The sequence below is a fragment of the uncultured Shewanella sp. genome, assembly GCF_947491715.1.
In the GTDB taxonomy this organism is placed as follows: domain Bacteria; phylum Pseudomonadota; class Gammaproteobacteria; order Enterobacterales; family Shewanellaceae; genus Shewanella.
Genome location: NZ_CANLKR010000007.1, coordinates 1 through 57,671, shown reverse-complemented (window position 1 = coordinate 57,671; position 57,671 = coordinate 1). Strand labels below are relative to the sequence as shown.

The following is a 57,671-nucleotide window of genomic DNA, read 5'->3' as shown; positions in this document are numbered from 1 at the left end:
GATCGATTTCTTTCGTTTAACGCATGCTGAGGCTACTCAAATTTATGATGAGGTACTGAATGCAGTGAAAAAATGGCGACAAGTCGCGGATCGCTTGGGGATAAGCAGGACGCAGCAATTAATGAAGCAAGCAGCCTTTAATGTGTAGTCGATTTTATATGAGTCCGTTTTCGCCAGCTTTATTTTACAAAGGCTTCATCGAGTTGTTTGTACAAATCTAATGATTTTTCTGACTCGGTTTTAATGTTGTGTCTTTTTATGCAACAAGGCTGCTAGGTTTGAAGGTGATGGGGAAGATGAGAGGAAGGTGATGGATTTTGTAAAGAGTGGAGTTTTGTAGAAGTGGAGAGAGAGTTGAGGGCTCAGGTTGAAAGTGGAAGGGAGTAGGGGGGGTAGAAGAGTAGGAAAAAGGGAGGTTGAGGAATTGAGTCATTTACAGCAATTCCTTACATCGCGTCTTTGGTATCACGAAAAATATAAAGGAAGGGTTTAAATAATCATTTCCATTGCTCGCCTCTTTTCTTATTGTTCGAATTTAGGTGGAGACAAAACTAGGTAGTTGTTGTTTAAGTAAACAATCCAAGTAGCTAGAGCCTGTAAAAGGGGGATTTTTTAAACTAGTACGATGTTGGTGTGCAGCTGTGATACAAGCACTTGGATTAAGCTCATACATATCGCTCAGAAATTCATCTGGATGAATAGCAGAGATATTTAAATTATCTAAGGACTGTGAGGGGAAATCTTTTAAATTAAACGTAATAATGGCCTCGGCTTGCCCTTTAATTGCGGCGGCGACAACGTGCCTATCATCCAAGTCAGGTAGCTTGATACTATCAATCAATGGTTCATAATGACTCACGAGACAATCAGGAACATGTTTATTCATGAGTTGTCTCACTTTATCGAGTGCTTTAGGGTTTAAATCTGGGCGATTCATGAGAAGGTTACGTATCCATTCATCATGAATTTGCTCGGTCCATTTAGCTCTGAATAACCCAGTATTAGCAAGGTACATTAAGTAACTTCGTAAAGGGGCTGGGTAGAGAACACAAGCATCAAATATTACCGTATATTGTGTCATTAATAGCCCATACCTAACTCTTGATCTAGTGAAGATAATTCATTGAGTGACTCTAATCGTTTCTTTTCTAAGCTTTCTTTGTATGATTGTACATCGCCAAATGCAACTTTTCGGCGATTTCCTTTACGCGTGTGAGCGATAATATTGCTATCCAGTAATTTAATGAAGGTAGGGCGTGACATATTTAATAGATCCGCTCCCTCTTGAGTCGTGAGTTCGGCATGTATCGGGGTGATACTGACAGAGTTGCCTTGGCCTAATTGTGTCAATATTTCTATCATGAGTTTCATTGCACTTGAGGGTAAAGTGACGACATGTGATTGACCATCTTTGGTCATTAAGTTGATTGCCTGTGCTTCGTTATTCATTTGCAAAATGGCTGACATTTCTCTGCTGCTCAATTTGGCTAAAGCGATTTCTTCAGCGCTGGGCAAGGGGGTTAATACGCTCATGATTGGTTTTTTCCTATTTTTAAATGTTGTGTAATAATGCTTGACCCCTAATTATCCGAAATATTCGAAACTTTGTCAATATTCGCATTATTCGCAACATTCGTGTTATTCGAAAGCCGTTGGCGTGAGCCATTGAAGTAGAGGGAGGCATTTTGTAGAAGAGTGGGGCTTTTGTAAATAGTGGGGCTTTTGTATTGCATGTGGGAACAGGTTGAAAGTGGTAAAGAGTAGGGCTTTAGTGCCTTTAGGTGATTGTGTGGGTGAGGGAATGTGAGCTAGTTTTATCCCTTTATCAAACCTAGAAAAGGATATTTGATGGAGAGAGCAATTTACGATGATTTGTGTGACTTAAGTCAGGCTGAGATTGAAGTTATAAAAAAGGAACAAGTGAAATTAAAATCATCGAAACCAAAGTGGTTAATGGTAGTATTTTATTTTTTTGTGGTGATATTTTTTGCCTCTCTAGCGTTTATAATCCATGCCTTTGCATACGAAGATAAAAATAGTATTGACTGGGCGCTTAATTTATTAGCTTTTAGCTATTTGGGATATTGTATCTACCCATTGTTACGCGATTTTGTGGCTATTAAATTAAAAAGGAATTTTATTAGCAACCCGCTAGTAAGTGTTTATAACAGAATGAAATATAGCCATGAATTAGATATGCAGTACATTGGTATTTTTAATCTAAGGGAGAAAAATGAATTAGAATTAGTATCAATTCGGCTGCAAGTGAAAAAAGATAAACTAGAAAAAACCGCAGGACTTTTTTTTGGTAAATTGGAAAAGTTAGGTCTTATTCCTGGTGTGGTGACCTTATTCATTGCTTTGTATAAAGAAGTAAGGTTTGAAGAAGGCGTTTTAAAAGATGAGTGGTTGTTTATGTTTCCCTTTGTTTACCTTTTCATTTATATGCTGTGTTGTTTTTTCCATTCAGTAGTAGATGGCATGACAAAGCATATAAGTCTTATAGAGTTCGTAATTGAACAGAAGGAGCAAAAAAAGGATTCAATACCCTCAAATCTGCATCCGCCAAAAGAATATTCTCCTTCTGTTTAGTAAGTTAACCCATGGCTAATTTTGCTGTGTCTGTCCATAAATAGGCTGGCATCGGGTGTTTGAGTTTCCATGTGATATTCATTGGTTGACTGCCTTCATATTTAACAAAATCAACGGGACCAAAATTGACAAAACCTATTGTTTTATTATTTTCATCTTTGGCTTTTTCCCTCACAAATAATAATATGGCTTTATTGCTATCTTTTTGTTTTATATAGCTTAATCCTTTTCCAGTATTAGGTTTGGCGCTATTTTGTGTTTGCCAATGAAATAATGTAGGGCTGATTGCATAATCATGGTACATAGTGGTTGCTGAAAATTGTTTTTCGCACTTATCGAGGGTGACAAATAGCAATTCGACATTTGCTTCTTTGATGTTAAGGACACCTTCACGACTAGATGATTTTTTGCTGAACGTTGTGTCACCAAAAGCAATTAAAATATGTTCTTTAGGATAGCGAACATGCATTTTAAGGGGGGACGTATCAACTGTTTCGTTGCTGGTTTTAGGTATATCAAATTCGCTGATATCGAGTCGATTAATGAGTATTGTCAGGGTGGAGTTTAATTCATTTTGGAGTTTAGGGTGTTTTAGCATGTTTAAACTTTCTGAGATATTATTAAATTCAAGCTGATCACCTGTTTTATCCCAAAAGTCATAATGACACATGAGTGAAAATTGTTGTAGATGATTGGATGTATCTGTGCCAATAGGTGATTTTAAAGTAAAGTCATTCTGACATAATGTTTGGATGAAGCGTAAATAGGAGACAGAGGTACAATTTAGTAGTCGATTGTTAATTGCACGATAATAAGCTGCATAAATCTCTTTTTGTTTGTCATCTGTTACATCATTACCTTTGCTTTGTTCAACTAAGGCTGACCAGCCACCTATCTTGCCATTCTTAATTTTATAAATGTCCTCTAGTTGAATATTGGGGTGTATATGTAAAAAATTTTCTAGAGTGAGGGCTAAATTAGTGACATGCGGGAAGTTATTAATGAGGTTTATCAACTTATTTTTGTTGAGTATTGCGCGCCTAATATTTTTTAAAATCATATCTTGAGTTTGTTTTTGTAGCTCTATTCTGCAGCCTAAGGGCAAATGCGGAAAATCTTGTTTGATTTCTTTTTCTATTCCTTGATTTGTTTTGCCTACCAAGGCTCTAAATTTATCTGTGAAATTGTATTCTGGACGAGAATTACCCACAAAATCTAGAATGGTGCAGCATTCTTTTCCGTCTATTAGCCTGAGTCCTCGCCCAAGTTGCTGTAAGAAAATAGTTAAACTTTCTGTTGGCCGTAAAAAAAGTAAGGTATCAAGTTCGGGAATATCTACACCTTCATTGAAAATATCGACGACACATAAAACATTTATTTGTTTAGATTTTAGGCGTTGTTGTTGGGTGCCTCGTTCACGGGCGTTATCACTTGTTAATACATCACTGGAAATATTGTAGTGATTGAATTTTCTTGACATAAAGTTGGCGTGATCTTTATTAACACAAAAAGCGAGTGCCCTCATTTGAGGGATATCTGTAATGATATCTTGTAAGCTATTAATGATATTTCTAACTCTTTGATCATCGTGAGTGTAGATATTGGTTAACTCTTTAGAGTCGTATCGTCCTTTGTTCCAACTTATTCGGGTTAAGTCAGTTCCGTCATCAATTCCAAAGTACTGAAAAGGTACAAGGTGGCGTTGATTTATTGCTTCAGGTAACCTTATTTCAGCGGCAATGGTGTCATCAAAATCATTGAGGATATTGGCACCATCATGCCTTTCAGGAGTGGCTGTGAGTCCGAGTAATATTTTGGGGGTGAAATGGTTTAGTATTGAGCGGTAACTGCTGGCAGAAATATGATGAACTTCATCGATAACAATATAGTCAAAGTAGGTTTTACGGAGTGCTAAATTGTCAATGTTGTTATTTAAGTTTTGGACTGAGGCGAATAAGTGTTTGTGATTTAGTGGTTTGTTTTCGCCAACCCATAATTCACCAAAGGTACTATCTTTGAGTACTCCTCTATATGCGTTGCGAGCTTGTTTAAGGATTTCTTCTCTGTGAGCAATAAATAAAAATGTTGCTTCAGGGTTGGATAGGTAAAAGCGTTTAAAATCAAAAGCTGAAATAATAGTTTTACCAGTACCGGTTGCAGCAACAATTAAATTTTTGTATCGAGAGTGTAAATCACGTTCGGTTTGTAACTTATTTAAAATAGTTTGTTGGTGAGAATGGGGGGTTATATCAAAATAGAAATGCTGTGTTGAGCTATCGGTTATGCCTCTTGCTTCATGTAGGGCATTGATAAGTTTTTCTTTACTTTCAATTTCTCCATCAAAAACTTCAAAATCGGGAGACTCCCAGTAGGTTTCAAAAGTGCTGAGTGATTTTTCAATAATATGTGGGATTTCTTGCGAAGTAATTTTTAAATTCCACTCTAGCCCATTGGTTAATGCTGAATGTGAAAGATTGGATGAGCCAATATAGCCTGTATGAAAGCCAGTTTTTCGCATGAACAAATAGGACTTAGCATGTAATCGTTCTCTGTTAGTGTTGTAACTCAGTTTGATTTCTGTGTTGGGAAGGCTCGATAAAAACTCAACCGCTTTAGCATCCGTTGCCCCCATATAAGATGTGGTAATGACTTTGAGTTGTTTACCACTGCGAGTAAAGGCCTCTAATTCATTTTTGAATATTCGAATGCCAGTCCATTTTATAAAAGAGACGAGCCAATATATGGTGTCTGAGGATTGTATTTCACGTTTAATTTCCGTTTCGAGGGAGATGCCGACATTACTACCGCAAAACAACTCACTTTGAGTCAATCCTGTGAATGGCATGACTGATTTTACATAGGTAGGTAAGTCTGCAGCAATGGGGTCATTTTTATCAAATAGCGCAGTTAGTATTTTCCCTTGGCTATCAATTAAATTTTCTGTGATTAAGTCAGGATCTTGAATGTGTTCACTTAGCCATTGGATGATGGTGTTAGCTAAGTCTATTTGGGTTGTAACTCGCTTGTCACCCTGAGGAACTGAGTCAATTGCTATTTCAATGATACGGGTTAAAAATCGTGACAGCCATGTACTCGCTTCACCCGCTTCTAATTGCCTTTCACCCACATAAAAAGAGTCATGATCCAAATTTTGTTTGACAAGTTGTGTGATGAGTTGTTCATACAAACCGGACTGAACCATAAAAAATCCTTTTATTTCATTGATTATCAGCCAGTATATTATTCGAAAAGAATAATAAACGATAGTAAGAGGAGGGTTTTAAGTCATTGTGTTCAAATGGCTAAAGTTCTCTCGGCATACCACGTCTCTGCTGGTCAATTGAGCGCACTGCGTTTCAGCGATGAAAACGCTTTCTCTACAACTTTTCTCTGCACATTCTACAGATAGTCGCGTAATTAATGCTTTACTAGCAAGAGTGGCGCTTTACCAGCAAGCGGGGCCTGACTCTCTACAAAAGCTGCAATAAAAAATCCTTTCACGTCATCGATAATGAGCCGATAGGTTATTTGAAAAGCAGAACGAAGGATCGTGGAGAGGCCCCAATGACTCGCTTTCTAGCCTGAGGTTGTGAAAGTGCGCCCACAATAGGACAAATAAATCCCTTTTAATATTAACCCATTGTGGTAAATTAACCGCTCTTAGGGAAGGTTGCCATTTTTAAGTAAAAGATTTTAAGTAAAGGCGTACTTAAAGAAAGATAATAAGGGAATAGGGAGCGGTATGTCAGGGAAGGTAGTGCAACTCCATCAATTGATGGAGCATGAAGCGTTAAGCATTGAAACGGATTTTTCATATCTAAAAGATAACGAGTTAAAGGCTTACCTTGCCACGGGTGAGTCATTATCAAGCCTTAAAACCGCCTTGACTCGCGGTGATAAACTCCTCCTCATGCCTGTTTCTCAAAATAGTCCCCGTGCGCCCATGTTCATCATGGACTTTCCCAAGGCTGAGTTAAGCACTGAAGACAGAGTCAAAATCATTCTTTACAGCCTTAAGCCTGCGCAAGTCAGGCAAATAAGTCCGGCCATCAATACCGCGTATCCAAAGGATGTCATTAAGGCTATCGATGCTCGCTTAGGCACCGCAGGTGGCATGATTAATATTGGCGGCAACCCTTATCAAAGCCCGTCATCGGGTAATCTGCATCCCGCGCTCCCCATGAAGCCGTTGACAAAAGAGCCAGTGATTAAGGAACCGCCGCCAAAGCCACCCAAAAAGAAGGTGGCCGATACCTTTGCCATGGCCCCCAATCGACTGATTTTTAAATTGGTGTACGACGATAAAGAGCAAACCAAGGCAGCCAATGTGCCTTATACCGTCATCATGGAAGATGGTAAAAATACTCAAATCACGGGCACGTTAGATAAGCATGGTAAAGCAGAAGTACAACCAAACACTAACCACGCGGCTTTCATCTTATTTGGCGATGAAGCCTTAGCGGCTGAGGCACAAAATAAGCTTGATAACGCCTATACCAAGCTCGACAACGCCATTAACAACAAAGCTAAACAAAGTGCTCAGCATGCTTTCGATAAACTCAATCAGCAACAAAGTCAGCAGCAAAAGGTACCAGTCACTCAAGCGTTTGCGGATGCGGTTAATCACAAACTGGATGAGCTAAATCAACAAAGCCAGGCATTTAATAATCAGTCTTTTTTAAGCCAATCCTGGGACATGGCCAAGGCCGCGCAATCCGGTGCTGCCAGCGGCGTAACCGAATATCTACCCGACTTAGGGGATTTTGGTGATCTGTTAGATGCGGCAGACATTAACGTCACTATGCTCATCGAGGCCATTGCCACGGGTGATGTGGATGCGCTGGAAGATAAATTCCAAGCATGGAAAGAGCGCGGTAAACAAGGCATGTGGGAAGCGGCGGAAACCATGGAAATGCTGATTTTGTTACTCAGCGACAGCCAAGGCCGTGAGTTAATTGCCAGTTTACCGGCGCGCATGTTGGCCGCCCTGCCGCCCGACAAAGTAGTGGAAATGAGTGCGTATCATGTCACGCAATTGGGTATGGACACCGCCGTAGTCAGTGGCGGTACCGCAGTTGGCACCCTTGCAGGTGGCGTCGGTGGCCCCATTGCCTGCGCTTCACTCTTGCTTGCCGCCAATGGCCGTAAGGCAGGCAAAGTGCTAGAAGAAACCGTTGAAGTACTTGGCGAGATGAAAGACGCCCTCAAAGTGGTGCGCAACAACAACACCAAAAAACAGCTGTATAAAAAAGATCCATCCATCCCTAATCATGAAGCGGATCTCAATACCCGCACTTTTGTGACGCCTTTGAAAGAGAAGGCACCAGCGAAGGGGAGTGTTACGAGTAACGCTAATGATAAAAATACCAATGAAAATTTAGCTACATCTGAAGACAAAATTGCTGTAAATTCCACACCAACTAAGCCAACTGGTGCGCGGTTAGGTAAGCGTAAGATCTCAGATGCTCTATATGCGGATCTTAGAAAGAAAACGCCAAATAAAGCAATGCGTAAAGAAGTCAATAAAGGTGTTTCCCTTCCAATGCCTGATGAAGCATTACCAGGTATGGAAGTGACTAAAAAACTTCAAGCCGATCACATTGTTCCTATGGAAAAAATCACCCGTATGGATGGGTTTGAAAAATTGACATTTGAAAAGCAAGTTGATGTGTTAAATACACCTGAGAATTTTATTGGTTTAAGTGCCTCAGCTAATACGTCTAAAGGTGCAAAGACATATGCAGAATGGACAGAGCATAAGAAAACAGGTACTCCAGTAAATCCAGAATTCAGATCTAAAATGATGGAAGTAGAAAAGACAGTAGAAGTTGAATTGCAAGTCAAAATTGACAAGTTAGTCCAATAAATAAAATTAAAGGATATTAACAATGAGTGAAGATAACTTGTTGAGTTATTTAAATGATTATGTAAGTGAGCCTAAGGTTTTAAGCTTGTCTCAACTTACGTTAGATGAGCAAAAATTAATCCCACAAAGTTGGCTAAGTATTTTGGCTCTAGAGGGGAAGGAACGGTTTAATAAAGCGCTGTCTTATTGGCAGCCTTTATCTTCTGAAATGTCAGAGGTTTTGTTTTATTTACATACTAATATCGTGAGTATTGATTTAGTTCACCATCAATACGGTTATTGTTTAGTTTATGGGGTGATATCTGAAGATGATCCTGATATTACCTACTACGAAGCACGTAACCCAAAAACAATGCAAATGTCTCCTGCGGTGGCGGATTCATGGTCATTGTTACCAGAGAAGATGTGTCAGTTTTATGAGCAATTCCATAATGGTTGGTATTGTTTAGCATCAGGTTCTATGGGGTTGTCACCCGTCGAAGATTTCTTCTTTTTAGCTGATGAAGAATGGGGCATTTTGGATGACATTGACATGCCTCCTGTCGATCTCTCTAAAACATTAGCGGTGTACACTAACGGTGCGGGCGGTTATTTGTGTTTTGAGTTTAAAGATAACAACGATATTGCAGCTTTGCTTTGGTGGAGTAGTGATGCGCCTATGTTAGATCTCAACTTCTGGGATGTAGCCGATGAATGGACCTTGATGGGGTTTGAATAGGCTTTTGCATTAAATCACAAAATCCTAAAGCGGTTTTTCTTCCACTCCGAGGCATCGATGATGCCTTGGTACTTTTTATAAGGTCAATGGCTGCCTGCCCAGTCCTATTGTTTATAAAAAAAGGTAAACGGCACACTGGAGACGGTCATGGCATCGGTTAAAATATGGGAAAAACCGCCCCATGCAAAGGCGGCGAGAATACCGTGGTAGTCAAAAAACAACTCATGAACCTCATAATTAGTCGCACTCCCGAATCCACCTTAGCATCAAAAAAATGGCGGTAGATCGGCTGCTTGTTCTGTTTCAAACACCACTTCTGTGCTGGTCAGTTCCGAGTCTTTTGTATTGCCTTCGGCCTTGGCCAGCATAATCCGCTATTCGCTATTCGCTATTCGCTATTCGCTATTCGCTGGTCAGTTGAGCGCACTGCATTTCAGCGATGAAAGCGCTTTCTCTACAATCCTTATCTGGTCATGTGATTGTCACTTTTAGATGATACCCGCTGATATGCGGCCCTAATACAGCAAATAAGTTGTTTATGGTTATTTTTACAACCATAAAGTTGTTTGTAGGCTTGAATACAACTATAGTGTTGTTTATGACTATTTTTACAATAACAAAGTTGTTTATGGGCTTGAATACAACTTTTATATTGTTTGAGGTTGGGTGTGATGACGATTGAACAAATTTGCAAACTACTTTCATCTCGACGTAAACAGCTACAGATGGAACAAAAAGATATGTACATGCGTATCGGTATGAAGCAGCAGCAATATCAGCGTATCGAAGCGGGTAGTGATATGAAGTTGTCGACGCTATTACGTGTGTTAGAGGGCTTGAATATGGAACTCACTATTGGCCCTAAAGAAAGCCCTACAAAAAGTAAGCTTAAACAATCGACATTAGACGCCACGTCAAGTGAGGGCTGTGTGGGTTCACTTGAAGATGACTCCGATGATTTAGGGTTTTGGTTTGGCTCTGAGGATCAAAAATGAGCAAACAAACAGAGCAAGTTGAAGGCCTACATATCAAGTTACATGGAATCGATATTGGTGTGCTTGCGCATTATGCGGGGGGAAAGAACATACTGAGTTTTAATCCTACATATATTGCAATGCCAAAGCATGAGAGGCCAGTATTGACACTTAGACAGCTTCAAGATCCTCATTATTTTACTAAGCCTCAAATCCGCAGTGAAAAAATACCGCCAGTATTATCTAATTTATTACCAGAAGGGATTTTAAGAGAGAGTGTGGCGCAAGCCCTTCAATGCCATGTCAATAACGAGTTCTCGATTTTGGCCTATTTAGGGGCTCATTTACCCGGTGCATTGGTGGCTACACCGATTAAGGCGGGAGATATGCCAACATGGGCATTAGAACAACGTTTAGTGACCGAGCCTCAGCAGATTAACGTTAAGCATGCAGATACTAAATTCTCGCTTGCTGGCGTACAGATGAAGTTCTCATCTTCTCATGTCGATGGCCGCTATCACATTGATCAGGATATCTCTGACGATATGTGGATTATTAAAACGCCTTCAACGGTACATAAAGGTGTCTCTGTCAATGAGTATACCTGTATGACATTAGCCGAAGCCGCTGGCGCTACGATCCCGAATATACGTCTCATTAAACTTGATGAGTTAGCGGGACTGCCTAATATCAGACTCCCCGATGAAACATATGCTTACGGCATAAAGCGTTTTGATCGTACTCACAAAGGAAGAGTGCATACTGAAGACTTTGCTCAGATCTTTGGCCTATATCCTGTCGATAAATATCAGAAAGTGAACTATGAGCAGTTAGGGCAAGTGCTATTCCGTACTAGCAAAGATCGCTTAGGCGATGTGCAGCAAATGGCAAGAAGATTACTGATTAATATCTTGTTAGCTAATGGTGATGCGCATCTAAAGAACTGGACTATCATCTATAAAGATCAACGTTCTCCTCGTTTGTCGCCGCTGTATGATGTCGTGTTCACCTCTCCTTACATACAAGATGATAATCTTGCTTTGAACATGGCAAAATCTAAGCAGTGGTATGAAATAACGATGCAGCACTTTGAGAAGTGGTCCAATACGGTAGGTGTTCCGTGGGCTGCCGTTAAACCACATCTCCTCGATACCGTAGAGCAAGCGCGATTACTATGGCCAGAAATGCTTGCAGCATTGCCTATGCTAGGTGAACATAAAGATCTTTTACGAACTCATTGGGCTGCATTAACTGACGATTTTAAGATCATTTGAAATCACATTAACCACCAGCGAGTGGTGGTTAATGGCGTATTAAAGAATACGGTAATGGAAAAGGACTTTTATTAAGTTGCTGTATTTTTTAATGCTTAAAGATGTTGCAATACAGCTTTGGACACTATTCAATATTTTGAATTTGTTCGCGCATTTGCTCGATTAATACTTTCAGTTCGACAGCGGCGGCCGTGACATCCGTGCTAATAGATTTAGAGGCCAAGGTGTTGGACTCACGGTTAAATTCTTGCATCATAAAATCGAGACGACGACCTTGTGGGCCGCCTTTTTCGAGAATACGGCGAGTCTCAACAATGTGGGCATCGAGTCTGTCCATTTCTTCGGCCACATCCATTTTTTGCGCTAAGATCACCATTTCTTGTTCCATGCGAGCAGGATCCAGCTCACCGGTGATTTCATCGAGGCGGTGGGTGAGTTTTTCACGCTGCCATTCAATCACGCTTGGCATATGTTCACGGACTATGGCGACTTGCTCAACAATGGCATCAAGGCGTGTATTGAGCATTTGGGTGATCGCTTCCCCTTCACGGCCGCGCGCTTCAATAAATTGGCTAATGGCATCATCAAACACGTTAAGCAGTTCTTTGCCCACAGCATCCATGTCTTTTTCGGCACTGGACATCACGCCTGGCCATTTCAGCACATCGACTAAGTTAAGCTTGCCATGTTTGGCTTCTTTTTTTATCCAGTTGGCAGCGTTAACCAGTTGTTTGGCAAGGGCTTCATTTAGCTGTAATTCACTGTTTTCACTATCGTTAAAATCATAGCGAAGATTCACTTCAATTTTGCCACGATTCAGGCGTTTACGAAGGCGCTCTCTTAATAAGGGCTCTAAGCTACGAAAATGCTCAGGTAGGCGTAAGTATGTTTCTAAATAGCGCTGATTGACTGAGCGGATTTCCCATGAGGCGTTGCCCCAATCGGCTTTATGTTCAATGCGTGCGTAAGCTGTCATACTTTGGATCATGCGTTTTTCCCAGTATTAATGAAGTGCGTCCTAATGATAAGGAATTATAACCAGCTGAGGGGGGGCGTCAAAAGCTTTTCGCTTTTTCGAGACGATTGTCGACTATCAGCCTTCACTTTAGCTGCGTCTTGGTATAATGCAGAAGAAGCCGTTTTTTTCTGTTTTTGCTATGGCTTAGTGCCGCACATCTCCTTATACTAGGCAGCAATTGTTTATGGCTTTACATTACAGGAACCGCCCTATGCGCCCAAGCGATAGAACGCCCGCTCAATCTCGTCCCGTTACCATTACTCGTCAATTTACTGCTCATGCTGAAGGCTCTGTGCTGGTGGAATTTGGTGAAACAAAAGTATTGTGCACCGCGAGTTTTGAAGAAGGGGTGCCACGCTTTTTAAAGGGACAAGGTCAAGGTTGGGTAACGGCTGAATATGGTATGTTACCGCGTTCTACTCATAGCCGTATGAATCGCGAAGCTGCGCGAGGCAAACAGTCGGGGCGCACACAAGAAATTCAACGTCTTATTGGCCGTGCATTACGTGCTGCAGTGGATATGAAGCTGTTAGGTGAAAATACCATAGTGATTGATTGTGATGTGATCCAAGCCGACGGCGGAACCCGTACGGCAGCCATTACGGGCGCCTGTGTGGCGTTAGTCGATGCGCTGAATTGGGCGCGTGGTAAAGGTATTTTAAAGACCAATCCGCTAAAATTCTTGATTGCGGCAGTGAGTGTGGGTATTTATAAGGGTGAACCCATCTGTGATTTAGAATATATCGAAGACAGCGCCGCTGAAACCGATATGAACGTGGTCATGACTGAAACCGGTAAAATGATTGAAGTGCAAGGCACCGCTGAAGGTGAGCCGTTTAGCCATGAAGAGTTATTAAGCTTATTAGAGCTGGCTAAGCATGGTATTCGAGAAATTATCGATGTCCAAAAAGCGGCGTTGAGCTAATCTGTTGATGATTAAATAATTATTTAAAGGATCCGAATGAGGGTCCTTTTTTATGGGTGTGTCTTTTTAAGCAATGTTTTTTAAGCAATGAGGAGAAAAAAGTGAAAGCGTATCAACGTGAGTTTATTGAGTTTGCTTTAGAGCGCGGTGTCTTAAAATTTGGCGAATTTACGTTAAAGTCAGGTCGTGTGAGTCCTTATTTCTTTAATGCTGGGCTGTTTAATACGGGGCGGGATCTTGCCCGTTTAGGACGTTTTTATGCTGCTGCGTTAATGGACTCAAATGTAGAATATGATTTGTTATTTGGGCCAGCTTATAAAGGCATCCCTATTGCCACCACCACGGCAGTGGCCTTGTGCGATCATCATGATATTGATAAACCTTATTGTTTTAATCGTAAAGAAAAGAAAGATCATGGCGAAGGCGGCAGCTTAGTCGGCAGTGAACTGCAAGGGCGAGTGATGTTGGTGGATGATGTGATCACCGCCGGCACGGCAATTCGAGAATCCATGGAGATTATTGGGGCTCAAGGCGCGCAGCTGGCCGGCGTGCTCATTGCATTGGACAGACAAGAGAAAGGCAAGGGAGAACTGTCAGCCATTCAAGAGGTGGAGCGTGATTTTGGCTGTGATATTATTTCGATCATCAAGTTAGGTGACTTAATTCAATATTTATCCAAGCAGACTGGCATGGAGCCACAATTGGCCTCAGTGAGTGCTTATCGCGACCAATACGGTATTGACGCTTAAAAAGGGATAGTTTGAACGAGAAAAGCAGCGTTGTTTACGCTGCTTTTTTGTTGGCGACATGCTCAACTGATGCCGCTTTTCATTGATGAAACACCTTTACCGATGAGGCACTTTACTGGTGTAGCTCTTTACTGATGAAGCTTTCTACTGATGAAGCTCTCTACTGGTGTAGGAATTCGGCGCGAGTAGCGGGATTGGATTTAAAAATGCCTCCCAGCGCCGTGGTGGTGGTTGAGCTGGTGGAATCCATAATGCCCCGTGATTTTACGCAGTAATGCACCGCATCCATTTTAACCGCCACATCTTGTGTATCGAGTAAGGTTTGCAGTGCTACCAGCACTTGCTGGGTCAGCCTTTCTTGTACTTGAGGGCGCTGAGCAAAAAAGCGTACGATACGGTTGATTTTCGACAGGCCAATGATGTTCTTACGGGGCAAATAGGCCACAGTGGCGAGACCATCGATGGTGACCAAGTGATGCTCACAAGTACTGGTCATGCTGATGTCTTTCACTTTCACCATTTCATCGAAACCCATCTTGTTTTCAATGACGGTGATTTTCGGAAAGTTCGCATAGTCTAAACCAGAGAAAATCTCATCGACGTACATTTTAGCGATGCGTCTTGGTGTATCGCATAAGCTGTCGTCGCTTAAATCTAATGACATTAACGTGAGAATACCGTGCATATGGGCTTCAATTTGTTGTTTGCGTTCTTCCTTTGACAGCTCGCAAGGTAACATAGGCGTTTCTAAGCCTCGCTCAATGAGTGCGGTTTGTACTTGGCGAGCGGATGCACTTAATGTTTGATCTGTTAATGTCATTGTGTCCTCCACTAGAGCTAACTAGCGGTATTGAGTAACGATATTTTGGTAACGATTACAGTTTGACTGCGTGCTTTACTGCTCGCAGGTTAACGTTAAAATGATTATTTGTTTTATTGCGTGACCTTAACACTGGAGTCAATTCATAAAATCGCGCAATAACAAAGCAGCAGGATACCTTTATTTTAAGCATATTTATACTCAAATTTATCCATTTTCGAGAGGAAAGAGAGGATGCTATGGGCGTCACTCTCATGTGCTTGGGTATATAACGTCTTAAAGCTTCAGATTTTCTTTCAAGAAGCTGAGCATTTTTTGATAGGCTTGGGCTGTATGCTCATCTTTATAAAACCCATGGCCTTCGTTATCTAGCACTAATGTGTCATAGGGATAGGCTTGCTGTTTTAAGGCCGATGTTAATGCTTCAAAATGTTCAATGGGGGCACGATCATCATTGCCACCATGAATGAGTAACAGCTTGGCTTTAAGTTTATCCACATGGTGAGTGGGTGACATGGCGTTGAGTTGAGCGACATTTTTACCCAGTACTGTGCTTAGGTAAGCTTGTCCTGTTTTTCTTCGAGAGACGTCACCTTCTTTAAACATAAGTTCCAGATCGTATACCCCAAACATGCCGATGGCGCATTGAAATAAATCCGGTTCGATGATTGAGCTTTGCAGTGCACTGTAGCCACCAAAGCTGCCGCCAACAATACAAATACGGTTTTTGTCGACGATGCCCTGTGTGATTAAATCTTTGGTGCCATCGATAATGTCATATTGAATGTCAGTGCCCCATTTTTGATGACCTAAGGCTTCAAAAGCGGCGCCGTAGCCACCAGAACCACGAAAGTTCACTTGCAATACCGCGATGCCTTGTTGAGCGAAGAGCTGATTTTGTGGGTCAAACTGCCACCCATCTCTGACACCGTAAGGGCCGCCATGAGGATTAACCACTAGGGGTAAATTTTTAGCATCCACGCCGAAAGGTAAGGTCAAGAAACCATGAATGGTTTTACCATCTCGGGCGGTGAAGCTAACGGGTTTAACGTCAGCCATTTGCTCAGGATCGAGCCAAGATTTTTTTGAGAATAAGTATTCCAGTTTGACGGTTTCGGTATCAAACAAATAATAATCGCCGGGATTTCGGTCGTTGAACGCGTCAATGATTAATTTTTTGTTATCAGTTGTTTGACTGACAAGGCGAATTTGATGGCCCGGTAAAGCAGCGAGAAGTTGCTTAGTGTATTGGGCATAAATATCTTTATTGTTAACAAATTCATATTCAGGGTAACCATTTTCATATTCTACGGCGTACAGTTTTTTATTGGTATTATTGATCCAAACGTGATGGGGATCGACCGTGCTATCTTGACTTATTTTTTGTTTATCACCGGTTTTAACATTGAGCTGATAAACGCCGCGAGTTTGGCCAGCTTCACGCCCCAAGACATAGACTTGATTGTCATCCTCTCCAAAGGCAATAGGTGTTAAGTCATCCAAGCCAAAGTGAAACTTATCTGTGTTTATCCATTGGCTATCTTGTCGGTAGAATAGGTGATAATGAATGTGATCATTGGTGCCACTGATAAAGCGCAGTTGACCTTCGTTGTCGGTTAAGAAGTGTGAATTAGCGATAGGAGCGCGTGCAATTTTTTTACGTAACCCTTTATAAATATCGACGCGATAAACGATTTTGTTCGTTTCAGGATTTAATGTTCTTCCTTTAGAACCAGACCAAGGAATGGCTGAAACGAGCATGTAGCGATTATCATTAGGCAGTGCATCGAGAATGAATGCTGTGGCGCGGATCGGGGTTTGTTTCTTAATGTTTGAACCTGTTTGCATTTCGTTACTTTGGTAACCAAATAGGTAGGCGGGTTTTGAGCCGTTGGCATTCACCGCATAGAGTTCGCCGTGATACTCCGGCACATCACTCCAGCCTTTGAGGTATTCTTTTTGTAATACTATACGTTCATGATTGGCCCAGGCATAATCGCCCACTTGGGCATTATCCGGAAAATGGACTGCATGCAGGAGTTTTTTTGTTTTTGTGTCAAGTGTGATGAGTAATTTTTTAGCTTCAAACACTTTAATGGCACTGATGTAGTCGCCATTGGGGGAGATTTTAACTTGGCTAAATTCACTGGAAAGGCTGAAAAGTGTACTGAGTTCAAGTGTGTTCTTCTTCACTTCCGTTTCTGCGCATACTTGAGTACACAAGCACAACGCAATAAAAAACAATGCGCGAAATAAATTCATTTAACTTCCTTGTAGTAATGTATGTGTTTTTTAAAATGTGCCTAGTGAATAGGTTTTATCATTTCCCTAGATCTTAGCAATAAGGCGATATTCGTTAACTTTGTAGCAATTGCTGCTGAATAAAGTGCCATTGCTCGGTAAAGTTATGCGTGGGTTTTATTTTAAACTCACTGCGGACAAATTGGGCAATACGACCTTCGGCTATTGCGAGGAGTAAATTGGCTAACATGGATTCATCTAACGTAAATCCTGCGGCTTCTCTTAAGGACTTTTCCCGTAAAATTTGCTTTAAATGGGTTTCAATTTTGGCAAAAAGTTGGCTTATGCGGCTTCGAAGGCGCTCATTTTCACCTAATAGTGCATCGCCATTGAGGACTCTGGAGATCCCTGGATTACGCTCAGCAAAGACGAGTAATAATTGTAATAACTGCTGGCAGCGCTTCATGGTGTCTTTTTCTTCTTCCATGATGAGGTTTATACGTGACAGTAATGATGTTTCAATAAACTCGATTAATCCTTCAAACATACGCGCTTTACTGGGAAAGTGTCTGTATAAAGCGGCTTCAGAAACGCCCACTTCGGCGGCTAATTTTGCGGTGGTAATACGTTGGCCTGGACTGGTTTCTAACATGGTCGCGAGTGACTGTAATATGTGTTCGCGACGATTGATTTTTGGGCTGGCAGCCATGTCAATATCCTTTACTCGATTACAACTGAGCACGCATAGAGCGGATATAGTGGGTGTTATATCGCTAATGTATTAAGGCCTGCTCTTTGAGCAGAGCCTCATCGCAGCTCTTTCAATAATGCTTAAAAATAGGGTGAATGTTTAAATAACGCTATGTTGATCCATTGCGCCTTCTTTGGGCGATAAGCGATAATAATTGTTTAGCGAGCGTGTACTTGTCTGTGGCGGGAAGCATGTGCTGGCCCTCATGCCAAAGTACACAAAGAGCATTATTATCGGCATTAAATCCCAGTTCGGCTTGGGAGACATCATTGGCTGCAATCATGTCGAGGTTTTTGCGAATAAGCTTCTCTTTGGCATAGTGGATAACATCTTGTGTTTCTGCTGCGAATCCGACAGTAAAAGGCTTATTTTTTAATTGACTCACGCTGGCGAGAATATCGGGGTTTTTTATTAACTTCAACGTCATGGTGTCGGCATCAGTGGTTTTTTTAATTTTATTATCAGCTACTTCGGTGACGCGATAATCGGCGACAGCAGCGCAGCCAATAAAGATATCTTGTTCATTAATCTGTTCCATAACCGCGGCTTGCATTTGCGCTGCGCTATCCACATCAATACGTGTAATACCTTGAGGGGTGTTAAGATTGACGGGACCGGAGACTAAAGTGACGTTGGCACCGAGATCGTAAGCGGCTTTAGCAAGGGCAAACCCCATTTTTCCTGAGCTGTGGTTGGAAATATACCTAACAGGATCAATGGCTTCTCTTGTAGGGCCTGCGGTGAGCAAGATATTGATCTTTTCCAGTAATTTTGGGGAAAAAAAGTCATTAGCCCGCTGGGTAATCTCATCGGCTTCGAGCAGACGACCTGGACCTGTTTCCCCACAGGCTTGACTGCCAATGCCGGGACCCCAGACGGTAATCCCTTTGTCTTGTAATTGCTGTAAGTTATCTTGTGTGGCTTGATTTTGGTACATCTGCTGGTTCATGGCGGGACAGACAACCACGGGTGCGTCGGTGGCTAAGCAGCTTGTCGTGATCAGCTCATCAGCCATGCCAGCATTAACACGCGCGAGTAAATTGGCCGTAGCGGGCGCGATTATGACTAAATCAGCCCAACGAGCAAGTTCTATGTGCCCCATAGCGGCTTCAGCTGCTGGATCGAGTAAATCGGTTGCGACAGGGTGGCCTGATAGGGCTTGCAACGTGAGCGGCGTAATAAAGGCTTGAGCACCTTGGCTCATCACCACCCTTACATTGGCTCCACAATCTTTTAATCGGCGCACTAACTCTGCGGATTTATAAGCGGCAATTCCTCCGCCAATGCCTAAAAGGATATTTTTATTTGTCAGACTCATGATCCATTGCCAAGCGTTCACTGAATTTCTTAACCCCATAAGATACCATAAAAAGTGTATGGAGAGGATCTTCGATTTGATTTTGACATCTTGTGAGTATTTACAGCCATACTCTAAAGAAGCACGATGGGTTGCAGATGAGGTGGCAAATGGGGATTTCTGATTGGCCTGTGGGAGAAGGGCCTAGGGATAAGTTGCTGTTAAAAGGCGTTGATAGTTTATCTGATGCCGAATTATTAGCAGTATTACTCAGAGTTGGGTTAAAAGGGCAAAGTGCGGTGACATTGGCTCGTGATGCAATTATCCATTTTGGTAGTTTGAGAGCTTTATTGGCGGCTTCACAGCAACAAGTGTGTGAATTGAAAGGAATGGGGCCAGTAAAATATGCTCAATTACAGGCTGCGATGGAATTAAGTCGTCGAATTTCTAAAGAAAACCTGAAAAGAGGGAAAATTTTATCAAATCCTGATTTAACTCGAGACTATTTAATGAGACAATTAGCAGATCGTGCCTATGAAGTCTTTGGCGTTTTATTGCTAGATAGTCAGCACAGAGTCATTCAGTTTGTTGAATTATTCCGTGGCACCATAGATTCTGCCTCTGTCTATCCACGAGAAGTGGTTAGCCTAGTGCTTGAAAAGAAAGCCGCTGCTGTGATTGTGTGCCACAACCATCCTTCTGGGATTGCTGAGCCCAGTCAAGCAGATAGGCGAATAACTGAGCGATTAAAACACGCCCTATTAACTATCGATGTTTCTTTATTAGATCATATAGTTATTGGTGATAACTACTGTGTTTCTTTCGCTGAACGGGGATGGATAGATTGATCTATTCCTTGATCTTTGATTTAAGATCCTGTATAAAATGCGCCCTCTTTGTGTGCCTCGGGCGACGGCCTTACGGGGTACATTAATGCTTGAGCGTTAAAACTGTTTTTGGAGAAGATTGACATGTCAAGAGTATGCCAAGTAACTGGCAAGCGACCTATGGTTGGTAACAACCGTTCGCACGCGAAAAACGCGACTCGTCGTCGTTTTTTACCTAACCTACAGAACCACCGTTTCTGGTTAGAAGATGAAAAGCGCTTCGTACAGCTACGTGTATCGACTAAAGGTATTCGTATCATTGATAAAAAAGGTATCGAAACTGTTGTTGCAGAACTTCGTGCCCGCGGCGAAAAGGTGTAATAAACGATGGCTAAATCAAAAGGTAATCGTGAGAAGATCAAGTTAGTGTCTAGCGCTAAAACAGGTCATTTCTACACGACTGAAAAGAACAAGCGTAACATGCCTGAGAAAATGGAAATCAAAAAATTTGATCCAGTTATTCGTCAGCACGTTATGTATAAAGAAGCTAAAATCAAATAATTATTTGAGTTAACTTCTAAAAAAGCCCCCTTTAAAAGGGGCTTTTTTTTGCCTAAAATTTCATTACCCTCTGATTATTCATCTTTTCTATTCTTTGTCTCAATTATTTAACAGCATGTTGTGTTTACTCTTAATTTGGCTAAAGTGAGAATAAATGCTTTTTTAATGAATTAAAATGCAATATCATGTATTGAACAGCGTATAAACGACAGTGTTTGTCTTATACTTAAGCATCACGCCGTTGTGGCATGGTCAGTCGATATTGACTTTGTTTTACTGGCTGATAGGAACGATGTGTGCTCAAAAAGATGATAAGGAAAGGTAATGGTCTACTGTAAGGTGAGATATTAGCGTGCGTACCACTGAATTAGTGAATGGGTTTCGTCAATCAGCTTCTTATGTGAATGCGCATAGGGGGAAAACGTTTGTGGTGATGTTGGGAGGGGAGGCGTTAGCACAAAATCAATTCCACTCAATCATCAATGATATCGCCCTACTGCATAGTTTGGGAATTAAAATTGTACTGGTACACGGTGCCAGGCCTCAAATTGATGAGGCGTTATCCACACAGAGCATTAAGCCTTTATACCATAGAGGTGTGAGGATCACTGATGAGGCATCGTTAAAAGTGATTAAGCAAGTGGTAGGGGGGTTGCAATTAGATATTACTGCTCGCTTGTCCATGAGTTTAAGCAATACTCCTTTACAAGGTGCACAAATCAATGTGGTGAGTGGTAACTTTGTAATTGCACAGCCCTTAGGGATCGATGACGGTATCGACTTTTGTTTGAGTGGTAAAGTGAGACGAATCGATACTCAAGGGTTAGCGCGTCAGCTCGAACATCACGGTATTGTACTATTGGGACCAGTAGCTGCGTCTGTGACGGGAGAAAGCTTTAATTTAACCGCTGAAGAAGTCGCGACGCAAATTGCTGTGAAATTAAAAGCGGATAAAATGATAGGTTTTAGTGGCGAAAAAGGCATTCTTAATTCACAAGGTAAGGTGCTTGCTGAGTTGATGCCTACAGATGTGCATGGGCTCTTAATGAATGCAGAGGATGACAATGCAATTGGCATTGGTACCAGAAAGTTCCTTCAAGCCAGTATCGATGCGTGCCGCAATGGTGTGGCTCGATGTCATTTTATTAGTTATCTCGATAATGGTGCTCTGCTGCAAGAGATGTTTTCTCGTGATGGCGTCGGTACGCAAATTGTCACGGAAAGTGCAGAACGTTTACGTCGAGCCTCTATTCGTGATATTGGCGGAGTTTTAGATCTCATTCGCCCCCTTGAGGAGCAAGGTATTCTAGTGAGACGCTCCCGTGAACAGCTGGAAATGGAAATCGAACAGTTCATGCTTATCGAACGAGATAGCTTAGTGATAGGCTGCGCTGCTTTCTATCCTTTTGAAGAAGATAATGCTGGCGAGTTTGCCTGTCTAGTGGTCCATCCCGAATACCGAGATGCCGATAGAGGTAGCTTGTTGCTCAATAACATTATCGGTCAGGCGAGAGTGAGAGGCTATTCGCGACTTTTTGCGCTGACAACCCGCAGTATTCACTGGTTTTTAGAACATGGCTTTAAGATAGTAGAAGTGAATGAATTACCAGAAAAAAAGAAGCAGTTATATAACTATCAGCGTAAGTCTAAAATTTTATTGCTAGAACTATAAGCCTTTATTTTCAATTAACATTAAGGCCGCGTATTGCGGCCTTTTTTAATGGGTTATTGTGACTTTTTACGCTTATAAAAAATATCGATGGTGAATAGGATTAACCCTGCCCAAATAAAGCCAAATGTTGTGGCTTCTTCACTATCAAAGGGCTCATTAAATAAACTAATGGCCATAATAAACATGATACTGGGACCAATATATTGAAAAAAGCCAAGTAAGGATAAGGGGATCCTTACAGCAGAGGCGGCAAAGCATAACAAAGGAACGGTTGTGACAATGCCTGCACTCATGAGGAGAAATTGTCGAGAGAGGTTACTGTCGATGAAATGGGTCAGTGAGCCATCAATATTTTGCATTAAATACAAGAGTGCCACAGGAGCCAAAATAGCGGTTTCAACCAACAATCCTGTCTGTGCATCGACATTCACTTTCTTGCGAAGTAAACCGTAAAAAGCAAAGGTAAGGGCTAAGACTAATGAAATTGTTGGAATGGAGCCGAACGAGATGAGTTGCAACAAAACGCCTGTAGCCGCGAATAATAAGGCTAACCATTGCAATTTCCGTAATCGTTCTCCAAGAAATAACATGCCTAATAACACATTGACCAGTGGATTAATAAAATAGCCTAGACTGGCATCGAGCATGTGATCATTATTGACAGCCCAAATGAAAATGAGCCAATTAGCGGCAATTAACAGTGACGTGATACATAGCACACCCAGTTGTTTTGGCCTTTTTAATAAGGCTCTTAGGCGAGCGGTATTGCTAGAGAGCACTACAAGCAAAGTGACAAAAATAAAGGACCACAAGATACGATGAAGTAAAATCTCGGTGGCAGGCACATCACTGAGTAATTTAAAATACAGAGGCGCAATTCCCCACAGCGTATAGGCCACAATGGCATAGCAAATGCCTTTGTGATATTCAGTATCGTGCATAATATTTAACCAGAATAATAACAGAGGCGCAGATTGTATGCCTCTATTGCCGTTAACTCAATCAATTACTGAGTTTATTCTATGTGTTTTATCTGTTGAGCAAGCAATTAACCTACCATGTAAGTTCCTGTACCAAAGGCAATATGATCCCCTTGTTCATTGTGTAATTCCATGCGGCAAACAGAAACACGATTACCAGCCCGTATCACGCTGCCTGTTCCCGTAAAGGTTTCTCCTCGACCGGGACGCAAATAATCAATGCGTAAATCGATAGTGCTAAGGGTTTTTACACGACTTTTAAGTTCATCAATGCTCCAATCGTCACGGCTGTCGACGAGTCCCGCAAACGCAGTAAAGCCGCCGACTACATCCAAAACCGATGCTGTGACGCCCCCATGAAGAATATTTTGATGGATATTACCGACAAGGTCTGTACGCATATTAACGGTCATTTCGAGGCCATTTAAGTCATATTTTTTGACTCGCATTCCTAATAAGTTGTGAAAAGGAATATGTGTATCGACCACTTCAGCCAATTGACGTAAGGTTTCCATTTTAATGTCTGAGTGCATAGTTATCCTTAGGAGCATATCGAGTTTATTTAAAATGACTAAATTAGAGTAAAAAGTCTACATTTTTAATCTCCCGTAAAGCAAACTTAAGAGAATGAGGAGAATTTTTCGCGTTAATTTTTAAGTCAGGCAGAGACAAGAGAAGGCTGCTCGATTAGAATGAGCAGTTCATTTTTTGACGTTGGCAGAACATGGAACAAGCACTTCTCGAGACTCCCCCAGATGAATTTTTATCCTGTCTTCAATCCGTTTTTGGCTATCGTGCCTTTCGGACCGGACAACGTGATGTAGTAGAGCAGATCTGTCGTGGACAAGATTGCTTAGTGATCATGCCAACTGGCGGCGGAAAAAGTTTGTGCTATCAGTTACCCGCATTATTGTTACCTGGACTGACGTTAGTGGTGTCGCCTTTAATTTCATTAATGAAAGATCAGGTGGATAGTCTCACCCAAATGGGCGTGGCTGCCGCTTATTTGAACTCGTCTTTGCCTTGGGAAGAAAGCACTAAAGTGCTGCAACAGATGCACAGTGGAGAATTGAAGTTACTCTATGTGTCGCCTGAGAGGTTATTGCAAGGGGGATTTATTGAACGGTTAAAGTCATTGACCGTTTCACTTTTTGCGATAGATGAGGCCCATTGCATTTCTCAATGGGGACATGATTTTAGGCCTGAATATGCAGCTTTGGGTCAATTACGTGAACATTTTAGCCATGTGCCTATTATGGCGTTAACGGCGACTGCAGATCAGGCGACACGTCATGATATTTGCCAGCGATTAACCATTGAACCCTATAAACTGTTAACCAGTTTTGACAGACCTAATATTCGTTATACCGTGGCAGAAAAGCTCAGTGCGGCAAATCAGTTGCGGCAATTTGTTGAGCAACAAAAAGGGAACAGCGGCATTGTGTATTGTGGTAGCCGACGTCGCGTCGACGAAGTGGCGGAGCGATTAACCTTGCAAGGATTTAAGGCTGAGGCTTACCACGCGGGTAAAACCCAAGAAGAAAGAGCAGCAGTTCAAGATAAATTTTTAAAAGATCAGCTGGATATTGTGGTGGCCACCGTGGCATTTGGCATGGGGATTAATAAGTCCAATGTGCGTTATGTGGTGCATTATGATATTCCGAAAAGTGTTGAAGCTTATTATCAGGAGACAGGGCGTGCAGGCAGGGATGGGCTTGATTCTGAAGCCTTGCTCTTGTTTGATCCCAATGATATTGGGCGCGTTAGGCATTTAATTGAGCAATCAGAACCGGGCCCTCAGCAACAAGTGGAATTTCATAAGCTCAATACTATGGCGGCGTTTGCTGAAGCGCAGACCTGTCGAAGACAGGTATTACTGCATTATTTTGATGAGAGCGCCCTTAAACCTTGTGGTAACTGCGATATTTGTCTCGATCCGCCTAAGCGTTATAACGGTATTGAAGATGCCCAAAAAGTGCTGTCTTGTATTTATCGATTGAAGCAAGGTTTTGGGGTGAATCACCTTATTGATGTGTTACGGGGTTCAAAAGCGGCCAATGTGCTTGAGAGAGGGCATAATAAATTATCGACCTGGGGAGTCGGTAAAGACAAAAGCCATGAGTATTGGTTGAGTGTGACCAGACAACTTATTCATTTGGGCTTAGCCAGTCAAGATATTACTCGTGGGTCATCTGTCACGTTAAACCCATCGGCAAGAGCGGTATTGAAAGGCGAAGTGTCATTAGAGCTGGCTGAACCCAGAAGAGTATTGCCCAGTATTAAGCGGCGAAGTACGAGTAGTAAAACTCGTTTTGATTACGATCGGAAATTATTTGCCAAATTAAAATTGTTACGCCGAACGCTGGCGGAAGAACTCGATGTCCCTCCGTATTTAGTTTTTAATGATGCCACGTTAGCCGAAATGGCGGCTATTTTACCAACCAGTCCTGGGGAGTTACTGGCGGTGAATGGTGTTGGGGAGCGTAAGCTTGAGCGCTTTGGTGGGGAGTTTTTAGACGAAATCACCCAATATTTGACGCACTCTTAGTCACTTATCGCAGCATTAATTGGATTTTATTTTACTGAGTAGATTAATGCTTGCGCGTTTTATCATTGACTCTAAGTCATCAAATTGCTGCATAGTACTGAGGCCGATGCTGACCTTGTAAGGGCTTTGCCAAGGCGTGAGGATAAGCGTGAGCTGCTGGATCACATTGTTCGCTCCATTTTCTGAAGTATGGGGTAACAAAATGAGTACCTGATGATTGGTTTGAAGCACTTCATCTTGCTCTCTTAGAGTACTCTTTAATGTTGTGACGAGATGGGAAGCTTGGTGTTGGTGGATATGACTAGCATTAAACAACAATACAGATAAAGGGGTATTATCTTGTTTACTTGTCATAAATATTTGCTCCATTACAGATAACTCAGTTTGAGAGTCATCTAAAGAGCGAGAGGCTTGAACGGTATACTGCACTTTTGACAAATATCTAAATAACATGATCATCAGTAATACCAATAAAATGAGGGCTGCGAGAATATAACCTGCTTGAGGCAATATGAAGTGAGCCCCCAAGTATTTTGTAGGTTGTGGTCCTTTATTCGCGTTGATCACCTCTTGGCGGCTAGCGTCGACTTTAAGTTGTAATAACCAAATGCGCTTAATATAGTCATTTTCATTTTTTTGGGTTTCAAAGCGCCGCTCTTGGTAATGGAATGCCTGTTGATAATGTCCATTTTCAGCATAATATTGACTGAGTACTCGGTAAGCTTGTTCTAGATCTTGATAAAATTGATGTTGCAAACCCATATTAATGGCCTCCAGCATTAATTTGACGCCTTCACTTTTGATCCCACGTGTGAGTTTGACCTGGGCTAATAAACACTTTGCTCGCATATTTTCAATGACTTTTTGCTGATGGCTAAAGGTTCTTATGCTTAAATTGAGTAGCTGAGTTGCACTGTCAAAACGACGAGTATGAAAATCGATATAAGCAATTTTACTATAGGCATAAGCCAGTTCGAGTTCACTACCGAGTTCTGGTAATAATAGTCTTGCTTGTTTTAATGCATTTTTACGTTTTTCGGTTTGCTTATTTTCCAATGCGATTTTGGCCATGTCTAGAGCGAGATTAAGTGCAATTTTTCCAGTTACATTTGGGCTATTGAATGCATATTGCATGAACATTTCAGCTTTTTCCGTATTGCCAGTTTTTTGCTGTAGCTTGCCCATGCTGGCGTACAGATATGCTTTCGGTGGCCAACTCCATGGGCTTTGCTGCCGATCAACTTCAGAATAAAGATCCAGTGCGAGGGTTAAATCATCCTTTGCTGGGTCGTAATTTTCAATGCGAGTATCGAGTTGACTCCTTAGCCAAAGACCAGAAATAAGGGCTTGGGGGTGCTCACTTTGTTGGGCTAAAGTGATGGCTGAATAGAGTAAAGGCAAGGCTTGCTGAATATTATTGAGGTTGGCGTAGGCTTCAGCCATACATAGCATAAAATAAGGTTTAGCTTGCTCATTTTTATGGGTTTTAATTTTTGCTTGGCTGCGCTTAGCTAAATTCAATGCGGCTTCATTTTCGCCTATTTGTAAGTAAGCATTGCATTTCAGTAAATTAATTCGAAGTTGGACCTTCTCTGAAAGGCTATTGGCACTGACTTTCTTTTCTAAATGTTTGATTGTTGCTAAGACTTGATTTGGGTATTGGTATAGTAAGGTATTAAAGCGATTGAGCGGTTCCTCAGGCTTATTTTTCAAGAAAGTGTTGATGGTTTTTATGATCTGTTTTGGTTGAGGAGATAACACGCCGCGGTTTGGCTCACTTCGCTCTTCACAACTTAATTCAATGGGAGTAAGCCAAAATATGAGACTAAATAAAATACAACGAAAGTCCATTTTTAACACGCCTACTCTTATTTGAATAAATACAATCCTATTTGGAGCAAATTATAACGCTTTTTATATAAAAAACGCATAAAAAATCAAGTAATTCAAAATGAAGTATTTTAAAGCAATTAGGTTTAAACTAAATGAGGTTAAAATGTAAACAATGTTAATGGTTGTGACGTTTTACTTTAATGTTATTTTACGGCGATTTTTATTCTGGTATGACCTGATAGTCATGAAAAAAAATGCAGTTGACACTAGCCTGCTAACGGGTTAAAAAATAGCTATGGCGATAAATTTGACCCATAATAGAATACTGAATTGAGTATATAGTTATCTAGGATTTTTGAATAAATAATGATGAACCCATTTTATGCGCTTCTTAACCTCCTCCTCATTCTCGCAGATATTGCGCGGAGGCGTTAGTGTTGCATAAATGCTAGGTAGCATAGAACAACATTCACAAACCCCGCGCTTACAGTCGCGGGGTTTTTGCTATTTAAATGTGCTCAATTGATTGAGTGGCCGATAAATCGAATGAAATTTTCGATGGAGAAATGAAGATGTCTAACCGAGTGATGATATTTGACACCACACTACGTGATGGTGAACAAGCTTTAGCGGCAAGTTTAACAGTAAAAGAGAAGCTGCAAATCGCGTTAGCACTCGAACGACTTGGTGTTGATGTGATGGAGGTGGGATTTCCTGTGTCGTCACCGGGGGATTTCCAGTCGGTTCAAACGATCGCTAATACAGTGAAAAACAGTCGAGTGTGTGCCTTGTCTCGAGCGTTAGAAAAAGATATCGATGCGGCAGCTCAGGCATTATCGGTTGCTGAACAATTTAGAATTCATACCTTTATTTCAACCTCTACCATCCATGTTGAAAGCAAACTAAAGCGCTCTTTCGATCAAGTATTGGATATGGCTGTGGGGGCGGTGAAATATGCTCGCCGTTTTACTGATGATGTTGAGTTTTCATGTGAAGATGCTGGCCGCACACCCATAGACGATTTATGCCGTATGGTAGAGCAAGCAATCAAAGCCGGAGCGCGAACCATTAATATCCCTGATACAGTGGGTTATACCTTACCGAGCGAATTTGGCAGCATTATTCAAACATTATTCAATCGCGTCCCTAATATTGATCAAGCTGTTATTTCTGTTCATTGCCACGATGATTTAGGTTTATCTGTTGCCAATTCGATTACTGCTGTGCAGCACGGAGCGCGTCAAATTGAATGTACCGTTAACGGTATTGGCGAGCGGGCAGGTAACTGCTCTTTAGAAGAAATTGCGATGATTTTGGAAACTCGCAAGAGTGAACTTGGTCTTGAAACGGGTATTAATGCAAAAGAAATACACCGTACTTCGGCATTAGTCAGTAATTTATGTAACATGCCAGTGCAAGCCAATAAAGCGATTGTTGGATCGAATGCCTTTACTCATTCATCGGGTATACATCAAGACGGTATGCTGAAATCACAAAATACCTATGAAATTATGACGCCTGAAAGTATTGGTTTAAATCGCAATAATTTGAACATGACGTCTCGATCGGGTAGGCATGTCATTAAACATCGCATGATGGAAATGGGCTATAGCGATCAAGATTATGATATGGATGTTCTTTATGATGCCTTCCTAGATTTAGCGGATAAAAAAGGTCAAGTTTTTGATTATGATCTTGAGGCACTTGTTTTTATAGAGGCGCAAGCTGAACAAGATGATCATTTTACTTTGCAGGCATTGGCGGTGCAGTCTGATTCTGTTGCTGGCAAGGCAAGTGCAACGGTGACATTGGGGGTTGATGGTCAGACAAGCACAAAAACGGCAACGGGCAATGGCCCTGTGGATGCTGCTTATCAAGCCATATCTCAAGCGAGTGATTGCAAAATAGATATTACCAGTTATCAGTTAAGCGCTAAAGGTGAGGGGCAAAATGCTTTAGGTCAAGTCGATATCACTGCCAGTTACAATGATCAACGCTTTCATGGTGTTGGTTTAGCGACAGACGTGGTTGAGGCATCGGTGCAAGCGCTTATTCATGTGATGAATTTGGCACGTCGTGCCGATAAGGTTGCCGACCATAAACAGAAAAGAAAACAAAATCGTGATTTTACCACAGTATAAATAAAACATATCGTTAATACAGAACGACATACAAAGACCATAAATAGAGTAAGCGGAGCCGAGAAAGCGTATGAGTTATCGAGTAGCAGTGTTGGCAGGAGATGGTATAGGCCCAGAGGTAATGGCTGAGGCGCGTAAAGTGCTAAGTGCAGTGGAAGAACGTTTTTCTCTTGCGATTGAATACACCTCTTTTGATGTTGGAGGTGCCGCCATTGATAATCACGGTTGTCCGCTCCCTGAGGCGACCTTAACAGGCTGTGAGGCCGCTGATGCAATTTTATTCGGCTCTGTTGGTGGTCCAAAGTGGGAGCACTTGCCACCCAATTCTCAGCCTGAGCGTGGAGCGTTACTTCCCCTTCGAGGACATTTTGAGCTTTTTTGTAACATTCGACCTGCAAAATTGCATCAAGGTTTAGAGCATATGTCTCCGCTGCGAAATGATATTTCAGAAAAAGGCTTCGACGTACTTTGTGTTCGCGAACTGACTGGCGGCATTTATTTTGGTAAGCCCAAAGGGCGTCAAGGAGAAGGTGAGAGCGAAGAAGCGTTTGATACGATGCGTTACAGCCGTAAAGAAATTGAGCGTATTGCCCATATCGCTTTTGAGGCCGCCCAAGGACGTCGTAAGAAAGTCACTTCTGTTGATAAAGCGAATGTATTGGCCTGTTCTGTTTTATGGCGTGAAGTCGTAGAAGAGGTGGCTAAACAGTATCCTGATGTGGAGCTGGAGCATATCTATATTGATAATGCGACCATGCAGCTTCTCCGCCGACCCAATGAATTTGATGTCATGCTGTGTTCAAATTTATTTGGTGATATTATTTCTGATGAAGTCGCTATGTTGACGGGATCGATGGGATTACTCTCATCGGTCAGCATGAACAGTGAAGGTTTTGGTTTATATGAGCCCGCCGGTGGCAGTGCACCGGATATTGCAGGTCTTGGGATTGCGAATCCCGTTGCCCAAATTTTGTCAGCAGCATTATTGCTGCGCCACAGTTTAAAAGAAGAAGCTGCTGCAGTGGCAATTGAATCTGCTGTTTCAAAAGCCTTACGTAATGGTTACTTAACGGGTGAGCTACTGGCTAGCGATCAACGTGACCAAGCAAAATCCACGAGTGAAATGGGTGATTATATCGCTCAAGCGGTAAAGGAAGGTGCGTGATGGGTAAGACATTGTATGAAAAAGTTTGGAACAGCCATGTGGTTAGAGAGGTTGAAGGCCAAACACCGATCCTTTATGTCGGACGACATTTAGTACATGAGGTGACTTCCCCGCAAGCATTTAGCGGTTTAAGAGTGGCTGGGCGTAAGTTAAGAGCACCTGAAAAAACCTTTGCAACCATGGATCATAATACCTCGACCCGCAGTGCAAGTTTAGATGCTTTAAGTCCGATGGCGCGTATTCAAGTGGATACGTTAAAGGAGAACTGTGAAGAGTTTGGCGTTAAGCTATATGATATTACTCATAAAAACCAAGGTATTGTCCATGTTATGGGGCCAGAGCTAGGCATTACTGTGCCCGGTACTGTCATTGTGTGTGGTGATTCTCATACGGCGACACATGGCGCGTTTGGTGCATTGGCATTTGGTATTGGTACCTCTGAAGTTGAGCATGTTATGGCGACGCAAACCTTACGTCAAACTAAAGCCAAAACCATGAAAATTGAAGTGCGCGGTCAAGTGGCGGAAGGGATCACAGCAAAAGATATCGTGCTGGCGATTATCGGTAAAACAGGTATGGATGGCGGTACGGGCCATGTGGTTGAGTTTTGTGGCGAAGCTATCGAATCTTTATCGATGGAAGGCCGTATGACTGTGTGTAATATGGCGATTGAAATGGGTGCTAAGGCGGGCATGATTGCGCCTGATGAGACGACATTTGAATACCTAAAAGGCAGAGAATTTGCCCCTAAAGGTGAGGCTTGGGATGAAGCCGTGAGTCATTGGAAAGAATTAAAGACCGATGATGATGCCGTATTTGATGCTGAAGTGATTTTGGATGCTGCGCAAATTGCACCACAATTAACTTGGGGAACGAATCCCGGTCAGGTGGTGGCTATCGATCAGCCCGTGCCTGCGCCAGAGGACGAGCCTAATCCTACGGTTCGAGACAGCATCGAAAAAGCGTTAAATTATATTGATCTTAAGGCTGGCACGAAAATGACAGACGTCAGCATTAATAAAGTCTTTATTGGTTCTTGTACTAACTCTCGAATTGAAGATTTACGGGCGGCGGCCGTACATGCTAAAGGGCGTACAGTGGCCAATGGCGTGACGGCGATTGTGGTACCGGGATCGGGTCTTGTGAAAGAGCAAGCTGAAATGGAAGGATTAGATAAAATCTTTATTGATGCGGGTTTTGAGTGGCGTTTACCGGGCTGCTCTATGTGCCTTGCCATGAATGATGATAGATTGGAAGTGGGCGATCGCTGTGCATCAACCAGTAATCGTAACTTTGAAGGTCGTCAAGGGCGAGGCAGTCGCACTCATCTAGTCAGTCCGGCAATGGCATCAGCTGCTGCAATTGCGGGCCATTTTGTTGATATTCGCTATCCATTTTAAGGGGAAAACCATGGAACCTTTTACAGTACATACGGGTTTAGCCGTCATGATCGATAGTGCGAATATCGATACGGATCAAATTATTCCAAAACAGTTTTTGTCTAAAGTGACGAGAGAAGGCTTTGGCGTCCATTTATTTCATGATTGGCGTTATTTAGATGATGCAGGTGAGGAACATGATCCTGATTTTACGCTAAATCATCCTCGCTATCATGGTGCATCTGTGCTTGTTGCTCAGGAGAATTTTGGTTGCGGCTCTAGCCGTGAACATGCGCCTTGGGCGTTGGCTGACTTTGGTCTCAAAGTCATTATTGCACCCAGTTTTGCTGATATTTTTTATGGTAATTCAATCAATAATGGTTTGTTACCGGTTAAATTAACAGCCGCACAAGTTCAGCAGTTAATGGATGAAATAGAAGAAGTGGAGGGAGGAGATGTATCGGTTGATTTAGAAAAACTCACGGTCACGTCACCTAAAGGCGCTATTTTTAACTTTGAAATTAACAGTGCTTCTCGTCACAACTTATTGCATGGTTTAGATTCCATTGGATTAACGTTATCAGAGCTTGATCACATTGAAGCTCATGAAGATAAGTTACCTGATTGGTTACATAAAGTCGGTTAATTAATTGAGTGGATCCCGTGTATTTACTATCCAGGTGATACACGGGATCATTATTGACATCATCAAGTATGTTGGAAGAGTAAAGGATCTTTTAGCGTACACTTGTCACAACATTTTTGACATCATCATTTAGCTCAGTTGCAATGTACTTTTTTGCTGAACAGATTAAAATCTATGCAAGGTAACTAATTGTTTTAAATGAACAAATAAAAACAACCCCGCCAAAAGAAGTCCTTTTAATTCTTTAGTAGTGATTTATACTGATGATGGCTTGTTTCTTAAGTTTACACTTGTACTGCCAAACTGTTATTCCTATCCATATGGATCTTAAATGTATTTGTTTTTTAGATTGATATCACGACATAGCCATCGAGCCCCCTATTTTTACCAACTTAAGCCTAATTCGCTATGACAAGTTGACTTTTTGTTTGTGTATTGGGTTTTTTGTGGTTTTTTATGCTGTTTTTATTATCAAACTTGTAAAGTCTTTTTCTGTCAGTACACTGCGCTCTCATATTAAATGGAGCTTTTGCTCTAAATCTTTGATCACGTTATTATTAAAGTAGAGAGTCGCAATGAAGAAGCGTATGTTAACTTTGGCTGTGAGTTCAGCCATGTTAGGGGCTGTTACGCAAGTACACGCAGCAGGATTTCAATTAGCAGAGTATTCAGCATCAGGGCTATCGCGTGCTTTCGCGGGAGCAGCGGCAACAGCCGATAATGCCTCAACACAAGGGCGAAATCCCGCAATGATGAGCTATTTGAAAGGGACACAAATGTCCGTAGGGGCGATTTATGTCATGCCAGATGTGGATGTGAAAGGGGATATATCCATATCAGCGCCTGCATTAGGCATAGAGCATTATCAGTTTAATGCAGATGCCATCGATGTTGCGGACGATGCCGTTGTGCCCAACTTCTACTTATCAAGCCAATTGAATGATAATTGGGTATTTGGCATTGCGATTAACTCAAATTATGGATTAAAAACGCAAGTATCGGTCGATCATAATGCCGCGCTTTTTGGTAGTGAAACATCGATTACGACTTTAGAAGTGAACCCTAATATTGCTTATAAAGTCAATGAATCAATCAGTGTTGGTGCAGGCTTACGTCTCGTCTATGGCGAAGGGAAAATCAGTGCATCGACACCCTCTTGGATGGGAGCATTACCTTTATCTGATAGTATCCGTGAGCAAATACCTGCCGCGGGTACTGAGCTTAAGGGCATGGAAGGTGATGATATTGGTTACGGGTGGAAAGTCGGGGCGAGTTGGCAGCTTAATGCCGATCATCGGTTAGGAATTGCTTATCACAGCAGTGTTGACTTGGAATTGAAGGGCCAAGCATCAGGATTGAGTTATACCGGTGGGCAACCCGTTAACATTGAAGGGTATTTACCATTAGAATTACCCGCAACGGCAGAGCTGGCATCAAATCATCAGCTCAGTGAGAATTGGAGCTTACAGGCAAGCATTAATTGGACGCAATGGAAGGTATTTGATGAATTAGTGGCTTATTTTCCCAATGATATTAAGCCTGTAGGGCAGTTAAACTCGGATTTGGTCAAGGAGGAGAATTTTAAAGATAATTGGCGTTTTGCTTTAGGCAGTGCTTATCAGATAAGCAATAGCTGGTCTTTACGGACAGGAGTGGCGCTAGATAAAACGGCTGTGGAAGATGAATATCGCACTGCTACCATTCCTGATTCAAATAGATTATGGTTTAGTGCGGGTACTGAATATCAACTGACACCTAAGCTAGCCATTGATTTTGCAGCGACTTATATTAAAGCGATAGGTGATGCACCTATCAATGAACAAATGACGTTATTGAATTTAGCGCAGATAAATTATCAAGCTGAAGCGAGTGGCAATGTATGGTTAGTCGGCTTACAGTTGAGTTATCAATTGTAGTAATAGGTCACTTGATGATGGATTGCAGGCTTTGAGAGCATGAAAGATCAAGTAACTTAATGACACAGATACTTTGAGATGTAGGCGCAATATATCCTTGATCCTACCTCTTGAAGTAGTACGAGTATAGAAGAGTTGATTTTTGGGTTAACTTGCATTCGCTGTGATGACTGCCATAGATGAATGAAGTTTAATTTAAAACCAAATGGTGAAAACCTATGCTATTTGGCATTAACATGTTTTTTGTTAAAACGATAAATAACCTGATTTTAGGTATTATAAAAATATTGACCTTACAAGTGGCTGTAAAGAGGTAGACTTTTTCCTTAATGCTTTAGTTTGTTGGATTGAGAAGTTGCAATGGAGATACATTACTCTGATGACTTAAGATGATTAATAAAAGGATAAATATTGATGATTATTTCATGCTTCAAATCCCCCCTCTAAGGTACTATTGCTCCACTTTTATGCACTATAAATAAGTATATAACGTTTATTTCCTCCTGTTTTTGTTACTTTTTAGGGAAAAATCTCCACAATTATCCCTTCTATTCCATTTTACTCACATAGAAGAAAATCCTTGCTAACCCGCTTGGTTGCTGGATTTGTTAAATAGCTGGATCCCTTGACAAGACTTGTATTCTATCCCTAAACTTATGTCTAGTGGGTAATTGTGGATATAAGTGGGCTTTATTGGCTTATATAAATAAACAGGGAAGACATTAGTGTTTTGTGGAGCAAGTGCTATTAACCTTGATGTGAAAGGTCGGATCGCCATACCGAAGCGATACCGAGAGCCCTTGCATTTGGAACATAATAACGAATTGGTGATAACAGTGGATATCCAATCGCCTTGTTTATTAGTTTACCCCAAGCAGGAATGGCGTAAAATAGAAGCAAAATTACAGGTGCTATCCGACACTCAACCTCCACAAAGAGCAATCAAACGCTTACTTTTGGGTTATGCCCATGAGTGTGAGCTTGATGCTAATGGTCGATTATTACTACCTCCTCCCTTAAGACAATATGCGGCTTTGGAAAAGCGCGCAATGTTAGTAGGGCAATTAAATAAATTTGAATTGTGGAATGAATTAACTTGGGAGCAAGAAATCGCTGCCAGCCTCGACGCGATTCAAAATGAAGACTTAGCAGCGGATCCAGGATTAGCTGATTTCTCACTTTGATTTGAGATTAACCAAGAAGAGCACAATGAACGAAGCATTTTCACATTTATCCGTTTTATTAACAGAAACGGTGGCAGGATTAAATATACAGGCCGATGGCGTCTATATTGACGGTACTTTTGGGCGTGGTGGCCATTCTCGAGAAGTGCTAAAACACTTAGGTCCAAAGGGGCGCTTAATTGCCATTGACAGAGATCCCCAAGCGATTAAAGCAGCTAAGCAGTTTAAAGATGATCCTCGTTTTCAAATCGTTCATGGCGGTTTTGGTCAGTTAGCCAGTTATGTTAGCGAGTTAGGATTAACACAGAAAATTGATGGGGTTTTATTAGATTTTGGTGTGTCTTCTCCTCAATTAGATGATGCCGAGCGTGGGTTTAGCTTTTTACGTGATGGTCCCCTTGATATGCGAATGGATAATTCTCAAGGAGAAACCGCAGCGCAGTGGATTGCACGAGCAGAAATTGAAGACATGGCATGGGTTTTTAAAACTTACGGTGAAGAAAAAAATTCTCGGCATATTGCCCGTTGTATCGCTGCAGATAGAGAAAAAACGCCTTTTTTACGCACTAAAGAATTGGCCGATTTGATTGCGCGAGTGAGTAAAAATAAAGAGAGAAACAAGCATCCGGCAACGCGGGTCTTTCAAGCCATCAGAATTTATATCAATAGTGAGTTGGAGCAAATTGACCAAGCACTAGAAGGGGCTTTGGCTGTTTTGGCGCCAAAAGGGCGGATTTCTGTGATCAGTTTTCATTCATTGGAAGACAGAATGGTGAAGCGATTTATTCGTCGCCACAGTCAAGGAGAGAGCGTGCCTCATGGCTTACCGATCACTGAAGATGAAATTAATAAAAGCCGCAAATTAAAGCCGATTGGTAAAGCGATAAAACCATCCGATGCAGAAATTGAGCGTAACACTCGAGCGAGAAGTTCAGTACTTAGAATTGCCGAAAGATTAGAGTATTAGGACTTATTTTTGGCGTTACAAGAGAATGCAAGGAGATAAAAGTGGCACAATCACGATTAGATTTAACGCGCATTATCTTGCAGGATCTATGGCGGCATAAGTGGGTCTTACTACTCGCAACTTTGGTGATGTTAAATGCGGTTGCTGTGGTGTACACCAGTTACATGAGTCGTAGCTACACCAACCAATGGGATCAAATGTTGCAAGAAAGAGATAGGTTAGATATCGAATGGCGTAACTTATTGTTAGAAGAGCAATCGCAATCTGAGCATAGTAAAATTACACGCATTGCGACGAAAGATCTGAATATGAAGCGTCCATTACCTAATGAAGAGGTGGTAGTGAGGGTGAAATGAATAAACAAGCAAAGCGAGTCCAGAAACCACAGCTGATCCATTGGCGTCTCTACGTCGTTGTCGCCTTTGTGAGCCTTTTATTTATCAGTTTGGTGGGCCGTGCAGCTTACATTCAAATTATTGAACCCGATAAACTCCGTTATGAAAGCGATATGCGAACCTTACGGACGACTAGCCGTGAAGTTCAGCGTGGGCTGATTACTGACCGAAATGGGGAAATGCTGGCGGTTAGTGTGCCCGTGCGTGCTGTATGGGTTGATCCTAAACGTGTTTATGATCGTGATGGTTTCAAAGAGATGCGTCGTTGGCAAGCGCTGGCGGATGTGTTGCATGAGCCGTTAAGTAAAATTTTGTCACGTGTTCAAAGTCATCCGAAAAAGCGCTTTGCTTATTTAAAGCGACAAGTGACGCCTGCGGTAGCGGATTATATTAAGCAGTTAAACCTTCCTGGTGTTTATTTAAAATCAGAATCACGTCGTTATTATCCTGCCGGAGAAATTGACTCTCAATTGATTGGGATCACCAATATTGATGGTATCGGTATAGAAGGGATTGAGAAAACTTACGACACTTGGTTAACGGGGACGCCGAGTAAGCAAAAGGTGCGTAAATCTCGTGATGGTAATGTGGTCGAACGTCTTGATATGGTGCAAGAAGGCGAAAACTCAAATGATTTAGTATTGAGTATTGATCAGCGTCTTCAGCAATTAGCTTATCGAGAATTAAAAAAAGCCACTGAGATTAATCGAGCCACTTCAGGCTCCATTGTTGTGATTGATATTCGTACTGGAGAGGTATTGGCTATGGCCAATACGCCGTCTTATAACCCCAATTCAAGTGACAAATTGCAAGCATTTCGTATGCGAAATCGTGCATTAACCGATACCTTTGAGCCAGGCTCTGTGATTAAACCTTTTGTAATGGCTGCTGCGTTAGAGGCAGGTACTATAAAAGAGAATCAATTGATTGATACTTCTCCTGGCTGGATGCGCCTAGGGGGTAGACGGGTGCGAGACGGCAGAAACTATGGGGATATCTCTTTGACTGACATTTTAGTGCATTCGAGTAATGTTGGTATCTCTAAGGTCGCCTTATCTATGCCTATCGAACAGTTATTAGGAACTTATGCGGCTTTGGGATTAGGAACCTATAGTGGCATCGATTTGATTGGTGAAAGTACTGGTGTGGTGCGAGATAGTCATAGATGGTCTGACTTTGAGCGTGCAACCTTGTCTTTTGGTTACGGCTTGACCATTACCGCACTTCAACTGGCAAGGATGTATGCCACCTTAGGCAGTGAAGGGGTGTTATATCCGACATCAATAGTGAAATTAAAGAAAAAACCCGAAGGTACCCAAGTCTTATCCGCTGACGTTGCTAAGAAAGTCATGCATATGTTGCAAGGGGTGACGAAAGCAGAAGGCACGGCGGTGAGAGCACATATTGAGGGATACCCCGTGGCAGGAAAAACGGGGACGAGCCGTAAAGCGGTTGCTGGAGGTTATGGCGATGATTATGTGGCTTCCTTTGCAGGCGTTGCCCCTGTTAATAACCCGAGATTGGCTATTGCTGTGATGATCAATGAGCCAAAGGGTGATCATTATTATGGCGGCGATATTGCGGGCCCTCCTTTTGCGAAAGTGATGTCAGGTTCTTTGCAAATGTTGAATGTTGAACCTGTTACATCAAAAGATAAAGTGAAAATTGCTACTTTAGCTAGGACAAATCAATAAGATGTTATTGCAAGATTTATTAGCGCCCTGGTTTCATTATTCGGGCTCAGAAACAGTTAAGAATATGACTTTAGACAGCCGTCATATTAATGAAGGGGATCTCTTTATTGCGATCCCTGGCCACGTTGTGGATGGCCGAAACTATATCCAAGCTGCATTTAATCTTGGTGCTATTGCTGTGCTGGTGCATACAGACAATCCTGAAGAACATGGAAAAGTAAGTCATGACGGACAGCTGATGATTTCATTTTTTCAACTCAATAATCAGTTATCTGCCTTAGCATCTCATGCTTATCCCTTATCGACAGATAGATTAAAATTGATTGGAATAACGGGGACAAATGGTAAGACTTCTGTTAGCCAGTTTATTGCACAATTGATGTCTTTAATGGGAGATAAATCAGCTGTAATGGGGACCCTTGGTAATGGTTTATTTGGTCACTTAGTACAGACGGATAATACCACGGCTGATGCCGTGACTATGATGCAGCAGTTACAAGATTTTGACCAGCAGGGCGCAAAGCTGTGTGCAATGGAAGTGTCTAGTCATGGTTTAGTGCAAGCTCGCGTGCAAGCCGTGCCGTTTGATTTAGCTGTTTTCACTAATTTGAGCCGGGATCATTTAGATTATCATGGCAGTATGGATGAATATGGCGCCGCAAAAAAAAGGTTGTTTCAGTTTCCCAGTGTTAAAACAGCAGTCATAAATCAGGATGATGCGTTAGGGCAAATTTGGCTTGACGCTTTATCTCAAGATAAGAGTAAGGCATTAACATTACTCGGCTTTAGTGCTAATGGTAATGAAGCTGCTGCTGTTTATGCAAAAGACATTACTTTCAGTTCATTAGGTGTTAATGCAACATTAATTTGGCCAGAAGGCCAAGCAAAATTACAATCGCCATTATTGGGAGCGTTTAATTTATCTAACTTATTAGCGGCATTAACTGCTCTTTATGGATTAAATGAAGATATGGTGTCCTTGTTAGCATTAGTGCCTCAGTTGACTCCCGTTGCAGGCAGAATGGAGCGGTTCACTCGAAGTGATGGCGTCACTTTTGTCGTGGATTATGCACATACCCCAGATGCATTGACTCAAGCTCTGTCAGCGCTTCGTGTACATTGTGATGGAAAATTATGGTGCGTTATTGGTTGTGGTGGAGATAGGGATAAGGGCAAGCGCCCTTTAATGGCGCAGGCGGCACACAGTGGCGCGGATCAAGTCATGTTAACCAGTGATAACGCTCGAGGAGAAGATCCTCAGCATATTATCGATGATATGCTAATGGGATTAAATGACGCTTCTCAAGTGCTGGTGGAAGTGAATCGAGAGCAAGCGATACGGCAAGTCGCGATAAAGGCTCATCCTGGTGATTTAATCTTATTGGCAGGCAAAGGCCATGAAACTTACCAAGAAGTTAAAGGGATTAAATACGATTATGACGAGCGTCAGTTAGCGTACGCATTGACGGAGGGTATCTGATGATAGTGCTGACTTTATCTCAAATCTGTGAGCATTTACGTGCCTGTTCAAGCTGTAGTAAGCCATATGAATTAGATGCTATTCAGCTTCAAGGCTCTGACATTTATGTTTATCAATTGACAACAGATAGTCGAAAAATCCCCAAGTATGGTATGTTTGTGGCCCTCAAAGGAGAGCACTTTGACGGCCACCAGTTTGCGCAATCTGCTGTTGATAATGGGGCTATTGCGTTACTGGTTGAGAAGCGATTACCTATTGATGTTCCACAAATTGTGGTACCTAATACTCAAATAGCCATGGGAGAGATAGCTGCGTTTGTTCGTGACTTTGTTGGACCTACGAGCGTCGCTATTACAGGATCCAATGGCAAGACCAGTGTTAAAGAGATGGTGGCGACCATTTTGTCTCAATACCACAGTGTGAGATATACCGCGGGGAATTTTAACAATGAAATTGGTGTACCCCTAACGTTATTGCGATTGGAAATGGGCGATGAGTTCGGGGTTTTTGAGTTAGGAGCGAATCATAAAGGTGAAATTGATTACACCTCAGCATTGGTTAAGCCAAGTGTTGCTATGGTAAACAATGTCGCTTCTGCTCATTTAGAAGGGTTTGGCTCATTAGAAGGGGTAGCAGAGGCTAAATCGGAAATCTTTAATCATCTTGAATCCGATGGGGTTGCAGTGATTAATGCTGATGATGATTTTGCTAAGGTGATGCTTAAAGCGTCAGAAAATCATCAGCAGTTAACTTTTGGTATTACGCATTCTGCAGATGTGATGGCTAAATCTGTGGTGTCTGATCATTTAGGTTATTATCGCTTTGAACTTCATTATAACGGGGATTTCTGTCATATTTCCATGCCTTTAGCGGGGCGTCATCAAGTGAGTAATGCACTTGGTGCTAGCGCGATTTGTTTGGCGCTTGGTTTATCTTTGAATGAAATTAAAGAAGGGCTGCGTTTACTTGCCCCTGTTAAAGGCAGAATGCAACCCAAAAAATTAGGTCGAGTGCGTGTCATTGATGACAGTTATAACGCTAACCCGAGTTCAGTCACAGCCGCAATTAACTGGCTTGAAGATATTGGTGGAAATACGTGTTTAGTACTGGGCGATTTGGCTGAATTAGGCGACAATGCGCCTGCTTTACATGAACAGATTGGAGAACTGGCTAAAAAAAGCGGTATTCAAAATGTGTTATGTGTGGGGGAATTAACTCAAGAAACGAGTCGAGCATTTGGCAGTCAGCACTGTGTCGATATTAATCAGTTATCTAATGTTTTAATTAATTATATTAATAAGTTGCCCGGTGAGGTAACTGTATTAGTTAAAGGCTCACGTAGCGCGCAAATGGAGCGTGTAGTCGAAGCCTTAACAGTTGCCTATGGGCACGGGGAGTTTGTTTAATGCTAGTCTATTTGACTGAGTATTTAACCCAATTTTATAGTGGGTTTAATGTTTTTTCTTATGTCACCTTTCGAGCCATTTTAGGCTTGTTAACCGCATTGTTATTCAGTTTATGGTGGGGGCCGAAAATGATCGAGCGCCTGCAATTGATGCAAATTGGTCAAGTTGTTCGAAATGATGGGCCTGAATCTCATTTTAGCAAACGTGGCACCCCAACAATGGGAGGGTTGCTCATATTAGCCAGTATTTTTATCAGTGTATTGTTGTGGGGCGATTTATCGAGTCGTTATGTTTGGACTCTATTATTTGTTTTAGGCAGTTTTGGGCTTATTGGATTTGTTGATGATTATCGAAAAGTGGTTCGCAAAGACCCGAAAGGCTTAATTGCAAGGTGGAAATACTTTTTTCAATCATTAGCCGCGTTACTTGTTGCTGTGTATCTATATGGTTCTGCTGAAACGGTTGGCGAAACTCAGTTAGTCTTACCTTTTTTCAAAGATGTGATGCCACAATTGGGTGGTTTTTTCATTTTATTGGCCTACTTTACTATCGTTGGCTCCAGTAATGCAGTGAACTTAACCGACGGCTTAGATGGCTTGGCGATTATGCCTACAGTGATGGTTTCGGCTGCTTTTGCATTGATTGCTTACCTTTCTGGACATGCCCAGTTTGCAAATTACCTCCACATCCCCTATCTACCGGGTTCGGCTGAACTCGTGATTGTGTGTACGGCTATTGTGGGCGCAGGACTGGGATTCTTATGGTTCAATACTTATCCCGCTCAAGTTTTTATGGGGGATGTTGGCTCATTAGCGTTGGGAGCTGCATTAGGTGTGATTGCTATTTTGGTTCGTCAAGAAATCTTGCTCGTGATCATGGGAGGCGTTTTTGTTGTTGAAACGGTTTCTGTCATTCTACAAGTTGGATCCTATAAATTACGAGGACAGCGCATTTTTCGTATGGCGCCCATTCATCATCACTACGAATTGAAAGGCTGGCCTGAGCCAAGGGTGATTGTGCGCTTTTGGATTATATCTTTATTTTTAGTTTTATTGGGTTTAGCGACATTAAAGTTAAGGTAAAAAGATAACTATGAGTAAGCGGTATTCGCATATAGTATTAGGTTTAGGTGCAACGGGATTATCAGTTGTACGCTACTTATGTGCCCAAGGCGTGGTGCCATTGGTGATGGACTCCCGTTTGGCTCCGCCTAGTGCGGATAAGCTTGCTAACAATTACCCTAATGTCGACCTAATGGCAGGTGAGTTTGATACGAGACTGCTCATTCAGGCTGAACAAATCATTATTAGTCCAGGTATTGCACTCAGTACACCGGCCATAAGCCAAGCCATTCAAGCGGGTGTTGAAGTTGTCGGCGATGTTGAACTTTTTGCCCGAGCCTTAAAAGCTCAATCAGCTTCTGTGTTGGCCATTACGGGGTCGAACGGTAAGACAACGGTGACGACGCTAGTAGCAGAAATGGCTAAAGTCGCAGGGCTGAATTACAGTGTGGGTGGGAATATCGGTATTCCAGTATTGGACTTACTGATGAAACCTGCAGATCTATTTATTGTAGAGTTATCCAGTTTTCAATTAGAAACCACTCACAGTTTACAGTGTATTGCAGCTACTTGTTTGAATATATCTGAAGATCATATGGATAGATATTCGTCCATAGAAGAATATAGACAAGTGAAGCTACATTTGTACGCTCAAAGTAAAGCTGCTTTTTTTAATCGAGATGATATATTAACATTCACTAATAAATGCGAAAAACTCAACAGCTTTGGCTTAGATCAACCGCAAGAAGATAATTGGGGGCTGAGAGAGGGGTATGTTGTGAAAGGTGACATGCCCATAATGCCTGTGGCGGATTTTGCATTAGTGGGTAAGCATAATCAAGCCAATATTATTGCAGCCATGGCATTGGCGGATAAGGCGGGTATTGAATTTAATGCAATGAAGCAAGTAGCGAAAACATTTTTAGGCGTTGCTCATCGCTGTGAGCTTATAAGCTGCATTGAAGGCGTTCAGTATATCAATGACTCAAAAGCGACGAATGTTGGAGCGACCTTGGCTGCTTTAGAAGGGCTTGCATCTCTCGATGGGGGGATTGTTCTGATTGCGGGTGGTGAAGGAAAAGGCGCTGATTTTATATCGTTAGAGAAGCCATTGGCTAAGGTGAAAAGCCTGATCACCTTAGGTCGAGATGGCGATAAAATTGGCCGATTAAAGGCAGAACATTTTCCGACTCAATCTATGAGGGAAGCGGTAAGAAAAGCCAGTGAAATAGCAGTGCCTGGCGATATTGTTTTGTTATCTCCTGCATGTGCCAGTTTGGATATGTATGACAATTTTATGGTCAGAGGAGAAGATTTTAAAACAGAAGTACTCGAGTTAGCAGCAAAAGATGTGGCTAAGGGACAATTATTCACTGAGAAGCAAGATGCGTAGCCTAGTTAAAGACATGACGCTATTTAGCCAGAATGTACATTGGCCAAAATGGACCCTCTTACGTGATAGTAACGATGAGAATTGTTTATATGACAGGGGGTTACTCTTTGCCATTATGGGGTTATTAGGGTTTGGCTTCGTCATGGTGATGTCTGCTTCTATGCCAGAAGCTAGAACGTTAACCGGCGATCCCTTCCATTTTGTTGTTAGACAAATGATTTACTTAATCGGTTGCGTGATCATTGCTGCTATTGCATTGCAGATTGAGATGCAGTATTGGCAGCGTGTAAGTCCTTGGTTATTGATGATAGTCGGGATCATGTTGGTGTCAGTGTTGGTTGTCGGTACAACGGTGAATGGAGCGACTCGCTGGCTATCTGTTGGGCCAATCAGGATTCAAGTTGCAGAATTAGCAAAATTAGCTTTTGCCATTTATATGGCGGGATACCTTGTTAGGCGACATCAAGAAATCAGAGAAAATGCGAAGGGTTTTTACAAACCCATTGCGGTTTTTGCTGTTTATGCTTTTTTAATTTTAATGCAGCCTGATTTAGGGACTGTAGTGGTGTTATTTGTCGGTACCGTTGGGCTCTTATTCCTAGCGGGCGCAAGGCTATTGGACTTTTTCGCCCTGATTCTAACCGGCATATTAGCCTTTGTGGCGTTAGTGCTATTAGAGCCATATCGTATGCGGCGGGTTACGTCATTTTTAGATCCTTGGCAAGATCCTTTTGGAAGTGGTTACCAGTTAACCCAGTCGCTTATGGCTTATGGACGAGGCGATTGGTTAGGGCAAGGTTTAGGTAACAGTATTCAAAAATTGGAATATTTACCCGAAGCCCACACGGATTTTATTTTTGCCGTTATTGGGGAAGAGTTAGGTTTTATTGGCATAGTGATTGTTTTATCTGTGTTGTTATTTGTCGCGTTAAAGGCCATTAAGCTGGGAAATTTATGTTTGATGATAGACAGAGCCTTTGATGGTTATTTAGCTTACGGAATAGGAATTTGGTTTTGTTTTCAGACTGTTGTAAATGTAGGGGCGAGCATTGGGATATTACCAACCAAGGGCTTAACCTTGCCTTTTATTAGCTATGGGGGCAGTAGCCTTTGGGTGATGACAGCGGCAGCGATGATATTGATCCGTATTGATTATGAAAGACGTTTGAGTTCAGTTCAGGCGATACAAGGGAGAAAAGGTTGATGTCAGCAACATCGAATAAGCGTATTTTGATCATGGCGGGAGGAACCGGTGGACATGTGTTTCCTGCGCTTGCTGTTGCAAAATATCTTGCTTTGCAAGGCTGGCAGATTAAGTGGTTAGGAACGGCTGAACGTATGGAGGCACAATTGGTGCCCCAACATGGATTTGATATTGAATTTATTGATATTAAAGGTGTTCGTGGCAATGGTGTTATTCGAAAATTAGCAGCACCGTTTAAAATTCTTCGTTCTATTTTACAGGCTAAAAAGGTGATGAACCGTTTTAAGCCTGATGTTGTGCTGGGGATGGGCGGCTTTGCAAGTGGTCCAGGTGGTGTGGCCGCTAAGCTGTCGAGTATTCCTTTAGTGCTGCATGAACAAAATGCCATTGCAGGTATGACGAATAAATTGTTGTCAAAAATAGCCAGTCAAGTGTTATGTGCCTTTGAAGGGACTTTTAAAGCCGTCGAAGCAAAAACAGTGGGTAATCCCATTAGACATGAGCTTATAGAATTGGGTGAGAATAGACATACTGAACCGGATGACTCGTTAAAGCTGCTCGTTGTTGGTGGCAGTTTAGGAGCAAAGGTATTTAATGATTTGATGCCAAGTGTGCTTGATAATATAGGAAAAACACACTCGATGACCTTATGGCATCAAGTTGGCCGTAATAATTTAAAAAGTGTCAATCATGAGTATCAGCATCTTGGCTTAGAAGGCAGTGTTAAAGTTACCGAGTTTATTGATGATATGGAAGCGGCTTATGCTTGGGCGGATGTTGTGATATGCCGAGCCGGTGCGCTGACAGTGTCTGAACTTGCTGCGGTAGGCTTGCCAAGTTTATTAGTGCCTTACCCCCATGCGGTTGACGATCATCAAACCAAGAATGCACAAGTATTAGTTAAAGCGGGGGCTGCATTTTTGTTGCCTCAACCTATTGTAACAGTTGATAAATTAACCAGTAAATTAGTATTGCTAGCGACGCAAAGACAAGCCCTGAACCAAATGGGGTTACGCGCAAGAGATGTGGCAGTTGTTGATGCAACTGAACAAGTTGCAAGTGTGTGCATTAAGCTGGCCGAAAAGGTTTGATATGAGTAGTAAAGAACAGAAATCTTCACAGTTAAGAAGCATGATCCCTGAAATGCGACGGGTAAAGCATATTTATTTCGTGGGCATTGGTGGCGCGGGTATGGGAGGCATTGCCGAGGTCTTAGTAAATGAAGGTTATCGATTGAGTGGCTCAGATATTGCTAAGAATCCTGTTACAACCCGACTGGAGTCGCTGGGTGTGACAGTACATATAGGCCATGCGGCCAATCAAGTTGAAGGCGCAGATGTTGTGGTGGTTTCCACGGCAATCGATATGGAGAACCCTGAAATTATTGCGGCTAAAGCGTTAAGGATCCCTATTGTAAGGCGAGCAGAAATGTTAGCTGAGTTAATGCGTTATCGACATGGTGTTGCAGTTGCAGGCACACATGGAAAAACAACAACGACCAGTTTAATTGCCAGTGTTTATGCTCAGGCTCAGCGTGATCCTACTTTTGTAATAGGAGGACTACTCAATAGTGCCGGCACTAATGCGCGATTAGGCAGTAGTCGCTATCTTATTGCTGAAGCAGATGAGAGCGATGCGAGCTTTTTACATCTTCAACCTATGGTGAGTGTGATCACTAATATAGAAGCCGATCATATGGACACTTATGACGGAGATGTTGAAAAGTTGAAAAGTACATTCGTTGACTTTGTTCATAATTTACCTTTTTACGGTGTGGTTGTGGCGTGTATCGATGATCCTATCGTGCGAGATCTCTTACCTAGGTTTGGTCGTAAAGTGGTGACTTATGGGTTTAGTGAAGATGCTGATGTGCAGGGGATCAACTTCACCCAGCAAGGTTATCAAAGCCAGTTCACAGTCCGTAGACAAGGGTATAATGATGTCCCTTTGAGTGTTAATTTACCCGGCCAGCACAATGTGCTTAATGCATTAGCAGCCATTGCTGTTGCTTGTGAAGATGATATAGAAGATGGTGCTATTCAAAAGGCATTGATTGATTTTCAAGGCATTGGTCGACGCTTTGAGCAAGTGGGTGAGTTTAAGACTGATAAGGGATTGATTAAGTTAGTAGATGACTATGGCCATCACCCTAGTGAGGTTGCTGCAACGATTAAAGCGGCAAAAATGGGCTGGCCTGAAAAAAGAGTCGTCATGATTTATCAGCCTCATAGATTTAGTCGAACTCGTGATTTATATGAAGACTTTGTGGATGTTTTATCTCAAGTAGACTGCTTATTGTTACTTGATGTGTATGGTGCAGGAGAGGCACCCATTGCGGGGGCTGATAGTCGATCTTTATGTCGTTCTATCCGCCAACGAGGGCAACTGGAACCCATTTTTATTTCAGATAAAGCCATGTTAGAAACCTTGTTACCTGAGATATTGAATGATGGGGACCTGTTGTTAACACAAGGCGCGGGCAATATCGGTGCGATATCCCGTGATTTAGCCCAGATATTGTCTGTTTCAGTTAAATCGATGCAGAATCATTATTGATGATTCGACTGATAGTTGATAGCACCGTTGATAAATCGTCCTTTGATTCATTCTTAAGGGACTATATAATAAGCGGTTTTATACTTGCACAGTGAAAAAGGATTATTTTCAGTGTCGTGGATAAATAAGAAGCAAGCATTAGGTCAATGTGTAAAACAAGTCAATTGGTACTTCACGTTTGGTGTGATTTTCCTTTTTACTGTTTTAGTGGGGCTAGGTGTTGCGGCGGTAAAATTAAATACCGTTATTCATGATGCAGGTGCTTTACCTATCGAAGCGGTGGCGATTAAAGGTAAGAGGCATTTTACCAGTGATAAGGAGATCCAAACAGCTTTGGAGAATTTAATGCAGCGTAGTTTTTTTTCAGCTGATGTGAATCAGGTTCAAGCTGCATTAGAAGCCTTACCTTGGGTTTATCGAGCATCGGTTAGACGAGAATGGCCTTCAAAATTAAAGGTGTACCTTGTTGAACAGCAAGCGGTTGCTCATTGGAATGAGACGGCTTGGCTTAATATTCAAGGGGATGTGTTTGAGGCTCCTAAAAAAGAGGAAATGAAAACATTACCTCAATTAACTGGCCCAAATGATGAAGCTAAAGAAGTATTAGAGACCTATAGACAAGTGAGTAAGCTGTTAAGTATTAACGGTTTTACCTTAACAGGTTTGACTTTGACCCCAAGGCATGCTTGGCATGCCACTTTAGGTAACGGCATTAAACTAGAATTGGGGCGAGAAGATAAAATGGCAAGAATACAACGATTTATTAATGTATTTCCAAAGTTAGCTAAGCAAGTTAAACAGGTAGCCACTGTTGATTTACGCTACGACACAGGATTGGCCGTGGGTTGGGAAGATGCACATAAGAGAGCTGTGAATTAATGACCAAAAATCAAGATAGAAATCTGATCGTTGGATTAGACATAGGGACATCTAAGGTCGCAGTTATTATCGGCGAAGTATTGCCGGATGGCGAAATAAGCATTGTGGGTCTAGGAAGTCACGTTTCTAGAGGAATGGACAAAGGAGGAGTAAACGATCTTGACTCTATTGTGCGCAGTGTACAAAGAGCATTAGATCAAGCCGAATTAATGGCCGATTGCCAGGTATCTTCTGTCTATTTGGGGATTTCAGGTAAGCATATTGAATGCCAAAATGAAAATGGCATGGTATCGATTAATGACGAAGAAGTGACGCAAGATGATGTCGACAATGTGATCCATACTGCACGTTCGGTCAAAATTCCCACAGAAAGGCGCATCTTGCATGTCCTGCCTCAAGAATACGCTATTGATGTACAAGATGGGATCAGGAGTCCTATTGGTATGTCAGGTATGAGAATGGAAGCCAAAGTGCATATTGTCACCTGTGCGAATGATATGGCGAAAAACATCATTAAAAGCGTCGAACGCTGTGGTTTGAAAGTGGATGATTTGGTTTTTACCGCGATAGCTTCGGCTGATGCGGTATTAACGGATGATGAAAAAGATTTAGGTGTTTGTTTGGTTGATATGGGCGGTGGGACAACGGACATTGCCGTTTACACTAATGGCGCTCTGCGTCATTGCGCAGTCGTTCCTGTTGCGGGGAATCAAGTCACCAATGATATTGCTAAAATATTTAGAACACCTTTATCTCATGCTGAACAAATTAAAGTTAAACATGCAAGTGCAAGAAGTTCCATGGTGAGTCGAGAAGACAGCATTGAAGTCCCTTCAGTGGGAGGACGTCCTTCACGCAGTATGTCGAGACATACCTTAGCAGAAGTAGTGGAGCCGAGATACCAAGAGCTGTTTGAATTGGTATTAACACAGTTACGAGACTCAGGCCTAGAAGATCAGGTCGCTGCGGGGATCGTGTTAACAGGAGGGACGGCATCAATAGAAGGGGCGGTAGACATTGCAGAAGCGACTTTCGGTATGCCGGTGCGAATGGCTCAGCCATTACCGGTGAAAGGCTTATATGAATATGTTGATGACCCTATCTATTCAACTGGAGTTGGTTTGTTGCATTATGGCGCACGTCGGATTATCGAACGTCAGTTTGAGCGTCCAGAACGCCAAGGGGTTTCCAGTTTTTGGGTTCGAATCCAAAGCTGGTTTAAAGGTGAGTTTTAGTTTTTAACGCATGCATAACGGAGAGAAGGCCATGTTTGAGATCATGGACAGTCATACAGACGAAGCGGTGATTAAGGTCATCGGCGTTGGTGGTGGCGGTGGTAATGCCGTAGAACATATGGTGAAACACAACATCGAAGGTGTTGAGTTTGTTGCAACAAATACGGATGCGCAAGCATTACGTAAATCGGCGGCGAGTACGACAATTCAATTGGGGCGTGATGTCACAAAAGGGTTGGGTGCAGGGGCAAACCCTGAGATTGGACGTTTAGCTGCAGAAGAAGATAAAGAGAGTATTCGTAATGCAATTAAAGGATCGGATATGATCTTTATTGCTGCGGGTATGGGTGGTGGTACTGGAACAGGAGCTGCCCCCGTCGTGGCGGAAGTTGCTCGTGAAGAAGGTATATTAACGGTTGCTGTGGTCACTAAGCCTTTTCCTTTTGAAGGGAAAAAGCGCATGGGATTTGCTGAACTGGGTATTGAGCAACTTGCTAAACATGTTGATTCTCTTATCACAATCCCAAATGAAAAGTTACTTAAAGTGTTAGGCCGTGGCACGTCATTATTAGATGCATTTGCTGCAGCAAATAATGTGCTTTTAGGTGCAGTGCAAGGTATTGCGGAGCTGATCACGCGGCCTGGTCTCATTAACGTCGATTTCGCCGATGTGAAAACGGTCATGTCAGAAATGGGCAATGCAATGATGGGAACCGGTGTTGCGAGTGGCGAAGATAGAGCCGAAGAAGCGGCTGAAGCAGCGGTGGCGAGTCCTTTACTGGAAGATATTGATTTAGCGGGTGCACGTGGTGTGCTGGTCAATATTACGGCTGGTATGGACATGAGCATTGAAGAATTTGAGACTGTGGGTAACCATGTTAAGGCTTACGCTTCTGATAATGCGACTGTTGTTGTGGGTGCGGTCATTGATCCTGAAATGAGTGATGAATTACGTGTAACGGTTGTTGCGACGGGTATTGGGGCAGAGAAAAAGCCTGATATTCAACTGGTGACTAAGCCTACACCTCGTCCTGAGCCAGCGCCAGCCACAGAACAGCCTCGTACAGAAAGTTTTGTTGCTGAAGATATGATAACGCCGAGTATTCCTCAAGGTAATGCAGCACCTGTACCGCAACAGCAAGTTGTCGTACCGACACCAGAGAAGAAAAATGAGTTAGATTATCTCGATATTCCAGCTTTTTTGCGTAAGCAAGCTGACTAAAAAGTTGTAACTGGCTGAAGTTAACTGGAATAAATGTCGCCTATAAAGGCGGGAGTTGCTGTGGCTACTTATTTTGGTTAATTGGTAAAGTTATGCTAGAATCATTCGCCGAGTCTATTAGACTCAGTTGGGCTATTTTTGTGTTTTGTGCATGCTTTTGTGGCGAAATGACAGGTATTTAAATGATTTTTCAAAGAACAGTCAAAGAAATGGTAAAAACCACTGGTGTCGGATTACATTCTGGCAACAAGGTCACTTTGATCATCAGGCCTGCCCCGATCAATACAGGGATAGTGCTTGTTCGCACAGATTTAACGCCAGCGGTTGAGATTCCAGCCATAGCTGATCAGGTTCGTGAAACGACAATGTGCACTGCATTAGTGAATGACGATGGTGTTCGTATTTCAACAATTGAACATTTATTTGCAGCACTTGCTGGCCTTGGTGTTGATAACGCCATTATTGAGGTTGATGCCCCCGAAATTCCGATTATGGATGGCAGTGCGAGTCCTTTTGTTTTCTTATTGCAATCTGTGGGGATTGCAGAGCAAAGTGCAGCTAAGAAATATATTAAAATCACTAAACCTATTCGTGTAGAAGATGGCGATAAGTGGGCAGAACTAAAGCCTTTTCAAGGTTTTAGGGTGAACTTTGCCATTGATTTTAATCATCCTGAAATAGCACGTAGTCAGCAACACGTTACAATGGATTTTTCCTCGGCTGCTTTTATTAAAGAAATTAGTCGAGCTAGAACTTTTGGTTTTATGCGCGATATTGAATATTTAAGAGCCAATAATCTAGCGCTGGGTGGCAGCATGGAAAATGCCGTGGTGCTAGATGAGTATCGCGTATTAAACCCAGATGGTCTGCGTTATGATGATGAGTTTGTTAAACATAAGATTTTAGATGCATTTGGTGATTTATACGTTGCAGGGCATGCCATAGTTGGTGAGTTTAGTGCTTATAAAACAGGTCATGCATTAAATAATCAACTTGTTAGAGCCATGCTTGCGCAGCAAGAAGCTTGGGAAATTGTGAGCTTTGAAGAAGCAGATGCTCCCGTTAACTTCACGGTACCCGCCGGAGCCGTTTTCGCTTAACAATTAAATTTAAGATTGCCTTGAACGGCTGGCTAATGCAGCCAGCCGTTTTAGTTTCTGAGCGAGTGAACCGTCCGTTTGATCGGCAATGGCTTCAATATGTGATGCAGCAGTATGGCTTATATGTCTATTTCTTGATGCGATTGGTGAAGCTTGAGAGTGCAGCCTTGGGTTGACTTTGACTTCAATAGCAGTAAGCATAGGCAACATTTCTGCTTGTAATTGTTGTAATATTTGTATTTTTTGAAAATTAATTCTAGCAGCCCAGGCTGAAGTACTTGTTTCAATAACTAGTGTGCCTTGACGTAAGTTCGCGACTTGTAAATGTTTTGCAACTGGGCCTTTAAGTACACATTTTACATGATGATTTAGATGCAATAGGAGTTCTGCTTTTTCAGCTAATTGCGGCATGCCGCCTTGTTGATGAAGCAGTTGGCTAAGATCCAGAGGGAGCTTTTTCATATGATAATAAAATGGCTTGGTTAAGTTATGAGTGTAACAGTTTTTATTCAAAGTCGAAATGGTGCTAAACGTTGGCAACCAGGAAAGCGTTGGTTGTTATTACCTGCTCTCTTGATTGCGGCGGGCATTGGCATTTATGAGCATAATGAACAGCAACTTCATCAGCAACAAGTGAATGTTGATGGTGAGAAAGCCGCACGACAAGAACAACAAAAAGAATTAGTCGAACTCAAAAATGCGACGGCTTCTCAATTATCTATGTTGGCGACACATGTTGCTCGTATGCAAGCTAAATTAACTCGCTTAGAAGCGTTAGGGCAACAAGTTGCGCAGACAAATAAATTGGATGATCAGTTTGATTTTTCTGATGAAGTGGGTGTGGGAGGATTAAGTGATATTGGCGCTAATATCGAAATAGAGCAGTTGCTTGCAGATATGGACAGTTTAGTTTCTCGTATTGATAAGAATAATGTTCAGCTTTCTTTACTTGAAACTGTATCATCGAATCTCCATATAGATAAAGAGCGTTATATTTCAGGTCGACCAATTACTAAAGGTTGGTTATCATCTCATTTTGGGTTTCGAAATGATCCCTTTAATGGGCGAAGAGCGTTTCATAAAGGAATTGATTTTGCCGGTAAGGATGGATCCGAGGTTGTCTCAACCGGTGGTGGTGTTGTCACATGGGCAGGTCCGCGGTTTGGCTATGGAGAATTAGTTGAGATAGATCATGGTAATGGTTTACGCACTCGATACGGTCATAATAAAGCGTTACTTGTTCATGTTGGTGATGTTGTCGCGAAAGGCGAGGATATAGCTGTAATGGGGAGTACCGGTCGTTCAACTGGGCCCCATGTGCATTATGAAGTGCTACGTGATGGAAAACAAATCGACCCAAAAACATTTGTTTATCGCAAAGCGGGTTAATCATATTAATAGGCTTTCAGACTCGCAAAGGGACTTGGCCAACAACATAATAAGTGGTTCAGATGTTTGGTAAATTACTGACAAAAATATTTGGTAGTCGAAACGAGCGTACGCTCAAAGGGTTCAAAAAAATTGCTGCGCAAGTGAATGAGTTAGAAGAAGCGTATCAAAAACTCAGTGATGCAGAATTAAAGGCGAAAACGGTTTCTTTTCGTGAGCGCTTAGACAAAGGCGAAAGTTTAGAAAGTATTATGCCTGAAGCGTTTGCTGTCGTACGTGAAGCCTCTGTACGTGTGTTTGAAATGCGTCATTTCGATGTTCAGCTTATTGGTGGCATGATCTTAAACAGTAATCGCATTGCAGAAATGCGCACAGGTGAAGGTAAAACACTGACGGCAACATTGCCCGCCTATCTTAATGGCTTAACGGGTAAAGGTGTTCATGTTATTACCGTGAATGACTATCTTGCTGCACGTGATGCTGAATTCAATCGTCCTTTATTTGAGTTTTTAGGGTTAAGTGTCGGTGTTAATGTGGCGGGGTTAGCTCAAGCGGAAAAGAAAGCCGCTTATGATGCTGATATTACTTACGGTACCAATAACGAATTTGGTTTTGATTATTTACGTGACAACATGGCTTTTTCGCCTGCGGAACGTGTTCAGCGCCCATTGCATTATGCATTAATCGATGAAGTGGATTCCATTTTAATTGATGAAGCCCGTACCCCACTTATTATTTCGGGTGCTGCCGAAGATAGCTCAGAGCTTTATATTAAGATTAATACCTTAATTCCTAACCTTATTCGTCAAGATAAAGAAGACAGTGATGAATATACGGGAACGGGTGATTACTCTATTGATGAAAAAGCCAAGCAAGTTCATATGACTGAGCGCGGTCAAGAAAAAGTCGAGTTATTACTCACTGAGCGAGGCATGTTAGCAGAAGGTGATTCGCTTTATTCTGCAACGAATATTTCTTTACTTCATCATGTTAATGCTGCTCTACGTGCACATACACTTTTTGAAAAAGATGTCGACTATATTGTTCAAGATGATGAAGTCATCATTGTCGATGAACATACTGGCAGAACCATGCCCGGTCGTCGTTGGTCTGAAGGTCTACATCAAGCGGTTGAGGCGAAAGAAAACGCTAAAATCCAAAATGAAAACCAAACACTGGCATCAATTACCTTTCAAAACTTCTTCCGCCAATATGAAAAACTTGCCGGGATGACGGGTACTGCAGATACTGAAGCGTTCGAGTTCCAACATATTTATAGTTTAGACACGGTTGTTGTCCCAACGAATAAGCCGATGGTACGTGCGGATAAACCTGATTTAGTTTATTTAACCGCTGCTGAAAAATACACGGCTATTATTGATGATATTCGCGATTGCCGCGAAAGAGGTCAGCCTGTGTTGGTGGGTACGGTATCCATTGAACAATCTGAATTGCTCCATAGCTTAATGAAGAAAGAAAAAATTCCTCATGAAGTGTTAAATGCTAAATTCCATGAACGTGAGGCAGATATTGTTGCTCAAGCGGGCCGTAAAGGTGCTGTAACGATTGCAACCAATATGGCGGGTCGAGGAACGGATATTGTGCTGGGCGGCAATTGGAATATGGAAATTGATGCCCTTAATGATCCAAGTAACGAGCAAAAAGCCAAAGTGAAAGCCGATTGGCAAATACGTCACGATGAAGTGGTGACTTTAGGTGGACTGCATATTCTAGGCACAGAACGTCACGAATCACGTCGTATTGATAATCAGTTACGGGGTCGTTCGGGTCGTCAAGGGGATGCGGGTTCCTCGCGTTTCTATCTTTCTATGGAAGATAGTTTGATGCGTATTTTCGCTTCAGATCGTGTTTCTTCAATGATGAAGAAATTAGGCATGGAGGAAGGGGAGGCTATCGAACATCCTTGGGTATCTCGTGCCATTGAAAATGCACAACGTAAAGTTGAAGCGAGAAACTTCGATATCCGTAAGCAATTACTCGAGTTTGATGACGTTGCTAATGATCAACGCCAAGTGGTGTATAACCAACGTAATGCGTTAATGGATGCTGAGAGTATTCAAGATACTATTACTAATATTCAAGGTGATGTTGTTAATGACATCGTTGATCAATATATTCCACCGCAATCTGTCGAAGAGTTATGGGATGTTGCGGGTCTTGAAAAGCGTTTAGATCATGAATATGGTTTATCATTACCTGTCCAAGAATGGTTAGATAAAGAAGATGACCTTCATGAAGAGACATTACGTGAGCGTATTGCCGATTCTTGGGTAAAAGCTTACAAAGACAAAGAAGAAATGGTGGGTGAGCAAGTATTACGTCAATTTGAAAAGGCGGTAATGCTACAAACACTGGATGGTTTGTGGAAAGAGCATTTGTCAGCCATGGATCATTTACGTCAAGGTATTCATTTACGGGGTTATGCACAAAAGAACCCTAAACAAGAATATAAGCGTGAATCTTTTCAGTTATTCCAAGATATGCTGGAATCATTAAAACAAGATGTGATTGCTATTTTATCTAAAGTACAAGTGCAGGCCCAATCAGATGTCGAAGAAATGGAAGCACAGCGCAGGCAAGAAGAGGCTAAAATTCAACGTGACTACCAACATGCGGCTGCGGATGCGCTAGTAGGTAGTAATGAAGCTGAAGCCGATGCTGCTCATACACCTATTGTGCGCTCGGGAGATAAAGTGGGTCGTAATGATCCTTGTCCTTGTGGCTCTGGACGTAAATATAAGCAGTGTCATGGAAAGCTAACTTAAGTTATCACGGGTTAAGTGGGTTTATATTGAATAAATGAAAAGTCAATCTCTATGAGGTTGGCTTTTTTGATCTTTGTAATAGATTAAAAGTGAGAAAGTTAGTGGGGATTGCTTATCTATCGATTGAATTTCAATACTTGCTGATAAAAACCACATGGAACACGTTTTTTGTGGATAACTTAGGGGGTAAATAGTGGGGAAGTTGTGCTTAATAAATAAAGTGAAAATAAATGCCTTTTTTCTTTAAAAAGCCCTTGTGCTTATCCAAAATCTCCCTATAATGCGCACCCACTGACACGGCAAAGCAGCTTCCTAGAGAGATAGGAAACAGCAGCGGTGACAATCGTTTCAAGTAGTTAATGTGGCTCGATGAGATAAGAAATTAATCATTGAAAAACTTCTTAAAAAAACACTTGACGCACACGAGGAAATGCGTAGAATACGCCTCCTCAAGCCAGCGACCTAACGTCTACGGCGATACCTGAAAAATCGGTATCACGTCCGCTCTTTATATAAAGAGTAGCTACTTGCTAGGACATGTTCTTTAAAAAGTTGACAAGCAAATCTGTGTGGACACTCACAGGTGTTGAGTTATTCGAAATTGCTTTCTTTCTTCTTACTTTCGAGTAAAGAGATTGAACGCAATCAAAAATATCTTAATGAATTCTCTAACTAGAGAAAGTGAGTGACCATAGCAATATGTAAATTACTTTAATTAGTAAACAGAATTCATTGAGCAGGTCTTCGGACCAACAAAACTTTAATTGAAGAGTTTGATCATGGCTCAGATTGAACGCTGGCGGCAGGCCTAACACATGCAAGTCGAG

At 42.0% G+C, this 57,671-nt stretch carries 46 protein-coding genes, 1 rRNA gene and 1 pseudogene (1 of these 48 running past the window's edge); 36 read left to right on the top strand and 12 right to left on the bottom strand.

Annotated elements, in window-relative coordinates; genetic code table 11:
- Window positions 1-148, top strand: the 3' end of a protein-coding gene (locus Q0779_RS07710) for a type II toxin-antitoxin system HipA family toxin (protein WP_298771280.1). 1,103 nt of this gene lie to the left of the window's left edge; 148 of the gene's 1,251 nt are visible here — the last part of the coding sequence; its start codon lies off the left edge, out of view; the stop codon is at window positions 146-148.
- A 387-nt stretch (window positions 149-535) separates the two neighbouring features.
- On the opposite strand, the gene Q0779_RS07705 is transcribed toward Q0779_RS07710, so the two are convergent.
- Both Q0779_RS07705 and Q0779_RS07700 read right to left on the bottom strand, forming a co-directional pair.
- Window positions 536-1,081 (bottom strand): PIN domain-containing protein, encoded by a 546-nt coding sequence (locus Q0779_RS07705; protein ID WP_298771279.1) that lies wholly within the window; start codon window positions 1,079-1,081, stop codon window positions 536-538.
- Window positions 1,081-1,533 (bottom strand): helix-turn-helix domain-containing protein, encoded by a 453-nt coding sequence (locus Q0779_RS07700; RefSeq protein ID WP_298771277.1) that lies wholly within the window; start codon window positions 1,531-1,533, stop codon window positions 1,081-1,083. Before Q0779_RS07700 ends, Q0779_RS07705 begins: the two co-directional genes overlap by 1 nt.
- Window positions 1,534-1,848: 315 nt before the next feature.
- On the opposite strand from Q0779_RS07700, the gene Q0779_RS07695 reads away from it, so the two are divergent.
- Window positions 1,849-2,592 (top strand): hypothetical protein, encoded by a 744-nt coding sequence (locus Q0779_RS07695; protein WP_298771275.1) that lies wholly within the window; start codon window positions 1,849-1,851, stop codon window positions 2,590-2,592.
- A gap of 4 nt (window positions 2,593-2,596) precedes the next feature.
- Here Q0779_RS07695 and Q0779_RS07690 read toward each other — a convergent pair whose 3' ends face one another.
- On the bottom strand, window positions 2,597-5,794 hold the full coding sequence (locus tag Q0779_RS07690) for a DUF3427 domain-containing protein (RefSeq protein ID WP_298771273.1): 3,198 nt from the start codon (window positions 5,792-5,794) through the stop codon (window positions 2,597-2,599).
- Window positions 5,795-6,334: 540 nt separating this feature from the next.
- On the opposite strand from Q0779_RS07690, the gene Q0779_RS07685 reads away from it, so the two are divergent.
- From Q0779_RS07685 to Q0779_RS07670, 4 genes are all read left to right on the top strand, one after another.
- Window positions 6,335-8,458: a hypothetical protein gene (locus Q0779_RS07685; protein WP_298771271.1), complete on the top strand. Its 2,124-nt coding sequence runs from the start codon at window positions 6,335-6,337 to the stop codon at window positions 8,456-8,458.
- A 22-nt stretch (window positions 8,459-8,480) separates the two neighbouring features.
- On the top strand, window positions 8,481-9,176 hold the full coding sequence (locus Q0779_RS07680) for a hypothetical protein (protein ID WP_298771269.1): 696 nt from the start codon (window positions 8,481-8,483) through the stop codon (window positions 9,174-9,176).
- Window positions 9,177-9,847: 671 nt separating this feature from the next.
- Window positions 9,848-10,171 carry a helix-turn-helix transcriptional regulator gene (locus Q0779_RS07675; protein ID WP_298771267.1) on the top strand — a complete coding sequence of 108 codons (324 nt, stop codon included), beginning with the start codon at window positions 9,848-9,850 and terminating at the stop codon, window positions 10,169-10,171.
- Window positions 10,168-11,424: a type II toxin-antitoxin system HipA family toxin gene (locus Q0779_RS07670; protein ID WP_298771265.1), complete on the top strand. Its 1,257-nt coding sequence runs from the start codon at window positions 10,168-10,170 to the stop codon at window positions 11,422-11,424. The genes Q0779_RS07675 and Q0779_RS07670 overlap by 4 nt, the downstream gene beginning before the upstream one ends.
- 124 nt (window positions 11,425-11,548) lie before the next feature.
- Here the strand turns inward: Q0779_RS07670 and Q0779_RS07665 are convergent, their stop codons facing one another.
- Window positions 11,549-12,412, bottom strand: coding sequence for a YicC/YloC family endoribonuclease (locus tag Q0779_RS07665; protein WP_298771264.1), 864 nt, complete (start codon window positions 12,410-12,412; stop codon window positions 11,549-11,551).
- A 241-nt stretch (window positions 12,413-12,653) separates the two neighbouring features.
- Here Q0779_RS07665 and rph point away from each other — a divergent pair, with 241 nt between their 5' ends.
- A complete protein-coding gene (rph, locus tag Q0779_RS07660; RefSeq protein ID WP_298771262.1) occupies window positions 12,654-13,367 on the top strand; it encodes a ribonuclease PH in 714 nt (237 codons plus the stop codon).
- Window positions 13,368-13,468: 101 nt separating this feature from the next.
- On the top strand, window positions 13,469-14,116 hold the full coding sequence (pyrE, locus tag Q0779_RS07655) for an orotate phosphoribosyltransferase (protein ID WP_298771260.1): 648 nt from the start codon (window positions 13,469-13,471) through the stop codon (window positions 14,114-14,116).
- 160 nt (window positions 14,117-14,276) lie between these two features.
- On the opposite strand, the gene folE is transcribed toward pyrE, so the two are convergent.
- The 4 genes from folE to coaBC form a co-directional block, all read right to left on the bottom strand.
- Window positions 14,277-14,936: a GTP cyclohydrolase I FolE gene (gene folE, locus Q0779_RS07650; RefSeq protein ID WP_298771258.1), complete on the bottom strand. Its 660-nt coding sequence runs from the start codon at window positions 14,934-14,936 to the stop codon at window positions 14,277-14,279.
- 276 nt (window positions 14,937-15,212) lie between these two features.
- Window positions 15,213-17,198, bottom strand: coding sequence for a S9 family peptidase (locus Q0779_RS07645; RefSeq protein ID WP_298771256.1), 1,986 nt, complete (start codon window positions 17,196-17,198; stop codon window positions 15,213-15,215).
- Between the two features lie 94 nt (window positions 17,199-17,292).
- A complete protein-coding gene (slmA, locus tag Q0779_RS07640; RefSeq protein WP_298771255.1) occupies window positions 17,293-17,886 on the bottom strand; it encodes a nucleoid occlusion factor SlmA in 594 nt (197 codons plus the stop codon).
- Between the two features lie 151 nt (window positions 17,887-18,037).
- Entirely contained in the window at window positions 18,038-19,246 is a 1,209-nt protein-coding gene (gene coaBC / locus Q0779_RS07635; protein WP_298771447.1) for a bifunctional phosphopantothenoylcysteine decarboxylase/phosphopantothenate--cysteine ligase CoaBC, read from the bottom strand.
- A gap of 149 nt (window positions 19,247-19,395) precedes the next feature.
- Here coaBC and radC point away from each other — a divergent pair, with 149 nt between their 5' ends.
- From radC to argA, 4 genes are all read left to right on the top strand, one after another.
- Window positions 19,396-20,073: a DNA repair protein RadC gene (gene radC / locus Q0779_RS07630; RefSeq protein WP_298771445.1), complete on the top strand. Its 678-nt coding sequence runs from the start codon at window positions 19,396-19,398 to the stop codon at window positions 20,071-20,073.
- Between the two features lie 123 nt (window positions 20,074-20,196).
- Entirely contained in the window at window positions 20,197-20,433 is a 237-nt protein-coding gene (gene rpmB, locus Q0779_RS07625) for a 50S ribosomal protein L28 (RefSeq protein WP_298771253.1), read from the top strand.
- A 6-nt stretch (window positions 20,434-20,439) separates the two neighbouring features.
- Window positions 20,440-20,613 (top strand): 50S ribosomal protein L33, encoded by a 174-nt coding sequence (rpmG, locus tag Q0779_RS07620; protein ID WP_011494790.1) that lies wholly within the window; start codon window positions 20,440-20,442, stop codon window positions 20,611-20,613.
- Window positions 20,614-20,965: 352 nt separating this feature from the next.
- Window positions 20,966-22,285 carry an amino-acid N-acetyltransferase gene (gene argA, locus Q0779_RS07615; RefSeq protein ID WP_298771216.1) on the top strand — a complete coding sequence of 440 codons (1,320 nt, stop codon included), beginning with the start codon at window positions 20,966-20,968 and terminating at the stop codon, window positions 22,283-22,285.
- 53 nt (window positions 22,286-22,338) lie between these two features.
- Here the strand turns inward: argA and rarD are convergent, their stop codons facing one another.
- Together rarD and Q0779_RS07605 are read right to left on the bottom strand one after the other, a co-directional pair.
- Window positions 22,339-23,226 carry an EamA family transporter RarD gene (gene rarD / locus Q0779_RS07610; RefSeq protein ID WP_298771215.1) on the bottom strand — a complete coding sequence of 296 codons (888 nt, stop codon included), beginning with the start codon at window positions 23,224-23,226 and terminating at the stop codon, window positions 22,339-22,341.
- 107 nt (window positions 23,227-23,333) lie between these two features.
- Window positions 23,334-23,798, bottom strand: a complete 465-nt coding sequence (locus tag Q0779_RS07605) for a thioesterase family protein (protein ID WP_298771214.1) — start codon at window positions 23,796-23,798, stop codon at window positions 23,334-23,336.
- A gap of 191 nt (window positions 23,799-23,989) precedes the next feature.
- Here Q0779_RS07605 and recQ point away from each other — a divergent pair, with 191 nt between their 5' ends.
- A complete protein-coding gene (gene recQ / locus Q0779_RS07600; protein WP_298771211.1) occupies window positions 23,990-25,813 on the top strand; it encodes a DNA helicase RecQ in 1,824 nt (607 codons plus the stop codon).
- A gap of 15 nt (window positions 25,814-25,828) precedes the next feature.
- Here recQ and Q0779_RS07595 read toward each other — a convergent pair whose 3' ends face one another.
- Window positions 25,829-27,664 carry a histidine kinase gene (locus Q0779_RS07595; RefSeq protein ID WP_298771209.1) on the bottom strand — a complete coding sequence of 612 codons (1,836 nt, stop codon included), beginning with the start codon at window positions 27,662-27,664 and terminating at the stop codon, window positions 25,829-25,831.
- Window positions 27,665-28,218: 554 nt separating this feature from the next.
- Here Q0779_RS07595 and leuA point away from each other — a divergent pair.
- The 20 genes and pseudogenes from leuA to lpxC all read left to right on the top strand — a co-directional run bounded on the left by leuA (window position 28,219) and on the right by lpxC (window position 52,669).
- The gene (leuA, locus tag Q0779_RS07590) at window positions 28,219-29,787 is read left to right on the top strand and encodes a 2-isopropylmalate synthase (protein WP_298771207.1); all 1,569 of its coding nucleotides are present in this window, start codon (window positions 28,219-28,221) and stop codon (window positions 29,785-29,787) included.
- 70 nt (window positions 29,788-29,857) lie between these two features.
- Window positions 29,858-30,952 carry a 3-isopropylmalate dehydrogenase gene (leuB, locus tag Q0779_RS07585; protein WP_298771205.1) on the top strand — a complete coding sequence of 365 codons (1,095 nt, stop codon included), beginning with the start codon at window positions 29,858-29,860 and terminating at the stop codon, window positions 30,950-30,952.
- The gene (gene leuC / locus Q0779_RS07580) at window positions 30,952-32,352 is read left to right on the top strand and encodes a 3-isopropylmalate dehydratase large subunit (protein WP_298771203.1); all 1,401 of its coding nucleotides are present in this window, start codon (window positions 30,952-30,954) and stop codon (window positions 32,350-32,352) included. Before leuB ends, leuC begins: the two co-directional genes overlap by 1 nt.
- Window positions 32,353-32,362: 10 nt before the next feature.
- Window positions 32,363-32,977, top strand: a complete 615-nt coding sequence (gene leuD, locus Q0779_RS07575) for a 3-isopropylmalate dehydratase small subunit (protein ID WP_298771201.1) — start codon at window positions 32,363-32,365, stop codon at window positions 32,975-32,977.
- Between the two features lie 575 nt (window positions 32,978-33,552).
- On the top strand, window positions 33,553-34,893 hold the full coding sequence (locus Q0779_RS07570; RefSeq protein WP_298771199.1) for an OmpP1/FadL family transporter: 1,341 nt from the start codon (window positions 33,553-33,555) through the stop codon (window positions 34,891-34,893).
- 725 nt (window positions 34,894-35,618) lie between these two features.
- Window positions 35,619-36,077, top strand: coding sequence for a division/cell wall cluster transcriptional repressor MraZ (gene mraZ, locus Q0779_RS07565; protein WP_298771196.1), 459 nt, complete (start codon window positions 35,619-35,621; stop codon window positions 36,075-36,077).
- A gap of 25 nt (window positions 36,078-36,102) precedes the next feature.
- Window positions 36,103-37,044: a 16S rRNA (cytosine(1402)-N(4))-methyltransferase RsmH gene (gene rsmH / locus Q0779_RS07560; RefSeq protein WP_298771194.1), complete on the top strand. Its 942-nt coding sequence runs from the start codon at window positions 36,103-36,105 to the stop codon at window positions 37,042-37,044.
- Between the two features lie 41 nt (window positions 37,045-37,085).
- Window positions 37,086-37,400, top strand: coding sequence for a cell division protein FtsL (gene ftsL, locus Q0779_RS07555; protein ID WP_298771192.1), 315 nt, complete (start codon window positions 37,086-37,088; stop codon window positions 37,398-37,400).
- Window positions 37,397-39,133, top strand: a complete 1,737-nt coding sequence (locus tag Q0779_RS07550; RefSeq protein ID WP_298771190.1) for a penicillin-binding protein 2 — start codon at window positions 37,397-37,399, stop codon at window positions 39,131-39,133. Before ftsL ends, Q0779_RS07550 begins: the two co-directional genes overlap by 4 nt.
- A 1-nt stretch (window position 39,134) precedes the next feature.
- Entirely contained in the window at window positions 39,135-40,613 is a 1,479-nt protein-coding gene (gene murE / locus Q0779_RS07545; protein WP_298771188.1) for a UDP-N-acetylmuramoyl-L-alanyl-D-glutamate--2,6-diaminopimelate ligase, read from the top strand.
- Window positions 40,613-42,019, top strand: coding sequence for a UDP-N-acetylmuramoyl-tripeptide--D-alanyl-D-alanine ligase (gene murF / locus Q0779_RS07540; RefSeq protein ID WP_298771186.1), 1,407 nt, complete (start codon window positions 40,613-40,615; stop codon window positions 42,017-42,019). Before murE ends, murF begins: the two co-directional genes overlap by 1 nt.
- The gene (mraY, locus tag Q0779_RS07535) at window positions 42,019-43,101 is read left to right on the top strand and encodes a phospho-N-acetylmuramoyl-pentapeptide-transferase (RefSeq protein WP_298771184.1); all 1,083 of its coding nucleotides are present in this window, start codon (window positions 42,019-42,021) and stop codon (window positions 43,099-43,101) included. Before murF ends, mraY begins: the two co-directional genes overlap by 1 nt.
- Before the next feature lie 10 nt (window positions 43,102-43,111).
- Complete coding sequence (gene murD / locus Q0779_RS07530; protein WP_298771182.1) at window positions 43,112-44,473, top strand: UDP-N-acetylmuramoyl-L-alanine--D-glutamate ligase; 1,362 nt, start codon at window positions 43,112-43,114, stop codon at window positions 44,471-44,473.
- Window positions 44,466-45,677 (top strand): cell division protein FtsW, encoded by a 1,212-nt coding sequence (gene ftsW / locus Q0779_RS07525; protein WP_298771180.1) that lies wholly within the window; start codon window positions 44,466-44,468, stop codon window positions 45,675-45,677. The genes murD and ftsW overlap by 8 nt, the downstream gene beginning before the upstream one ends.
- Window positions 45,677-46,768 carry an undecaprenyldiphospho-muramoylpentapeptide beta-N-acetylglucosaminyltransferase gene (gene murG / locus Q0779_RS07520; RefSeq protein WP_298771178.1) on the top strand — a complete coding sequence of 364 codons (1,092 nt, stop codon included), beginning with the start codon at window positions 45,677-45,679 and terminating at the stop codon, window positions 46,766-46,768. Before ftsW ends, murG begins: the two co-directional genes overlap by 1 nt.
- Before the next feature lies 1 nt (window position 46,769).
- Entirely contained in the window at window positions 46,770-48,233 is a 1,464-nt protein-coding gene (gene murC / locus Q0779_RS07515) for a UDP-N-acetylmuramate--L-alanine ligase (RefSeq protein WP_298771176.1), read from the top strand.
- A gap of 111 nt (window positions 48,234-48,344) precedes the next feature.
- Window positions 48,345-49,107: pseudogene (locus Q0779_RS07510) on the top strand (cell division protein FtsQ/DivIB).
- A 4-nt stretch (window positions 49,108-49,111) separates the two neighbouring features.
- Window positions 49,112-50,347 carry a cell division protein FtsA gene (gene ftsA / locus Q0779_RS07505; protein ID WP_298771172.1) on the top strand — a complete coding sequence of 412 codons (1,236 nt, stop codon included), beginning with the start codon at window positions 49,112-49,114 and terminating at the stop codon, window positions 50,345-50,347.
- A 31-nt stretch (window positions 50,348-50,378) separates the two neighbouring features.
- On the top strand, window positions 50,379-51,569 hold the full coding sequence (gene ftsZ / locus Q0779_RS07500) for a cell division protein FtsZ (protein WP_298771170.1): 1,191 nt from the start codon (window positions 50,379-50,381) through the stop codon (window positions 51,567-51,569).
- Between the two features lie 182 nt (window positions 51,570-51,751).
- Window positions 51,752-52,669: a UDP-3-O-acyl-N-acetylglucosamine deacetylase gene (gene lpxC / locus Q0779_RS07495; RefSeq protein ID WP_298771168.1), complete on the top strand. Its 918-nt coding sequence runs from the start codon at window positions 51,752-51,754 to the stop codon at window positions 52,667-52,669.
- A 9-nt stretch (window positions 52,670-52,678) separates the two neighbouring features.
- Here the strand turns inward: lpxC and Q0779_RS07490 are convergent, their stop codons facing one another.
- Window positions 52,679-53,131, bottom strand: a complete 453-nt coding sequence (locus Q0779_RS07490; protein ID WP_298771166.1) for a DUF721 domain-containing protein — start codon at window positions 53,129-53,131, stop codon at window positions 52,679-52,681.
- Between the two features lie 27 nt (window positions 53,132-53,158).
- Between Q0779_RS07490 and Q0779_RS07485 the strand changes: the two genes are divergently transcribed.
- From Q0779_RS07485 to Q0779_RS07475, 3 genes are all read left to right on the top strand, one after another.
- On the top strand, window positions 53,159-54,058 hold the full coding sequence (locus Q0779_RS07485; protein ID WP_298771164.1) for a peptidoglycan DD-metalloendopeptidase family protein: 900 nt from the start codon (window positions 53,159-53,161) through the stop codon (window positions 54,056-54,058).
- A gap of 62 nt (window positions 54,059-54,120) precedes the next feature.
- Window positions 54,121-56,844, top strand: coding sequence for a preprotein translocase subunit SecA (secA, locus tag Q0779_RS07480; RefSeq protein WP_298771162.1), 2,724 nt, complete (start codon window positions 54,121-54,123; stop codon window positions 56,842-56,844).
- A gap of 761 nt (window positions 56,845-57,605) precedes the next feature.
- Window positions 57,606-57,671 (top strand): 16S ribosomal RNA (locus tag Q0779_RS07475); the annotation flags it as partial.

Coding starts and splice junctions, on each gene's coding strand:
- Q0779_RS07705 (WP_298771279.1), bottom strand. CDS start 1,081: ATGACACAATATACGGTAATATTTGATGCTTGTGTTCTCTACCCAGCC.
- Q0779_RS07700 (WP_298771277.1), bottom strand. CDS start 1,533: ATGAGCGTATTAACCCCCTTGCCCAGCGCTGAAGAAATCGCTTTAGCC.
- Q0779_RS07695 (WP_298771275.1), top strand. CDS start 1,849: ATGGAGAGAGCAATTTACGATGATTTGTGTGACTTAAGTCAGGCTGAG.
- Q0779_RS07690 (WP_298771273.1), bottom strand. CDS start 5,794: ATGGTTCAGTCCGGTTTGTATGAACAACTCATCACACAACTTGTCAAA.
- Q0779_RS07685 (WP_298771271.1), top strand. CDS start 6,335: ATGTCAGGGAAGGTAGTGCAACTCCATCAATTGATGGAGCATGAAGCG.
- Q0779_RS07680 (WP_298771269.1), top strand. CDS start 8,481: ATGAGTGAAGATAACTTGTTGAGTTATTTAAATGATTATGTAAGTGAG.
- Q0779_RS07675 (WP_298771267.1), top strand. CDS start 9,848: ATGACGATTGAACAAATTTGCAAACTACTTTCATCTCGACGTAAACAG.
- Q0779_RS07670 (WP_298771265.1), top strand. CDS start 10,168: ATGAGCAAACAAACAGAGCAAGTTGAAGGCCTACATATCAAGTTACAT.
- Q0779_RS07665 (WP_298771264.1), bottom strand. CDS start 12,412: ATGATCCAAAGTATGACAGCTTACGCACGCATTGAACATAAAGCCGAT.
- rph (WP_298771262.1), top strand. CDS start 12,654: ATGCGCCCAAGCGATAGAACGCCCGCTCAATCTCGTCCCGTTACCATT.
- folE (WP_298771258.1), bottom strand. CDS start 14,936: ATGACATTAACAGATCAAACATTAAGTGCATCCGCTCGCCAAGTACAA.
- Q0779_RS07645 (WP_298771256.1), bottom strand. CDS start 17,198: ATGAATTTATTTCGCGCATTGTTTTTTATTGCGTTGTGCTTGTGTACT.
- slmA (WP_298771255.1), bottom strand. CDS start 17,886: ATGGCTGCCAGCCCAAAAATCAATCGTCGCGAACACATATTACAGTCA.
- coaBC (WP_298771447.1), bottom strand. CDS start 19,246: ATGAGTCTGACAAATAAAAATATCCTTTTAGGCATTGGCGGAGGAATT.
- radC (WP_298771445.1), top strand. CDS start 19,396: ATGGGGATTTCTGATTGGCCTGTGGGAGAAGGGCCTAGGGATAAGTTG.
- rpmB (WP_298771253.1), top strand. CDS start 20,197: ATGTCAAGAGTATGCCAAGTAACTGGCAAGCGACCTATGGTTGGTAAC.
- rpmG (WP_011494790.1), top strand. CDS start 20,440: ATGGCTAAATCAAAAGGTAATCGTGAGAAGATCAAGTTAGTGTCTAGC.
- rarD (WP_298771215.1), bottom strand. CDS start 23,226: ATGCACGATACTGAATATCACAAAGGCATTTGCTATGCCATTGTGGCC.
- Q0779_RS07605 (WP_298771214.1), bottom strand. CDS start 23,798: ATGCACTCAGACATTAAAATGGAAACCTTACGTCAATTGGCTGAAGTG.
- recQ (WP_298771211.1), top strand. CDS start 23,990: ATGGAACAAGCACTTCTCGAGACTCCCCCAGATGAATTTTTATCCTGT.
- Q0779_RS07595 (WP_298771209.1), bottom strand. CDS start 27,664: ATGGACTTTCGTTGTATTTTATTTAGTCTCATATTTTGGCTTACTCCC.
- leuA (WP_298771207.1), top strand. CDS start 28,219: ATGTCTAACCGAGTGATGATATTTGACACCACACTACGTGATGGTGAA.
- leuB (WP_298771205.1), top strand. CDS start 29,858: ATGAGTTATCGAGTAGCAGTGTTGGCAGGAGATGGTATAGGCCCAGAG.
- leuC (WP_298771203.1), top strand. CDS start 30,952: ATGGGTAAGACATTGTATGAAAAAGTTTGGAACAGCCATGTGGTTAGA.
- leuD (WP_298771201.1), top strand. CDS start 32,363: ATGGAACCTTTTACAGTACATACGGGTTTAGCCGTCATGATCGATAGT.
- Q0779_RS07570 (WP_298771199.1), top strand. CDS start 33,553: ATGAAGAAGCGTATGTTAACTTTGGCTGTGAGTTCAGCCATGTTAGGG.
- rsmH (WP_298771194.1), top strand. CDS start 36,103: ATGAACGAAGCATTTTCACATTTATCCGTTTTATTAACAGAAACGGTG.
- Q0779_RS07550 (WP_298771190.1), top strand. CDS start 37,397: ATGAATAAACAAGCAAAGCGAGTCCAGAAACCACAGCTGATCCATTGG.
- murE (WP_298771188.1), top strand. CDS start 39,135: ATGTTATTGCAAGATTTATTAGCGCCCTGGTTTCATTATTCGGGCTCA.
- murF (WP_298771186.1), top strand. CDS start 40,613: ATGATAGTGCTGACTTTATCTCAAATCTGTGAGCATTTACGTGCCTGT.
- mraY (WP_298771184.1), top strand. CDS start 42,019: ATGCTAGTCTATTTGACTGAGTATTTAACCCAATTTTATAGTGGGTTT.
- murD (WP_298771182.1), top strand. CDS start 43,112: ATGAGTAAGCGGTATTCGCATATAGTATTAGGTTTAGGTGCAACGGGA.
- ftsW (WP_298771180.1), top strand. CDS start 44,466: ATGCGTAGCCTAGTTAAAGACATGACGCTATTTAGCCAGAATGTACAT.
- murG (WP_298771178.1), top strand. CDS start 45,677: ATGTCAGCAACATCGAATAAGCGTATTTTGATCATGGCGGGAGGAACC.
- murC (WP_298771176.1), top strand. CDS start 46,770: ATGAGTAGTAAAGAACAGAAATCTTCACAGTTAAGAAGCATGATCCCT.
- ftsA (WP_298771172.1), top strand. CDS start 49,112: ATGACCAAAAATCAAGATAGAAATCTGATCGTTGGATTAGACATAGGG.
- ftsZ (WP_298771170.1), top strand. CDS start 50,379: ATGTTTGAGATCATGGACAGTCATACAGACGAAGCGGTGATTAAGGTC.
- lpxC (WP_298771168.1), top strand. CDS start 51,752: ATGATTTTTCAAAGAACAGTCAAAGAAATGGTAAAAACCACTGGTGTC.
- Q0779_RS07490 (WP_298771166.1), bottom strand. CDS start 53,131: ATGAAAAAGCTCCCTCTGGATCTTAGCCAACTGCTTCATCAACAAGGC.
- Q0779_RS07485 (WP_298771164.1), top strand. CDS start 53,159: ATGAGTGTAACAGTTTTTATTCAAAGTCGAAATGGTGCTAAACGTTGG.
- secA (WP_298771162.1), top strand. CDS start 54,121: ATGTTTGGTAAATTACTGACAAAAATATTTGGTAGTCGAAACGAGCGT.